The organism is Streptomyces sp. NPDC031210, from assembly GCF_055570395.1.
The window spans coordinates 212,901-269,718 of sequence record NZ_JBVIHH010000012.1 but is presented as its reverse complement, the minus strand read 5'-3'; the positions used below and the strand labels follow the sequence as shown (position 1 = coordinate 269,718).

Below are 56,818 nucleotides of genomic sequence, written 5' to 3'. Positions count from 1 at the left end.
CCCGGTGCACATCGTGCTGGGCGCGTCAGCCGGCGCCGTCCGCGAACGGGCCGACCTGTCGGCGTACACCACCTGGGAGAACCCCGACTGGGCGCAGGGGATGGGGACTTCGCTGCGGGTGGGGCTGGCGGCGCTGGCCGGATCGGGGGCGGACGCGGTGGTCGTGGCGCTGGTGGACCAGCCGGGCATCGGGGCCGCGGCGGTGGCGCGCGTGGCCGCCGCGTACGAGGGCGCCGGTTCGCTGGCGTGCGCGGCGTACGAGGGGCGGCGCGGGCATCCGGCGCTGTTCGGGTCTGAACGGTGGGCGGACATCGCCGCGAGCGCGGAGGGTGACCGGGGTGCGCGCGCCTATCTGCGCCGGCACGCGGCCGAGATCACCCTGGTCGAGTGCGCGGATGTCGCCGAGGAGTACGACATCGACACTCCGGAGGATCTGCGCAAGCTGGAGTGAGCGGGCCGAGGGCGCCCCGATGGGTGATGGAGAGTGACCGGGGTGGCACCCAGAGACATTCGATCACGACTTCTGTCGACTCTGAGAATCTCGATATCAACAAACCATTGAAGTTCCGCGATAAGGAAACTACTCTCCACTGGTCAGAAGCGCCCTGTACCCAGACGGCGCCCGCGACCGCATCTCGGAGCCCACGGCACCCCGTGCCGTTTGTGCGTTCCCGGCGGCCGCCAGGCACCGCCGCTGAATGGAGTGACAGCTCATGTCCGCACCAGCGCCGTCCCCGCTGGCCATCGTCGAAGTCGACCCCGCCCACACCCCCGCACGGCAGGGCGAGGTCCTCACCGACGCCGCCCTCGCCTTCGTGGCCGAGCTCCACCGGCGGTTCACCCCGCGGCGCGACGAGCTGCTCGCCCGCCGCGCCGCACGCCGGGCCGAGATCGCCCGGACCAGCACCCTGGACTTCCTCCCCGAGACCGCGCACATCCGCGCGGACGACACGTGGAAGGTCGCCGACGCGCCCGCCGCGCTCAACGACCGCCGGGTGGAGATCACCGGTCCCACCGACCGCAAGATGACCATCAACGCGCTCAACTCCGGCGCGAAGGTCTGGCTCGCCGACTTCGAGGACGCCTCGGCGCCCACGTGGGAGAACGTCGTCACCGGTCAGCTCAACCTGATCGACGCCTACGAGCGGCGGATCGACTTCACCGACGCCCGCTCGGGCAAGTCCTACGCGCTGCGGCCGGCCGGGGAGCTCGCCACCGTCGTGATGCGCCCGCGCGGCTGGCACCTCGACGAGCGCCACCTGCAGTTCGAGGGCCGCCCGGTCCCCGGCGCGCTGGTCGACTTCGGCCTGTACTTCTTCCACAACGCCCAGCGGCTGCTGGACCTCGGCAAGGGCCCGTACTTCTACCTGCCCAAGACCGAGTCGCACCTCGAAGCGCGCCTGTGGAACGACATCTTCGTCTTCGCCCAGGACTACGTCGGCATCCCCCAGGGCACCGTCCGCGCGACCGTCCTCATCGAGACGATCACCGCCGCGTACGAGATGGAGGAGATCCTCTACGAGCTGCGCGACCACGCCTCGGGCCTGAACGCGGGCCGCTGGGACTACCTCTTCTCCATCGTCAAGAACTTCCGTGACGGCGGCGCCAAGTTCGTCCTGCCCGACCGCAACGCGGTCACGATGACGGCCCCCTTCATGCGCGCCTACACCGAACTGCTCGTCCGCACCTGCCACAAGCGCGGCGCGCACGCCATCGGCGGCATGGCGGCCTTCATCCCCAACCGCCGCGACCCCGAGGCCAACGAGCGGGCCATGGCCAAGGTCAAGAACGACAAGGACCGCGAGGCCGGCGACGGCTTCGACGGCTCCTGGGTCGCCCACCCCGACCTGGTCCCCGTCGCCCGCGCCAGCTTCGACGCCGTCCTCGGCGACAAGCCCCACCAGAAGGACCGGCTGCGCGAGGACGTCCGCGTCACCGCCGCGGACCTCATCGCGATCGACTCCCTGGACGCCAAGCCCACCTACCAGGGCCTGGTCGACGCCGTGCAGGTCGGCACCCGCTACATCGAGGCGTGGCTGCGCGGCCTGGGCGCCGTCGCCATCTTCGGCCTGATGGAGGACGCCGCCACCGCCGAGATCTCCCGCTCCCAGATCTGGCAGTGGGTCGACGCCGGCGTCGTCTTCGAGAACGGCGAGAAGGCCACGGCCGACCTGGTGCGCACCGTCGCCGCCAAGGCCCTGTCCGACATCCGCGCCGAAATCGGCGAGGAAGCCTTCACCTCCGGCAAGTGGCAGCAGGCCCACGACCTCCTCCTGAAGGTCTCCCTCGACGCCGACTACGCGGACTTCCTGACGCTGCCGGCGTATGAGCTGCTGGGCTGATGACCGAGGGCCCCGGTGAGAGCCGGGTCCCGCCCGCCGAAAGGCCCCGGCCCACCCCGGTCGGGGCCTTTCCGGTGGGCGGATTCATGAGAGGCTGAGGACTCGGGCTTCATTCCTGCTCACCCTTTGTTGAGGCATGATGCGTGTCACCATCGCCGGCGTTTTCTTCTACCTCCAGGCGAGTGAGGTGGAGCAGAAGATGAGTGCGGTCGAACCTGAGCCGATCGACGGTGAGTCCGTTGTGGTCGGCACCACCGCCTATCCCGTCAAGCAGGTCGGTCGGATCGTCACCGGTCAGGACCCCCGGGACTTCAGCACGGGCGAGATCGTGCGAGCGCTGCGCCAGCTCGGGTTCACCTGCAAGCCGCGGCCGGCGGCCTCCGAGCCGACGCCGTTCCTCTGACCGGACGGAACCGCCCGCCCCGGCCGCGTTCCTCTGTTGTCCTGCGCCGGTCTCGGCGCACCGGGCAGGTCGTGGTGTGCCGCCTCGGTGCGTGGTGTGCCGCCTCGGTGCGGTGTGCGTAGGGCGCGACCGGGGCGGTCGGCGGGCGCTGTGAGCGCGGGAGCGGTGGCGCGGCGCGGCGACGGCCGGTGACGCGCCCGTACGGCCGCCCGAGTTTCGCCCTCTTCCTGGAGTACGCCAGTACGCCGCCCGGGCCGATCCACCTCCTGGACTCCGCCGCCCGGCCCCCGTCCGCTTCCCGGAGTCGCCGCCCGGCCCGATCCGCGCGCGTCCATGGAGCGCGGATGGCAGGCATTTCTCGTGGGGAGCGCGCGGTGGATGCGGCGCTGCCCGCGTTTCAGGGGTGGCGGTTGTGGCCGGAGAGGTCAATTCCTGGCGTGGAGGCCCTAGTTGGTGGTGTCGGGCGGGTGTACGGTCTGTCGCGCTTCTGGTAGGAAAGCTTCCTAACGATTGGGGAACCCCCCACGGCCCCGCTCCGGACTGGAGGAATCCATGCGCACCCGATCGATAGGCAAAGCCGTGCCCAGGACCGTCACCCGCGTCGCCCTCGGCCTCGCCCTGCTCGCCGTACCGGCGACCGCCGTCGCCACCACGGTGATCCCGGGCGACCACGGCCCGGCCGCGGCCCATGCCGCACCGCACGCCGCGCGGGCCGCGGCGGGTCTGGACGACCCGGCGAAGAAGGAGATCGCGATGCAACTGGTCTCCAGTGCCGAGAACTCCTCGCTGGACTGGAAGGCCCAGCACAAGTACATCGAGGACATCGGGGACGGCCGCGGCTACACCGGCGGCATCATCGGCTTCTGTTCCGGTACGCACGACATGCTGGAGCTCGTCGAGCTCTACACCGAGCGGAAGCCGGACAACGTCCTGGCCAAGTACCTGCCCGCACTGCGGGAGGTGGACGGCAGCGATTCGCACGAGGGGCTGGACCCGGGCTTCACCAGGGACTGGAAGAAGGCCGCGCAGGACAGCGCGTTCCAGAAGGCGCAGAACGACGAACGGGACCGGGTGTACTTCAACCCCGCGGTCAAGCGGGGCAAGAGCGACGGGATCGGCGTGCTGGGCCAGTTCGCGTACTACGACGCGCTCGTGATGCACGGCGACGGTGACGACAGCACCGGCTTCTCCAGCATCCGCAGGCGTGCGCTGGCCAAGGCCAAGCCGCCGGCCCAGGGCGGCGACGAGAAGACCTACCTGGACGCCTTCCTCGACGCCCGGGTGTGGGCGATGAAGCAGGAGGAGGCGCACAGCGACACCAGCCGCGTCGACACCGCGCAGCGCGTGTTCCTCAAGAAGGGCAACCTCGATCTGCGTACGCCGCTGGACTGGAAGGTCTACGGGGACAGCTTCCACATCGGCTGACACGCCTCGACGGCCCGTACGGGAACGGTGACTTCCGCTCCCTACGGGCCGTCATGTGTCCTCAGGCGGCGCGGGCTCAGTGCGCGGGGGCCGCCGCGGGCTCGGTGGAGTCCTGGTCACCGCGGTGCGGCTGCTCGGGTATGTCCACCTCGCCGTGGCCGCCACCGGCGTCGGCGTCGAGCGGGTCCGCGTCCGGCGCCTTCTTGCCGAAGTGGTTGAAGGCGAGGTTGAGGACGATGGCGATGAGGCAGCCGGTGCTGATGCCGGAGTCGAGGACGACGAGCAGGTCCTTGGGGAAGTGGTGGTAGAACTCCGGCGCGGCGATCGGGATCAGACCGATGCCGACGGCCGCCGCGACGATCAGCGCGTTCTCGCCCTTCTCCATCGCGGCGGAGGCCAGCGTCTGGATGCCGCTGGCGGCGACCGAACCGAACAGGACGATGCCGGCGCCGCCGAGGACCGGCAGCGGGACGAGGGAGATCACCGAGGCGGCCACCGGGCACAGGCCGAGCACGATGAGGATCAGGCCGCTGGTGGCCACGACGAAGCGGCTGCGCACCTTGGTCATCGCGACCAGGCCGATGTTCTGCGCGAAGGCGCTGTTGGCGAAGCCGTTGAACAGCGGGCTGAGGGCCGTACCGAGGGTGTCGGCGCGCAGGCCGCCCTCGATGGTCCGCTCGTCCGCCGGACGGTCGACGATCTTGCCGAGGGCGAGCATGTCGGCCGTCGACTCGGTCATGCAGACCAGCATCACGATGCACATCGAGACGATGGCGGCTATCTCGAACTGCGGGGCGCCGAAGTGGAACGGCGTCGGGAAGCCGACGAGGTCGGCCTTGGCCATGGCGGAGAAGTCGGTGATGCCGACGGGGATCGCGATCAGCGTGCCGGCCACCAGACCGAGCAGGATCGAGATCTGCTGGAGGAAGCCACGCAGCACCCGGCGCAGCACCAGCACGATGAGGAAGGTCAGCCCGGCCATCGCGATGTTCGTCAGCGAGCCGTAGTCCGGGGCCTGGGCGTTGCCGCCCTGCGACCAGTTGAAGGCCACCGGGAGCAGCGAGACGCCGATCAGGGTGATGACGGTGCCGGTGACCACGGGCGGGAAGAAGCGTACGAGCTTGGAGAAGTAGGGGGCGAGCACGAAGCCCAGCACACCGGCGACGATCACCGCCCCGAAGATGATGGGCAGGGCGTTCTCGGGGCTCTCGGCCTTGCCGATGGCGACCATCGGGGTGACACCGGCGAAGGAGACGCCGTTGACGAACGGCAGCTTGGCGCCGACCTTCCAAAAGCCCAGCGTCTGCAACAGGGTGGCGATGCCGGCGGTGAAGAGGGAGGCGCCCATCAAGAACGCGGTCTCGGCGGGGCTCAGGCCGCAGGCCGGCCCCACGATCATCGGCGGGGCGACCACGCCCGCGTACATCGCGGCCACGTGCTGGAGGCCGCTGGTGAACATTTTGAAGGGCGGGAGGGTTTCGTCGACCGGATGCTTCCGGTCCTCCTCCGGCTTCTGCCCGGGAGTTGCGGCCACTGCGGGCCTCCTGTCGATTTCTGCGTCGTCGAGACCCGACGAGGCGAGGCTGTCACGGAGGGCGTGCGTTGTGGTGCGGTGGTGCGAGAAGCCGCGCTGGTGGGCGGTGTTGCGGTGGGGCGGCGCTTGTGGCGCCTGGGGGGCGGTACGTGGGGTGACCGGCCCGGGGGTGCAAGGGTGATCCCCACACCCCCGGGGTCCGGCGCTTGTGGATCCCGCTCGGATCCACAAGCCCGGCCGGAAGCCGTCCCTCCCGGCCGAGTCTGTTGGGTAAGGCCACCAAGGGATCAGCCCTCGGAGGCGATACGGGCCAGGCGCTGCGCCTCGGCACGCGCGGTGCGGGCGATGGCGTCCTCGTCCACATTGGTGAGGTGGTTGTCCTCGACGACCGGCTTGCCGTCCACCAGGGACAGCGTGACCGGGGCCGCCGCGCCGAAGACCAGCGCGGTGACCGGGTCGGCGATGGAGGAGTGGCCGATGCCGTCCAGCTTCCACATCACCAGGTCGGCGAGCTTGCCGGCCTCCAGCGAGCCGATCTCGGCGGTACGGCCGAGGACCTGCGCGCCACCGTAGGTGCCCAGGCGCAGGGCCTTGCGGGCGTTGAGGGCGGCTTCGCGGTGGGCGCCGAGGCGGTTGATGAGCAGCGCGTTGCGCAGCTCGGTGTGCAGCTCGCCCGACTCGTTGGAGGCGGTGCCGTCCACGCCGAGGCCGACGGGGACGCCGGCCGCGAGCATGTCGGGGACGCGGGCGATGCCGGCGGCGAGGCGGGCGTTGGAGGACGGGCAGTGCGCGACGCCGGTGCCGGTGCGGGCGAAGGCGGCGATGTCGGAGTCGTTCATGTGGACGCAGTGCGCCATCCACACGTCGTCACCGAGCCAGCCCGTCGACTCGAAGTAGTCGGTGGGGCCCATGCCGAAGAGCTCGTGGCAGAACTTCTCCTCCTCGACGGTCTCCGAGCCGTGGGTGTGCATCCGCACACCCTTGCGGCGCGCCAGCTTGGCGCCCTCCCGCAGGAGTTCGGTGGAGATGGAGAAGGGAGAACAGGGGGCGGCGGCGATGTGCACCATCGAGCCGAAGGAGGAGTCGTGGTGCTTGTCGATGGCCTCCTCGGTGCCCAGCAGGGCGCCCTCGGTGGTCTCGACGGCGAAGTCCGGGGGCAGGCCGCCGTCCTTGACGCTGCGGTCCATCGAGCCGCGGGCGAGCGTGATCCGGGCGCCGATCTCAGCGACGGCCGCGAGCTCGGCGGAGACGAGGTCACCGGAGCCCTGGGGGAAGACGTAGTGGTGGTCGGAGGCGGTGGTGACGCCGCCCTTGACCATCATGCCGAGCGAGCCCTGGGTGGCCGCGGCGAGCATCGGGGCGTCGATGCGGGCCCACGTCGGGTAGAGCGCGACCAGCCAGTTGAACAGGTTGTGGTCGGTGGCGAGACCCCGGGTGATCCACTGGTAGAAGTGGTGGTGGGTGTTGATCAGACCGGGGGTGACCAGGTGTCCCGTGCCGTCGACGCGGCGGACGACGCCCGTGAGGCCCTCGGGGGCCTTGCCGGCGCCGACCGACTCGATGACGTTCCCGGCGACGACGACGTGACCGGTGGCGTATTCGGTGTCGTTGGCGTCGACGGTCGCGATGGCGCAGTTCTCGATGACGATGCGCTCGACCGCGCTGTCAAGGGATGCCGATGCAGCCATGGTGCTTTCCTCACTAATCTGACTGGCGTTGGGGGGTCCCCCTGGACGTCGGAGTCCTTGGGGAGGGCACGGCATGGCCCTACGGGATTTGAGTGCCGGAGCCGGGCGAGGCGGCTGACAGTACCGCCGCCCGTGGTGCGCTCCGGGTGCCGAGATGGTGGAAGAAGAGGTTGAGCAGGACCGCGACGAGCGCTCCGGCGCTGATCCCGGAGCCGAGCACGGTCTGTGCCCAGGCGGGGAAGTCGGCGTAGAAGGTCGGCGCGGCGAGCGGGATGATGCCGGCGCCGAGCGACACGGCCACCAGGATGATGTTGGAGCTGTCGTCGAGACCGGCTTCGGAGAGCGTACGGATGCCGCTGACCGCGATCGATCCGAACAGGACGATACCGGCGCCGCCGAGGACCGGCATCGGTACGAGCGAGACGACCGCGCCGAGGACCGGGAAGGCGCCGAGGACGAGCAGTGTGCCGCCGGCCAGGGCGACGACGTACCGGCTGCGCACCCGGGTCAGCGAGACCACGCCGACGTTCTGGGCGAAGGCGCTGGTGGGGAAACCGCCGAAGACGGGGCCGAGGAGGGTGGCGACCCCGTCGGTGCGCAGTCCGCGGGTGAGGGTGGCGCCGGTGGTCGGGCGGTCGCAGATCTCGCCCAGGGCCAGCATGCCGGCCGACGACTCCGTCATCAGTACGAGCATCACGATGCACAGGGAGAGGATCGCGGCGGGCTGGAACTCGGGGGCGCCGAAGGAGAAGGGGGTGGGCAGCGCGGCGACCGGGGCCGCGCGCAGCCCGTCGAAGCTCGCCATCCCGAAGGGCAGGGCGGCGAGGGTGCCGACGATCAGGCCCAGCAGGAGCGCGATCTGCTTGACGAAGCCCTTGGTGAAGCGCTGGATGAGCAGGATCACCAGGAGGGTGAAGCCGGCGAGCGCGAGGTTGCGCAGGGCGCCGAAGTCGGCGGCGTGCTCGTCGCCGCCCTGCGCCCAGCCGACCGGGACGGGCATCAGGGTGACGCCGATGAGGGTGATGACGACGCCGGTGACCAGCGGCGGGAAGAAGCGAAGCAGTCTGCCGAAGAACGGGCCGACGGCGAGGCAGAAGACTCCGGCGACCATCACCGCGCCGTAGATGGCGGGGAGTTGGTGGCCTTTGGCGCTGGTCTCGGCGATGGCCAGCATCGGGGTGATGCCGGCGGAGCTGGCCGCGTTGACGAACGGCAGGCGGTTGCCGGCGAACTTGCCCGCGCCGAGGGTCTGGAGGAGCGTCGCGAGCCCGGCGATGAGCAGGCCGGCGGCGATCAGCCGGGTCCGGCCCGCGGTGTCCAGGCCGACGGCCTGGCCGATGATGAGCGGAGGGGTGACGACGCCGGCGTACATGGCGGCGATGTGCTGGAGGGCGGCGGGGATCAGCCGCTTGACCGCCGGCTTCTCATCCACCGGATGGACCGGTGGCCGGGGGTGGTGCGGGGCTTGCGAGTGCTGTGCCATGGGTGGTCGTTCCCCTCGGGATTCGCGCCCCTCCCCTGTGCGAACGGGGAGGGGCCGCGAGGCACGGCGCCGCGTCGGAGCCGTCAGAGGTTGGTCATATCCAGCGGGATCCGGGCTTCGACACCGTCGCGCAGAACAGTGGCTTCGATCAGGCCGTACGGGCGGTCCGCCGCGTAGTAGACCTCGTTGTCGTTCTTCAGGCCGAACGGCTCCAGATCCACCAGGAAGTGGTGCTTGTTCGGGAGCGAGAAGCGGATCTCGTCGACCTCGGAACGGTTGTTGATGATGCGCGAACCCATTTGGTACAGGGTCTGCTGGAGGGAGAGGCTGTAGGTCTCCGCGAAGGCCTGCAGCATGTGCTTCTTGACCTGCTCGTAGGACCGCTCCCAGTTGGGCATCCGCTGCTCGTCGTCGGTCCAGTTGAACCGCCAGCGGCTGGACACCTCGGTGGCGAGGATGCGGTCGTACGCCTCCTTGAGGGTCGTGTACTTGTCCTTGATGTAGCCCCAGAACTCCGAGTTGGTGGAGTTCATGACGACGAGGTCCTTCAGGCCGGAGATGACCTGCCAGCTCTCACCGTCGTAGGTGATCTCGGTCAGGCGGGTCTCCTGGCCCTTGCGGGCGAAGGAGTGCTTGACCTCGTCGGACCCGATGAAGCGGGAGTTGTTGTCGGCGGTGGCGATCCGCTCCCAGGCGTACTCCTCGATGCGGATCCGCGCCTTCTTGATCGGCTCCTGGCTGGTCACGAAGTGCCGGGCCAGGTGGATGCCGAACTGCTCGGCCGACTCGATCCCGTACTCCTTGGCGAAGGCGTACACGGTGTTCTTCGTCGTGTCGGTGGGCAGGCAGTTGGCGTTGGAGCCGGAGAGGTGGACCTCTTCCAGGTCGCCGGAGAGGGCGACCGAGACGTTCAGGTCCTTGATGTGGTGGGTCTCGCCGTCGCGGGTGATCTTGACGACGCGGTTTTCCGCTTTGCCGTACTGGTTCTGGCCGAGAATCGTGGGCATGTCGGTGCTAGCTCCCTCGGTATACGGAGTAGCCGAACGGGTTGAGCAGCAGCGGTACGTGATAGTGCTCGCCCGGCTTGACGGCAAAGGTGATTGCCACCTCCGGGAAGAAAGCTCCGCTGTCCCTTACGCGGGGGGCGTCCTGCTGTTCCTCGGCTTGCTGGTGTGCCTTGTGGTGGACGAAGTACTCCTCGACGGCGAAGTCGAGGCGTACGTGGGTGGTGCCTTCCGGCAGGGCCGGCAGATCCTTGCAACGCCCGTCCGCATCGGTCTTGGAGGCGCCGTGAGCGGTCCAGGCGCCGTCGCTGCCGGAGCGCACCGCGAGCGTGAGGGCGACGCCCTCCGCGGGGCGGCCGACGCTGGTGTCCAGGATGTGCGTGGACACCGACGTCGAGCCGGCCGTCTCGCTGCTCATGCTGCGTCTCCTTCTGCGAGTTCCGTGAGGCGGGTCAGGCGAATGCGGTTGATCTTGCCGAGCTCCGTGCGAACGATCTCCCGTTCCTGTTCCGGAGTGTTGTCGATCCGGTGACGGACCGCGTCCCGCATCTGCTCTCCGGTCCGGCCGGAGGCGCAGATGAGGAAGACATGACCGAACTTCTCCTGGTAGGCCAGGTTCAGTTCGAGCATCTCCGCCTTGAGCGCTTCGGAGGCGCCGGCCATCCCGCTCTGCTCGCGGGAGGAGGTCGGATCGCCCGGCTTCGGCCGGCCGATGGGCGGGTGCCCGGCCATCGCCTCGGCAAGGTCCGCCGCGCTCAGCTCGGCCATGGCGGCGTCGCTGGCGGCGAACAGGGCGTCCGCGGTGGCGTACGGGCGCTGGGCGAGAATCCTGCTCCCCCACGCCCGGCTGGCACACACCTCGTGCAGTGCGGCCAGGGCCGTACTGTCGTCGGCGGTGTTGAACCGGGTGAGACCCGGGGTCGAACTCGAAGACACGGGAAGCCTCCGTGGCCTGGTGCTTGACGGCTCTGCTTGGCTGGAAACAGCTAAGACCCCCGGCAACATCCCGTCAACACTTTGTTGAAAACTCGGGGCACAAAAGCCGCCGTCCGGGTAACCCGGACGGCGGCCCGGCACCCGGGCCGGACCCGGTGACCGCTTCGCCTCAGTCGGTGGCCTTCGCGGCGTTTTCCCTGTTCAGGTAGTTGTAGACGGTGAAACGGGAGACGCCGAGGGCGCCCGCGACCGTCTCGACGCCGTGCCGGACGGAGAAGGCGCCGCGGGTCTCCAGAATCCGGACGACCGACTGCTTGGTCTTCCGGTCCAGCTCGGCGAGCGGCATGCCGTGCCGGCGCTGCAGCTCGGCGAGGATGTGGTCGAGCGAGTCGGACAGGTGCGGGAGCCGCACGGCCACCCGCTCCTCCCCCTCCCAGGTCAGCACGACGTCGTCGCCCTGCGCCAGGCCCGGCGCGACCATCTCGCCGCCCATCGCGTCCACGAGCGGCTTGACCGCTTGGACGAACGGGTGGTCCGCAGGCTCGGTCATGTGTCGCTCCCCTCGGGCCCGCCGTCTTCCGCGATCACATTGACCTGGAGGGAGACGCGGGTGGCGCCGGCCCCCAGGGAGTCGCGCAGCAGGGCGGACACCGCGCCCAGGACCCGTTCGGCGTCGCCCTCGGCCGTATTACCGAACGGCCCGACGTCCACGGCGTCCAGCCCGGCGCCCGTGACGATGTCGCGCGCCACCACCGCATGAGCCGGGGCCTCGTCCAGGTCGAACGGCTCCGTCGTGAATTCCACTCTCAATCGCACGCCGCTCAACCTACGCGCGGTTGGGCCCGGCGACCAGAAATTGGCCCCGGGCCCCCTTGACAGCCTTGGAGCCCGCCAGGCAATGTTCCATTACGCAGAAAGTAAGTTCCGCTATCCGGAAGGAGCGCCGGCCCTCATGGGTTTCTCGGACACGCGCTTCAACGTCAATCTGTCGATCCTGTTCACCGAGCTTCCGTTGCTGGAGCGGCCGGCGGCCGCGCGGGCGGCGGGGTTCACGGCGGTGGAGTTGTGGTGGCCGTGGGTGGATGCCCCGGTGCCGGAGCGGTCGGAGCTGGACGCGCTGCGCGAGGCGCTGAACGACGCGGGGACGGCGTTGGTGGGGCTGAACTTCTACGCGGGGCAGTTGCCGGGCCCTGATCGTGGTGCGCTGTCGGTGCCGGGTGAGGAGTCGGACAAGTTCCGTGCCAATGTCCCGGTGGCGATCGAGTTCGCGACGTCGCTGGGCTGCACCACCTTCAACGCCCTCTACGGCAACCGGGTGGAGGGGGTTTCGCCGGAGGAGCAGGACGCGCTGGCGCTGGAGAACCTGACCTTCGCCGCGCGGGCGGTGGGCGAGGTGGGCGGCACGCTGCTGATCGAGGCGCTCAACGCGCCCGAGTCGCCGAAGTGCCCGATCGTCTCCGCGCCGAAGGCCATCGAGATCGTCGACGCGGTCAACGCCGCGACCGGCCTGGACAACGCGAAGTTCCTGATGGACCTCTACCACCTGTCGATGAACGGCGAGGACCTGGAGAAGGTCATCGACACCTGCACGGCCAAGACCGCGCATGTACAGATCGCCGACAACCCCGGCCGCGGCGCGCCGGGTACCGGGTCGCTGGACCTGGCCGCGCTGCTGGACCAACTGCGCGAGCGGGGCTACACGGGCTACACCGGCCTGGAGTACAAGCCCGGCGACGGCCCCAGCGCCGAGGCGTTCGGCTGGCTGCCCGCCGCCCACCGCGCCGCCCACTGACCACCACCCCACCAACCCGGCCGGGTCAGGTTCGGTTGGTGCGGTCGCTTGCGTCACCGAAAACGTTTGAGTGTGAAAGAGGCTTCGCAGATGAGTAACCTTCCCAAGATCGCGTGGATCGGGCTGGGCATCATGGGCTCGCCCATGGCCGAGAACCTGCTCAAGGCCGGCTACAGCGTCTCCGGCTACACCCTGGAGGCCGACAAGCTCCAGCGGCTGGCCGAGGCCGGCGGCACCGCCGCCACCTCCATCGCCGACGCCGTACGCGACGCGGACGTGATCATCACGATGGTGCCGGCCTCCCCCCAGGTCGAGGCCATCGCCTACGGCCCCGACGGCATCCTGGACAACGCCCGCTCCGGCGCCCTGCTGATCGACATGTCCTCCATCACCCCCCAGACCTCCATCGACCTGGCCAAGGCCGCCGGCCACAAGGGCATCCGAGTCCTGGACGCCCCCGTCTCCGGCGGCGAGGCCGGCGCCATCGAGGCCGTCCTGTCCATCATGGTCGGCGGTGAGCAGGCCGACTTCGACACCGCCCTGCCCCTCCTCCAGGCCCTGGGCAAGACCATCGTGCTGTGCGGCCCGCACGGCTCCGGCCAGACGGTCAAGGCCGCCAACCAGCTCATCGTCGCCGTCAACATCCAAGCCTGCGCCGAAGCCGTCGTCTTCCTGGAGAAGTCCGGCGTCGACCTGGCCGCCGCCCTCGACGTCCTCAACGGCGGCCTGGCCGGCTCCACCGTCCTGACCCGCAAGAAGGACAACTTCAAAAACCGCGACTTCCGGCCCGGCTTCCGCATCGACCTCCACCACAAGGACATGGGCATCGTCACCGACGCCGCCCGCAACGTCGGCGCCGCCCTGCCCGTCGGCACCGTCGTCGCCAACCTCGTCGCCTCCCTGCGCGCCCAGGGCGACGGCAACCTCGACCACTCCGCCCTCCTGCGCGGCGTCGAACGCCTCTCCGGACACACCACCGAAAGCTGAGTCCATGGCGGCGCAGCGGGTTCCCGCCATACGGGCGGCGGTCCAGATCATGAAGGACGAAGGCGTCGACACCGTCTTCGGCTGTCCCGGTGCCGCTCTTCTCCCGCTGTACGCGGCGATGGAGGAGGCCGGCGGCATCGCGCACCTCACGGCGCGCCACGAAGAGGGCGCCGCGTTCATGGCGGACGGCTGGGCCCGGACGACCGGGCGGCCCGGTGTCGCCGCGGTGGCCGCGGGTCCGGGAGCCGCGCGGCTGGTCACCGGCCTGTACGCCGCCCAGCAGGACGCGGTGGCGCTGGTCTGCGTCACCGGGCGGGCGGCGGCCGGCACCCACCGGCCGGCCGGCTCGCTGCGCCAGGACCCCTGCCGGCCGCCCGATCTGGTCCGGCTCGCCGGCCCGGTCACCAAACGGGCCGAGCGGATCGAGGATCCGGCGCGGATCCCGGGGGCCTTCCGCGAGGCGTTCGCGCTCGCGCGGGAGGGGCGACCGGGTCCGGTACTGATCGATGTCCCGGCCGATCTGGCCGTGGCGGAGATCGGTGACGACGCCGGGCGGGCCGACCGGCTCGCCTTCCGCCCGCCCCGGTCCGGGGCCCTGCGACCACCCGGGGCGACGCGCACGGAGTGCCCTGACAGCGCCGTGCGCGCGCCCTGGGTCCTGGCGGAGCTCGACGAGATCTTCGGCCCCGGGGATCCGTCCGGGGCGGCGGTGTACTTCGTGGGCGGCCCGGGTGCCGGCTACCCCGCGACGTCGGCGACGGTGCCCCGGTGCCACCGGCTGCCCGGCGCGGGCGGCCCGCCGGGCTGGGAGGTGCCGGCCGCGATCGGCGTCCGTACGGCCCTGGATTCCCGGGGCGAGCGGGACGCCGAGGTCGTCGCGGTCGTCGACGGGGGCGGTTTCCCGTTCATGGCCGAGGAACTGGCGGTCGCGGCGCGGTACGGCGTGCCGTTCGTGCTGATCATGCTCACCCCCGGGTACCCCGGTCCGCCCCGGCGGTCCGATGGCGGGTACCCCCGCGAACTTCCGGTCGACGTCCATTACGACGAGCGGCTCACCGACCACGTGAAGCTCATGGAGGCGTACGGCTGCGCAGGCCGTGGCGCCGTCGATCCGGCGGAACTCCGCTCGGCGGTCGAGTGGGCCCGTAAGGAAGCCGTCTCGACGCGGCGGCCGGTCCTCGTGGAGGTCCCGGTCGGGCGCGTGCCGGCTTCCGGCGGTCCACCGGCAGCGCATGTGCCGGAGTTCACTTTCGGGAGGTAACTCCCGAAAACCCCGAGTTTCCGGGCGGTGGTCGCGCTGACACCTGTCCTGTCGCGCCCAGGCGCGGCCGCCGCCCGGAACACCACCAGCTTTGTTTCAACAAACTGTTGACGTTTGGTCGGAGCTGTTCTTACGCTCCGACATGCGGAAGCCAACTTCCGCGCTCTCGTACGGAAGGTCACCATGTCGAAGCCCACGCTGACGGCGCGCACTCTCACTACGGAGGCAGGCGCCCCCGTCGCCGACAACCAGAACTCCGCCACCGCCGGCGTCGGCGGCCCGATCATCCTCCAGGACCAGCACCTGCTGGAGAAGCTCGCCCGCTTCAATCGCGAGCGCATCCCGGAGCGCGTCGTCCACGCCCGTGGCTCCGGCGCGTACGGCTACTTCGAGGTGACCGACGACGTCACCGGCTTCACCCGCGCCGACTTCCTCAACACCGTCGGCAAGCGGACCGAGACGTTCATCCGCTTCTCGACCGTCGCCGACAACCTCGGCGGCCCGGACGCGGCCCGCGACCCGCGCGGCTTCGCCCTGAAGTTCTACACCGAAGAGGGCAACTACGACCTCGTCGGCAACAACACCCCGGTGTTCTTCATCAAGGACCCGATCAAGTTCCCCGACTTCATCCACTCGCAGAAGCGCGACCCCTTCACGGGCAAGCAGGAGCCGGACAACGTCTGGGACTTCTGGGCGCACGCCCCCGAGGCCACCCACCAGATCACCTGGCTCATGGGCGACCGCGGCATCCCGGCCTCCTACCGCCACATGAACGGCTACGGCTCGCACACCTACCAGTGGACGAACGCCGAGGGCGAGGCCTTCTTCGTCAAGTACCACTTCAAGACCAACCAGGGCATCCGCTGCCTGAGCAGCGAGCAGGGCGCCGAGCTGGCGGGCAAGGACCCCAACAGCCACCAGACCGACCTGCTCCAGTCCATCGAGCGCGGCGTCTACCCCTCGTGGACCCTCTACGTGCAGATCATGCCGGCGGCCGAGGCGGCGGACTACCGCTTCAACCCGTTCGACCTGACCAAGGTGTGGCCGCACGCCGACTACCCGCTCCAGCGGGTCGGCCGCCTGGTGCTGGACCGCAACCCGGACAACGTCTTCGCCGAGGTCGAGCAGTCCGCGTTCTCGCCGAACAACTTCGTGCCCGGCATCGGCCCGTCCCCGGACAAGATGCTCCAGGGCCGGCTGTTCGCCTACGCCGACGCGCACCGCTACCGCCTGGGCGTCAACCACACCCAGCTCCCGGTGAACGCCCCCAAGGCGACCACCGCCAACAACTACGGCCGGGACGGCCTGATGGCGGCCAACGCCTACGACCGGCACGCGAAGAACTACGAGCCCAACTCCTACAGCGGCCCGGTCCAGACGAACCAGCCGCTCTCCGCCCCGCTCGCCGTCTCCGGCTTCGTCGGCACGCACGAGGCGCCGGCGCACACCAAGGACGACGACTTCTTCCAGGCCGGTGAGCTCTACCGTCTGATGTCGGAGGAGGAGAAGAGCCGTCTGGTGGACAACATCGCCGGCGGCCTCTCCCAGGTCAGCCGCGACGACGTGATCGAGAAGAACCTCGCTCACTTCCACGCCGCCGACCAGGACTACGGCAAGCGCGTCGAGGCCCGCGTCCGCGAGCTGCGCGAGGACTGACGGGAGGTCAGCATCCTTGCGCATCCGTACCGGCCGGCCCGTTGAGGGGTGGTCGGCCGGTACGGAGAGGTTGTGCGGAGCTCCGCGGCACGCGGGGAGATACCAGTGCGGTGGCAGCGCTCACCCGATAGGGATGGGTGAGCCTCTTCCCCGCCGCGGAGCCCGCCTCCTCCAAGCCCCACCCGGAACCCGCGGTACCCGGAACCCGCGGTACCCGGTACCCGGGTTCCAGCCCCTCTCCCAGACTCCGTCCGGCGGTGCGATGTCCTGTCGCGCCCAACTCTCGCGCTGCCGGGCGGGAACCACTCGCGAGGCCCGGCGTCCGTACGGTCACGGATGCCGGGCCCCGTGCGCGTACGCGGCGCGTGCGAGGCCGGTGCGCCCCGCGCGCCCCTGCCCGCGCGCTCCGGGACTCCCCCGGTTTCTCCCCCGACCTGCGGCTCTCTGCGCGATTTCGGCCCCCGGCGGCCGGTTTTGGAGAGACCATGGAAGGCAGCAGCAGAGCCGTCCTGTCTGCCGACCTACCGCCAGGAGCCCACCATGGCCGACAGCGTGCCGGTGCGGTGCCCCACGTGCCGCCCCGAGAACGCCTTCACCCCGCCCACCTTCCCGTGCGCGTGCGGTGCCCCGCTGACGATGCCCGTACTGCGCGGCGGGGTGCCCGTCGAGATACTCCACCGCACCTGGCAGTCCTCCTGGGTCCAGGTGCGCTGCGAGGTCTGCGGGCGGCAGGACGAGTGGCCGGCGCCGGAGTCGGGCTGCGCGTGCGGGACCGTGGTCCGCGTCCCGGTCTCGCCCGTGCCCGTCCCGCCGCCCCTCTTCCCGGCCGCCGGCCCGCACGGCACCCCCGCGCCGCTGCCCGCGACCGCGGCCGGCGCCCGGCCCGCCGTGCTGCGGCCCGCGTTCCGCCCGGTGACGATCCGTACGGCCCGTGACTGCGTCACCGCCGCCGCGCAGTATCTGAAGTGGCTGGGTTACGCCGATGTCGCCCGCACCCAGGAGCGGACCGCCTCCGGGGTCGATCTGCGCGGCACCGGGGTGGTCGCCCAGGTCGATCCGACCACCCGCTCCACCACCCTCCGCGAGATCGAATGCGTCTGGCTCAACGGCCTCAACGACTCCGCCATCGCCGTCTTCTTCTCCCTGGCCGGCTACGCCCGCGATGCCCGCTCCCGCGCCGACGAACTGCACATCCCGCTGTTCGTCATGGACCTCACGGGCACCCCGCAGCCGGTCAACGACCCGGCGGACGAACTGATCAAGTACGGCGCGACGGGGCGGTGAGCCGGGGGCGGGCGGAGAGCCGACGACGAGCCCGGCCCGGGGCCGCCGTCGCCCCGCGGATGGTCATAATGCACGGATGATCGACGCGAACGCCCTGCGGTCCGCCTGCCTGGAGTTCAACGGCGCGACCGAGGAATTCCCCTTTCCACGGCACCCGGACGTCTCGACCTTCAAGGTCGGCGCCAAGATCTTCGCGCTGACCACGCTGACGGCCGCGCCGCTCACCGTGAGCCTCAAATGCGAGCCGGAACTCGCCGAGCGGCTGCGGGCGGCGCACCCGGAGGTGGTGCCCGGTTACCACCTCAACAAGCGGCACTGGAACACCGTTTCCCTGGAGGGCGACCTCCCCGACCGGATGATCCTCGACATGATCGAGGACTCCTACGACCTCGTCGTCGCCTCGCTCCCCCGCGCCCAGCGCCTCCTGCTCGACTGGCCGGGAGAGCGCTGAGCGCGGAAAAGAGCGGGAGGCTCACGACGCGACGCGCCCCAGTTCCCGCGCCAGCCGCTCGCGGAGTTCGACCTTGCGGACCTTGCCGCTGACGGTCATCGGGAAGGCGTCGAGGATGTCGAGGTGGCGCGGCACCTTGTAGTGGGCGAGCCGGGAGCGGCAGTAGCGCGCCAACTCGTCGCGGGTGAGGGGGTCCTGGGGGTCGCGGAGGATGACGCAGGCGGCGATCTCCTCGCCGTACTTCTCGTCCGGTACGCCGACCACCTGCACATCGGCGATCTTGGGGTGGGAGTACAGGAACTCCTCGATCTCGCGCGGGTACACGTTCTCGCCACCCCGGATGATCATGTCCTTGATGCGGCCGACGATCCGCACGTAGCCGTCGTCGTTCATCACGGCCAGGTCGCCGGTGTGCATCCAGCGGGCGGCGTCGATGACCTCCGCGGTGCGCTCGGGGTCCTGCCAGTAGCCGAGCATCACGCTGTACCCGCGGGTGCACAACTCCCCCGGCTCGCCGCGCGGCACGGTCACGCCCGTGGCCGGGTCGACGACCTTGACCTCGATGTGCGGCAGCACCCGGCCGACCGTCGCGGTGCGGTGTTCCAGGTCGTCGTCGCGGCGGGTCTGGGTGGAGACCGGCGAGGTCTCGGTCATGCCGTAGCAGATGGAGACCTCCGCCATGTGCATCTCGGCGATCACCCGCTTCATCACCTCCTCCGGGCAGGGCGAGCCGGCCATGATGCCGGTGCGCAGCGACGAGAGGTCGTAGGAGGCGAAGGCGGGGTGGTCGAGCTCGGCGATGAACATGGTGGGGACGCCGTAGAGCGAGGTGCAGCGCTCGTCCTGGACCGCCTTCAGGGTGCTCTCGGCGTCGAACGCGGGCGCCGGGATGACGATGCAGGCGCCGTGCGTGGTGGCACCGAGGTTGCCCATCACCATGCCGAAGCAGTGGTAGAAGGGGACGGGCAGGCACACCCGGTCGTGCTCGGTGTAGCCGACGGTCTCGCCCACCCAGTAGCCGTTGTTGAGGATGTTGTGGTGGGAGAGGGTGGCGCCCTTGGGGAACCCGGTGGTGCCGGAGGTGTACTGGATGTTGACCGGGTCGTCGGCCGTCAGGGCCGCTTCGCACGCGGCGAGCCGGGTCTGCGGCACGGCGGCGCCGGCGGCCAGCAGCCCGCCCCAGGTCGGGTCGCCGAGGTAGACGACGTCCCGCAGCGCGGTGCTCTCGGCCCGCACCTGCTCGATCATGCGGCGGTAGTCGCTGGTCTTGTGGCGGATGGCGGAGACCAGGACCTGCATGCCGGACTGCCGCAGGACGTAGGCCAGTTCGTGGACGCGGTAGGCGGGGTTGACGTTGACGAGGATGGCGCCGATCCGGGCGGTGGCGTACTGGACCAGTACCCATTCGGCGCAGTTGGGCGCCCAGATGCCGACCCGGTCGCCCTTGCCGACGCCCTTGGCGAGCAGGCCGAGGGCCACCTCGTCGACCGCGCGGCCCAGCTCGCGGTAGGTCCAGCGGCGGCCGCTCGCCACCTCCACCAGCGCCTCCCGGTCGCCGTACCGGGCGATGGCGCGGCTGAGGTCGGCGCCGATGGTGTGGCCGAGCAGGGGCCGTTCGGCGACCCCGCTGGCGTAGGACAGGTGTGTCCGGATCGCGCTCATCGGTGGTTTTCCTCCCAGTACTCTGCTCCGCCGTCGCCCTGCGCGGTGCGTTCGCGCAGTTCGATACGGCGGATCTTGCCGGAGACGGTCTTCGGCAGTTCGGCGAACTCCAGCCGCCGGACGCGCTTATAGGGGGCCAAGACGGCGCGCGAGTGGGCGAAGAGCAGCTTCGCGGTTTCCGGGCCGGGCTCCCAGCTTGCCGCCAGGACGATGTACGCCTTGGGCACGGCCAGCCGCAGCGGGTCGGGCGCCGGCACCACGGCGGCCTCGGCGACCGCCTCGTGCTCCAGCAGGGCGCTCTCCAGCTCGAACGGCGAGATCTTGTAGTCGGACGCCTTGAAGACGTCGTCGGCGCGGCCGATGTAGGTGATCCAGCCGTCCTTGTCGCGCGAGCCGATGTCTCCGGTGCGGTAGTAGCCGCCGGCCATGGCCTCGGCGGTGCGGGCCGGGTCGCCGTGGTAGCCGGTCATCAGGCCGACGGGCCGCGCCGAGAGGTCGAGGGCGATCTCGCCCTCATCGGCCGGGGCGCCGCTGACCGGGTCGAGCAGGACGACGTCGAAACCGGGCGTGGGCCGGCCCATGGAGCCCGGTTTGACCTGCTGGCCGGGGGTGTTGGCGACCTGTACGGCGGTCTCGGTCTGGCCGAAGCCGTCGCGGATCGTGACGCCCCACGCCTGCCGCACCCGCTCGATGATCTCCGGGTTGAGCGGTTCGCCGGCCGCGACGATCTCCCGGGGCGGATGCGCGAGCGCCCTCAGGTCGGCCTGGATGAGCATGCGCCACACGGTGGGCGGGGCGCAGAAGCTGGTGACCCGAGCCCGGTCCATCTCGGTCATCAGGCGGGCCGCGTCGAAGCGGGTGTAGTTGTGGAGGAAGACGGTCGCCTCGGCGTTCCAGGGCGCGAAGAGATTGGACCAGGCGTGCTTGGCCCAGCCGGGCGAGGAGATGTTCAGATGCACGTCGCCGGGCCGCAGACCCGTCCAGTACATCGTGGCCAAGTGGCCGATGGGGTAGGAGGAGTGGGTGTGCTCGACGAGTTTGGGGCGGGCTGTGGTGCCGGAGGTGAAATAGAGCATCAGGGGGTCGTCGGCGGCGGTCGGTCCGCCCGGTTCGAAGACGGCGGGGCTCTCCCGCGCGTCCTCGTACGCCAGCCAGCCGGGCGGCGCGCCGCCCACCGCGATGCGGGTGTAGCCGCCGGGCACCGCGTCGAACTTGCCGGTGTCCGCGGCGCGCACGATGACGTGCCGGGCGCGGCCGCGGTCGACGCGGTCGGCGAGGTCGGCGGGGCCCAGCAGCGGGGTGGCGGGGATGACGACGGCGCGCAGCTTCATCGCGGCCAGCGCGGTCTCCCACAGTTCGGCCTGGTTGCCGAGCATCACGATGACGCGGTCGCCGGCGCGCACCCCGTTGGCGGACAGCCAGTTGGCGACCTGGTCGGAGCGGCGCCGCATCTCCTCGAAGGTGCGGCGGGTCTCCGTGCCGTCCTCCTCGACGAGGTGCAGCGCGATGCGGTCGTTGCCGCGCGCGATGACGTCGAACCAGTCCAGCGCCCAGTTGAAGTGCGCCGGGCGGGGCCAGCGGAACGCGGCCCGGGCCGCGTCGTAGTCCTCGCGGTGGCGGAGCAGGAGATCCCGCGCCGCCCGGAACTCCCGCGTGGCGGCCGGTGCGCGGCCCGCCGTCCCGGTTTCCGTGTCCGTCATTCCTCGTCCTCCTCGTTGCCGCACCGCTACCTGCCATCGTGTAATCAGTGGCGCAGTTCTCACCACCCCCGAACGGGGGGAACCGGAGGTTTCGGCGTGCAGCTCGGCTCGGGGGCGGACGATCGCGTGGACGTACGGGCGGCACTGGCGCGGCTGCGGCGGGACAGCGGTCTGCCGGTGGCGTTCGGCGGCTTGCTGGCCGGTACGGGCCGCTACCGCATCCGTGAACTGTCCGGGACGCGGACGGGGGTGCTGCGCGGTCTGGACGTCCTCCAGGGCAACGGGCTCGGCGGCAAGGCGGTGGCGCTGTCCCGGCCGTTCGCGGTGACCGACTACAGCGTGTCCTCGGTGATCAGCCACGAGTACGACGCGGCGGTGGCCGCCGAGGGGCTGCGGTCGGTGCTGGCGGTGCCGGTGATCGTCCGGCGCCGGGTGCGCGGCGTTCTCTACGGGGCGCTGCGCCGCCCGGCGCGGCTCGGTGACCGGCCGCTGGCGGCGGCGATGGAGGCGGCACGCGAGCTGGAGCAGGAGCTGCTGCTCCAGGACGAGGCGGCGCGGTTGCTGTCGGTGGCCCGGCAGCCGACGGCGGCGGACCCGGCGATGTGGGAGGAGGTCCGCGAGGCGCACGGCGCTCTGCGGGCGCTGGCGCAGCGGGTGGCCGATCCCCTGCTGCGGCAGGAGCTTTTGGCGGCCTGCGGCCAACTGGCCAGGGCGTCCTCCGGCCGACCGCACGCCGGAGTGCCGGGCCCGGCCCTGGCGCCGCGGGAGGTGGATGTGCTGGCGTGTGTGGCGGTGGGCGCGACGAACGCGGAGACGGCCGAGCGGCTGGGGCTCCGCCCAGAGACGGTCAAGGGCTATCTCCGCGCCGCCATGCGCAAGTTGGGGGCGCGCACCCGCGGCCAGGCGGTGATCGCGGCGCGGCGGCGCGGGGTGCTGCCGTAGGGCCGGGCGTCAATCCGATTGCCGCGGTGTCCGCCGCCCGGCCATCATGCCCCCGTGATCGATGACCGCGCACTGTCCGAGAAGCCGGTGCTGCCGGGCCGCCGGATCCGGCTCGCGCCGCTGTCCGTGCGGCACGCGGCGGCCTTCCACGCCGCCTGCCTGGACCCGGAGACCCGCCGGCTGACCGGCACGCACCGGCACTTCACCCGCGCCGAGATCGAGGAGTGGTGCGCCGGTGCCGGCGCCCGCGCGGACCGCCTGGATCTGGCCATCGAGGACCGGGAGACCGGCGACTGTCTCGGCGAACTCGCGCTGAGCGGGATCGACCGGGACAACGCCCACGGGGTGTTCCGGATCGCCCTGGCCCCTGGGGCCACCGGCCGCGGCATCGGCGGCGAGGCGATCCGCCTGCTCCTGGACCACGCCTTCGACCGGGTCGGGCTGCACCGCGTGCAGTTGGAGGTGTTCGCCTTCAACGAGCGGGCCCGGCGCGCGTACGAGAAGTGCGGTTTCGAGGTCGAGGGCCGGATGCGCGAGGCGTTGCACTGGGACGGCGAGTGGCACGACGTGCTGGTGATGGCGGCGCTGAGCACGGGGCGCGGGGCGGCGGGGCGGTAGGCAGCCAGGACGCCGCTGGTCAACCCACCCGGTCCGCGCCCTTGCCGACCTTGCCGTAGCGGATGTCGTGCCGGGCGTCGGGGGCGGCCAGCCGCAGGACGCCGGCCGCCTCCTCCTCCAGCGCGCCCCGCTGACCGGGCGTCAGGTCGGTGAACGGCTCGAGGGTCAGCCGGGCGCCGTCCGCCGTGAGGTCGGGTCGCCACAGTCCGCGCACGGTGCCGTCGAGCAGGAAGACGCGGTGGGCGACGTTGCGATCCCAGGTGCGGCCCTGGTGGGCGGGGGCGATGATCCGGGTGCGGTCGGCGTGCGAGAGCGTGAGGTTGTCGTACTCCGGCAGGAAGCGGACGGGGGCCTCGGTGTCGGGGTCCGGCAGCGGCGCGTCGGGCAGGTCGAAGAGCTCCACGCCGTTCTCGTCCCGGAAGGTGCGCAAGCGCGGCCGCAGCGGGTCGACGATCTCGCGCAGCCGGGTCAGCCCGCACCAGGTCTGCATGTCCTTGACGGAGGCGGGTCCGAACGCCGCGAGATAGCGCAGCAGGACGGCGGCGAGGGCCTGTTGGGGGTCGCTGTCCGGTGCGTCGGGGCCGGGGGTGCCGGGGGTGGGAGCGCCCTGGGACGCGTCGGCGGGGGCGGCCGGGGAGGCGTCGGCGGCCGGCGCCTCCGCCAGCCAGGCTTCGAGGGTGGTGTGCGCGGCCTGCCCGCCGCGCCCCCACAGGCCCCGCGGGGTGACCTGCACCAGGGGCAGTAGCTGACGGGCGGCCATCGCCAGCGGCTGGGCGTCGCATCCGGGCCACTCCCGCTGGAGCCGGTCGCCCAGTTCCTTGAACGTCAGCGGCCGTTCCTCGACGAGCGCCCGGGCGGTCGCGGCGAGCCGCTCCAGGTCGACGCCGGTCAGCCGCTTGCCGCAACTGCCGCGCAGGGTCCGCTCGTGCACGGGGGCGGTGAGCGGCCGCAGCAACCGGGCGTCGCAGGCGCTCACCAGGTGGAGGGTCGAGCGCAGCGTCGAGAGGCGGACGGCCTGCCGGGTCTCCAGCAGCCCGGACAGCTCCTCGGGGCGGAAGCCGGCGAGCCGGGCGGCGAGGGCGTAGTACGGCGGCGAGGGCGACTGGGCCTGGAGACCGACCAGCCACCGGACGGCCTCCAGGGCGCTCATCGTGGCGCGCCGGAGCAGGAGTTGGCGGTGGAGGGTGGCGCGGCCGAGGGCGCGGGCGGTGAGGGTGGGGGCGGTGCGCTGCGTCATGGCGACGACGGTACGGCCCCTCGCGGACAGTCCGCGTCCTCAAGGAGCCGGGCGGGCGCACACGTCAGGGCGACGGCATGCCCTTCCCGCCCGGCCACCGTACGCACCGCCCGGCCACCGTACGCACCGTCCCGCCGCGGCTCACGCGACCGATCCGATGCGGCCCACCGAGCGGCCGGCGTCGTGGTGGATGGGGGTGTGCGCGCCGGTCAGCGGTACGCCGGTGCCGCCGCGCCGGTTGGCGACGATCTCGGCGGCGATGGACAGGGCGGTCTCTTCCGGGGTGCGGGCGCCGAGGTCGAGGCCGATGGGCGAGCGCAGCCGGTTGAGTTCGATCTCGGTGAGTCCCACGTCGCGCAGCCGCTGAAGGCGGTCGAGGTGGGTGCGGCGCGAGCCCATCGCGCCGACGTAGGCGACCGGGAGCTTGAGCGCGCGTTCCAGCAGCGGCACGTCGAACTTGGCGTCGTGGGTGAGCACGCACAGGACCGTGCGGGCGTCCAGTTCCTGGGAGTCGAGGTAGCGGTGCGGCCAGTCCACGACGATCTCGTCGGCGTCGGGGAAGCGCCGGGCGGTGGCGAAGACGGGGCGGGCGTCGCACACCGTGACGTGGTAGTTGAGGAATTTTCCGACCTTGACCAGGGCGGAGGCGAAGTCGATGGCGCCGAAGACGATCATCCGGGGCGCGGGGACGGAGGATTCGACGAGCACCAGGACCGGCTGCCCGCAGCGGGAGCCGCCCGCTCCGATCTCGAAGGTCGCGGTGCGCCCGGCGTCGAGGAGGGCGCGGGCCTCCGCGGCCGCCGTGCGGTCCAGGGCGGTGTGTCCGCCCAGGGTCCCGGTGTGGCTGCCGTCGGGGCGGACGAGCAGGGCGCGTCCGACGAGGTCGTCGGGGCCCTGGACGATCCGGGCGACCGCCGCCGCCTCTCCTTGGGCGGCGGCGGCCAGCCCGGCGGCGAGCGTGTCGGCAGTGCTGTCCACCGGTTCCCCCGCCGCGCCGCCGTCGCCGGCGGCCGCGGGGACGCTCGTCCGTACCGGGGTGACGAGGATGTCGATGATGCCGCCGCAGGTCAGACCCACGGCGAAGGCGTCCTCGTCGCTGTAGCCGAAGCGCTCCAGGACCGATTCACCGGTGCGCAGCGCCTCTTGGCACAGTTCGTAGACCGCCCCCTCCACGCACCCGCCGGAGACCGACCCGATCGCCGTGCCGTCGGTGTCGACGGCGAGGGCGGCTCCGGGCTGGCGGGGCGCGCTGCCGCTGGTGGCCACGACGGTGGCCACGGCGAAGTCGCGTCCCTGCTCGACCCACCGGTGCAACTCTTCGGCGATGTCCAGCATGTCGGTCTCCTTAGGAGTCGTGGAGCGGGCGGGCTGTTTCCTACTTGACGCCCAGCCACTGCTCGATCGGGTTGAGCGAGAAGTAGACGAGGAAGATGAGGCTCAGCACCCACATGAAGCCGCCGACCTCACGCCACTTGCCCTGCGCCGCCTTGATGGCGGTGTAGGCCAGGACGCCCGCGCCGACACCGGCGGTGATGTTGTACGTGAACGGCATCAGGGCGACGGTCAGGAAGACCGGGATGGACACCGAGCGGTCGCTCCAGTCGACGTGCTTGGCGGCGCTCATCATCATCGAGCCGATGACGACGAGGGCGGCCGCGGCGACCTGGGCCGGTACGAGCTGGGTGAGCGGGGTGAAGAACAGGCAGGCCGCGAAGAACAGGCCGGTGACCACCGACGACAGGCCGGTACGGGCGCCTTCGCCGACGCCGCTCGCCGACTCGATGAACACGGTCTGACCGGAGGAGCCGGTGACGCCGCCGATCGCACCGCCCGCGCCGTCCACGAACAGCGCCTTGGACAGGCCGGGCATGCGGCCCTTGTCGTCGGCCAGCTTGGCTTCGGTGCCGACGCCGATGATGGTGGCCATCGCGTCGAAGAAGCCGGCCAGCACCAGGGTGAAGACGATCATGCCGACGCCGAGGGCGCCGATCGATCCCCAGCCGCCGAACTCGACGTGTCCGAAGAGGCCGAAGTCGGGTGCGGAGACGGCGCTGCCGTGCAGCTCGGGGGGAACGCCGCCCCAGTCCTTGTCCGTCAGGCCGCCGATCTTGGTGACCGCGATGGACAGGACGGTGCCGACCACGATGCCGATGAGGATGGCGCCGGGCACCTTGCGGGCCTGGAGCATGAAGATCAGCAGGAGGGTGACGCAGAAGAACAGGACGGGCCAGCCGACGAGTTGTCCGGTGGCGCCGAGTTGGACGGGGCCGCCCTCGCCCTTGCCGACGAAGCCGGCCTTCACCAGGCCGAGCAGGGCGACGAACATGCCGATGCCCATGGTGATCGCGTGCTTGAGCGCCAGGGGAATGGCGTTCATGATCATTTCACGGAGGCCGGTGACCACCAGGAGCATGATGACGACGCCGTACATCACGCACATGCCCATGGCCTGCGGCCACGTCATGTTGGGGACGACCTGGCTGGTCAGGGCCGCCGAGACGTTCAGTCCGGCCGCCAGGGCGAGCGGGACCTTGCCGATGAAGCCCATCAGCAGGGTGCTGAGCGCCGCGGCGAACGCCGTCGCGGTGACCACGCCCGCGTGGGCGAGCGTGTTCTTCTCCACGTCCGGCGTCGAGAGGATCAGCGGGTTGAGCAGCAGGATGTAGCACATCGCCATGAAGGTGGTGATGCCGCCGCGGACCTCTCGCGAGATCGTCGATCCTCTGTCGGATATGTGGAAGTACCGGTCGAGCCAAGACCGGCCGGCGGGCTGACGCGAGCCTTCGGCCGCGTCTTCCGCCGAGGTCTTCGGCTGTATGGACTGCTGGGTCATGGTGCCTTACTCCCAAGGTTCAAAGGGGCACTCGCATCAGGTGCGAGATTTGGGACGAAACTTGGCTGCACGACCCGGGGGACGGCCCGAGACGAACTGTGGGTACTGCCACGGTGTGAGGCGAAGCAGCGACTGCGTGGTGCGGATACGAACTCCGGGCGGCACGCGGAGGAGGACGGACAGGGACACCCCTGACACGCACCGCCCGGAGGTTTCGGGTCCGGGGGTCACCCCCCGGAGTTTCTTCAGGTGCCGGTGAGGTGCTCGGGGCGTACCGGCGTCTTGTTGAGCTCCAGCCCGGTCGCGTTCCGGATCGCCGCGAGGACGGCCGGAGTGGACGACAGGGTCGGGGCCTCGCCGATGCCGCGGAGCCCGTAAGGAGCCGCTTCGTCGGCGAGTTCGAGCACATCGACCGGGATGGTCGGGGTGTCGAGGATCGTGGGGATGAGGTAGTCCGTGAAGGAGGGGTTGCGCACCTTCGCGGTCTTGGGGTCGACGATGATCTCCTCCATGACCGCCACGCCCAGGCCCTGGGTGGTGCCACCCTGGATCTGGCCGACGACGGACAGCGGGTTGAGCGCCTTGCCGACGTCCTGGGCGCAGGCCAGCTCGATGACCTTCACCAGGCCCAGCTCGGTGTCCACCTCCACCACCGCGCGGTGCGCGGCGAAGGAGTACTGGACGTGGCCGTTGCCCTGGCCGGTGCGCAGGTCGAACGCCTCGGTCGGCCGGTGCCGGAACTCCAGCTCCAGGTCGATCGCCTCGCCCTCCAGCACGTCCGCCAGGTCGGCGAGCACCTCGCCGCCGTCGGTGACGACCTTGCCGCCCTCCAGCAGCAGTTCGGCGGTGGCCCACGCGGGGTGGTAGGTGCCGAACTTGGCGCGGCCGATCTCCAGGACCTTCTCGCGCACCGCCTCGCAGGTGTTCTTCACCGCGCCGCCGGTCATGTACGTCTGGCGGGAGGCGGAGGTGGAGCCGGCCGAGCCGACCTGCGTGTCGGCGGGCTGGATGGTGACCTGCTGGACGCCCAGCTCCGTACGGGCGATCTGCGCGTGGACGGTGACACCGCCCTGGCCGACCTCCGCCATCGCGGTGTGCACGGTCGCGACCGGCTCGCCGCCGACGACCTCCATCCGCACCCGGGCGGTGGAGTAGTCGTCGAAGCCCTCGGAGAAGCCGACGTTCTTGATGCCGACGGCGTAGCCGATACCGCGGACGACGCCCTCACCGTGGGTGGTGTTGGACAGGCCGCCGGGCAGCGCGCGGACGTCGGCCTCGGAGCCGGCCGCCAGCCACTGCTGCTCCGGGGGGAGCGGCATGGCCTTGATGCGGCGCAGGAGTTCGGCGACCGGGGCCGGGGAGTCGACCGGCTGGCCGGTCGGCATGATCGTGCCCTGTTCCATGGCGTTGATCTGCCGGAACTCCACCGGGTCCAGGCCCAGCTTCTTGGCGAGCTTGTCCATCTGCGCCTCGTAGGCGAAGCACGCCTGGACCGCGCCGAAGCCGCGCATCGCGCCGCAGGGCGGGTTGTTGGAGTACAGCGCGATGGCCTCGATGTCGACGTCGTCGACGACGTACGGGCCGACGGCCAGCGAGGAGGCGTTGCCGACGACGGCCGGGGAGGCCGACGCGTAGGCGCCGCCGTCCAGCACGATGCGGCACTTGAGGTGCGTGAGCTTGCCGTCCTTGGTGGCGCCGTGCTCGTACCAGAGCTTCGCCGGGTGCCGGTGGACGTGTCCGAAGAAGGACTCGAACCGGTTGTAGACGATCTTGACGGGCTTGCCGGTGCGCAGCGCCAGGAGGCAGGCGTGGATCTGCATCGACAGGTCCTCGCGGCCGCCGAACGCGCCACCGACGCCGGAGAGCGTCATCCGCACCTTCTCCTCGGGCAGGCCGAGGACGGGCGCGATCTGGCGCAGGTCGGAGTGCAGCCACTGGGTGGCGACGTACAGGTCGACGCCGCCGTCCTCGCCGGGCACCGCCAGGCCGGACTCCGGGCCGAGGAACGCCTGGTCCTGCATGCCGAAGACGTACTCGCCGGAGACGATGACGTCGGCGCGCTTGGCGGCCTCGTCGGCGTCACCGCGGATGATCGGCTGGCGGTGGACGATGTTCGGGTGCGGTACGTGACCGGCGTGGTGGTCGTCGCGGCCCTCGTGGATCAGCGGCGCGCCCTCGGCGGTCGCGGAAGCCTCGTCGGTGACGAGCGGCAGCTCGACGTACTCGATCTTGATCTTGGCGGCCGCGCGGCGCGCGGTCTCCGGGTGGTCGGCGGCGACCAGGGCCACCGGCTCGCCGTGGTGGCGGACCTTGCCGTGCGCGAGAACCGGGGTGTCCTGGATCTCCAGGCCGTAGTTCTTCACGTCGGTGGGCAGGTCGTCGTAGGTCAGGACGGCGTAGACACCGGAGGTGGCGAGCGCCTCGGAGGTGTCGATCGACTTGATCTCGGCGTGCGCGACGGTGGAGCGGAGCGTGAAGCCCCACAGCATGTCCTCGTGCCACATGTCCGAGGAGTAGGCGAACTCGCCGGTCACCTTCAGGGTGCCGTCGGGCCGCAGCGTCGACTCGCCGATGCCGGCCTTGGTCTTGCCGCCCTGCGTGAGGTTGGTGGGTGTACGGGTGACGCCCATGGTGGTCAGGCCCCCTGTCCGGCGGTCTGTGAATCGCCGCGGGCGGCCGCCAGCCGTACCGCGTCGAGGATCTTCTCGTAGCCCGTGCAGCGGCACAGGTTTCCCGACAGCGCCTCGCGGATGTCGGCGTCCGACGGGGAGTCGTTGCGCTCCAGCAGTTCGTCGGCGGCGACGAGCAGGCCCGGGGTGCAGAAACCGCACTGGACCGCGCCGGCGTCGATGAACGCCTGCTGGATCGGGGAGAGCTCGACCTTCTCGCCGGTCTGGCTGTCGCCGGAGGTCGGCTCGGAGGGGCGTGCCTGCCACTGCTTGGCGGCGTCCAGCGGGGTGCCGCAGGCGCCCGACGCGCAGCCGCCGAGCTCGGCGCGCTGCTTGGCGAAGTCCGCCAGGCCCTCGACGGTCACGACGTCGCGGCCCTCGACCTGGCCGGCGGCGACGAGACACGAACAGACCGGCACGCCGTCCAGACGGACCGTGCAGGAGCCGCATTCGCCCTGCTCACAGGCGTTCTTCGAACCCGGCAGGCCCATCCGCTCGCGCAGGACGTACAGCAGGCTCTCGCCTTCCCAGACGTCGTCGGCCTCCTGCTGACGGCCGTTGACGGTGAAGTTCACGCGCACTGTGTGCCTCCCTTTGTGCCATGGGCGTTGCCGCGGTAGGACTCCCAGGTCCAGCCGAGGGTGCGGCGCGCCATGATGCCCACCGCGTGGCGGCGGTACTTGGCGCTGCCGCGGACGTCGTCGATCGGGTTGCAGGCGCCGGTGGCGAGCTGCGCGAACTGCTTGGCGACGGACGGCGGGATCGGGTTGCCCGACTCCCAGAAGCCGCCCTCCTCCAGCGCCGCGGCGAGGAAGTCCTCGGCGGCCCGGGCCCGTACGGGGGTCGGCGCGGCGGAGCCGATGCCGGTGCGTACGGTCCTGGTCTCGGGGTGCAGCGCGATACCGAAGGCGCAGACCGCGATGACCATGGCGTTGCGGGTGCCGACCTTGGAGAACTGCTGCGGGCCGTCCGCCTTGGGCAGGTGCACCGCGCGGATCAGCTCGTCGGCCTCCAGCGCGTTGCGCTTGACGCCCAGGTAGAAGTCGTCGATCGGGATCATGCGGACGCCACGGACCGACTCGACCTCCACCTCACCGCCCGAGGACAGCAGCGCGGGGTGCGCGTCGCCGGCCGGGGAGGCGGTGCCGAGGTTGCCGCCGACGCCGCCCCGGTTGCGGATCTGCGGGGAAGCCACGGTGTGCGAGGCCAGGGCGAGGCCCGGCAGCTCGGTCCGCAGGTTCTCCATGATGCTGGTGTAGGGGACGGAGGCGCCCAGTCGTACGGTCTTCTCGCCGACCTCCCACTCGCTCAGGTCACCGATGCGATTCAAGTCGAGCAGGTACTCGGGACGGCGGTGGTCGAAGTTGATCTCGACCATCACGTCCGTGCCGCCCGCGATGGGCACAGCGGTGGGGTGCTCGGCCTTAGCGGCGAGCGCCTCCTCCCAACTGGCGGGGCGAAGGAAGTCCATGGGTGGCCTCTTCTACGAAATCGATCGTTCGCTGCTCATGGTGAGGACCGTCGGTCCTCGTCGCCATCGAGCTGTTCATGTCTTGTTAACGCGGTTGGGCCAAGTGAACGCGCCCCGGGGCCACCCGGTGCAGTCACCGAAACCATGAAGCGGTTGGCTGGCCAGGCCGCCCGTCTTGTAGATTCGAACGAAAGACGAGGTCTTCGAACCTCGCGGCATTCCACCGGCAACACAAGACAGCAAAGATCGGCGGGCGAGGTCATGCGGCTCCGCGCACTCCTGGACACGAACACCCTGGGCCTGCGGCTTCTCGGGGGCGAGGACGAGCTGGACCGCACCGTACGGGGCGTGATGACCACCGACCTGCGGGATCCCAGCCGCTATCTCTCCGGCGGGGAGCTGGTCCTCACCGGCCTGGCCTGGCGCCGCGAGCCGGCGGACTCCGAGCGGTTCGTGCGCATCCTGGCCTCCGCCGGGGTCGCCGGGCTCGCGGCGGGCGAGGCGGAGCTGGGCGCCGTCCCCGACGATCTCGTGCAGGCGTGCACACGGCACCGGCTGCCGCTTTTCTCGGTCGTCGAGGACGTGTCGTTCGCGTCGATCACCGAGTACGTCGTCCGCCAGGTCTCCAGCGAACGGGCCGGCGACCTGGCCGCCGTCGTCGACCGCCACCGGCGGCTGATGACGTCCGGGCCCACCGGCGGCGGCCCGGAGGTCGTCCTCGACCTGCTCGGCTCGGACCTGGACCTGCGGGCCTGGGTGCTCTCCCCCACCGGCCGCCAGATCGCCGGATCGACGCTCGCGGACTCCGGGCCCGAGCTGCCCGGGGAGCTGGCCGCGCGGCTCGCCGGCGAACACCTGGCGGCGTCCCGCACCGGCCGCCGCGGCCCCCACCGCGTGACGCTGGGCGGCGCGACGTACTCCCTCTTCCCGATCCGCTACGACGGCCGTGACCTGCGCGAGACGCTGCTGTCGGACTGGCTGCTGGCCGTCGAGGCGGACGCCGGCGACTGGCCCGAGGAACGCCTGGACCTGCTGCACGGCGTCACCCAGCTCATCGCCGTGGAACGCGACCGGCGCGACGCGGCCCGCACGGTCCGCAGGCGGCTGGCGCAGGAGGTCCTCGAACTCGTCCAGACCGGCGCGCCGCCCGCCGAGATCGCGGCCCGCCTGCGGGTGGCGGCACCGGTCCTGCTGCCGGGCCTGGGCACCGCGCCGCACTGGCAGATCGTGGTGGCCCGGGTGGAGTGGGAGGACGGCGACCTGCCCGGCGGGGCGGTGGCCCAGTCGCTCCTGGAGGAGGTGCTGGTCGACCCCGGCACGTTCGGCCCGGAGCCCTCGGACCGCATCGCGGTGGCGCACACCGGCGACGAGGCGGTGGCGCTGGTCCCGCTGCCCGCCGTCCCCGACGAGTCCGGGCACACCTCGGTGTCCGGGCTGCACGCCGACGCCCTGCTCGCCGTCGTCCGGGAGCCGCTCAGCCGCGGGCTCGACGGCGACGGGCGGCTGACGGTCGGCGTGAGCGCCTCGGTGCACTCCGCGGAGGGCCTGCGCGGCGCCCTGGAGGAGGCCCGGCACGCCCGCCGGGTCGCCGCCGCCCGCCCGGGCCGGGTCTGCGCGGCCGGCCACGAGGAGCTGGCCTCGCACGTCCTGCTGCTGCCGTTCGTGCCGGACGACGTCCGCCGGGCGTTCACCGCGCGGCTGCTGGACCCGCTGCGCGACTACGACCGCCGACACCGCGCGGAGCTGATCCCCACCCTGGAGGCGTTCTTGGACTCCGACGGGTCCTGGACCCGCTGCGCCACCCGCCTGCACCTCCACGTCAACACGCTGCGCTACCGCGTCGGGCGGATCGAGCAGCTCACCGGCCGCGATCTGTCCCGGCTGGAGGACAAGCTCGACTTCTTCCTGGCGCTGCGGATGAGCTGACGCGGGACAAGCGCGGGGCCGGCGCGCGCGGCGGGATGAGCCGGTCTACGTCCTCCGGACCGGCCCACCTCACTCCTCCGGCGTAAGCGGGGTCGTCCGAAGCGGGCGGGTCCGTCGGCGCGCGCCCCGCCGCAGAAGCGGGGCCGCCGCGCCGGCCGGAGCCCGGCCGGGCCGAAACCGCCATTCGGGTTAACTCGTTCGGGCGTCATCGCCTCAACGCCGTGCCACCGCCCGGCGACCACACGGGGCCCCGGCAGGGCCCGATCAGGGCCGCGGCGGCGGGCACGACCACCCCACGGGTGATTGTGAATCCGTTCACCCACCCCCTTGGCCCGGCGACGGAATTCGTGCTGAGATTCGCCCACTGCATCCAGTTCCCGCTCAATGGCGCGCTCGGGGAGGGCAATGTGGCGGATACCGCCATGTCAGGGTCCACGGATTCCGCGGATCCCATTCGTTCCACACAACCGGTCACGGTGGGGGGGGGGGGGGGGGGGGGGGGGGGGGTGGTGGGGGGGGTGGGGGGGGGGGGAGGGGGGGGGGCTACCGCTGTGTTGGTTCTGAGTGGTTCCGTGGATCCCCTTCGTCACAAACCCTTGGCAGACTTCCCTCCCCCCCCACCTCCACCGGTGGTGACGGCGGGCGGTGCGACACCCGAGGGCGACGGTCCCCTCGACCGCGCGGTGTGGCGGCTGCGCTCCCGCGGCTGCTGGGACGACGCGGCCGCGCTCCTGGAACCCCGCTCCGCCCACCACGCCCCGTCCGCGCTGCGCCGCGCCGCCCTCCTGGTGGAGCGCTGCATGTTCACCGCCACCGGGTGGGCGGCGGCCGAGGACGCGCTGCGCACCGCGGAGGCGCTGGCCGGCGACGACGACGAGCGGGGCGGCGCCGCCTGTGAACGCGGCCATCTGGCCTACGCCGCGACGGTGTTGGGAGTCCGCGACCGGGCCGACGAGGCCCGCTCGGCACTGGGCCGGGCCGCCGCCCTGCTCGCCCCGGCGGCCCCCGGCCGCCCGCTGCTGGACTTCCGTCGCGGGCTGATGGCCGAGCACGTCGCCGACAGCCCGGATTCGGCGCGCGCCGCCTACCGCCGCGCGCACGCGGGCGCCACCGCCCGCGGTGACAGCCTCCTGCTGTCGTTCACCTGGCGGCATCTGGCCGGACTCGCCCTGCGCGACGGCGAGTTGGCGGAGGCCCGGCACGGGTTCGGCGAATCCCTGCGGATCCGCGAGGAGTTGGGCTTCCTCGTCGGTACGGCGCCGGCGCTCGCCGCGCTGGCCGATGCCGCCCCCGAGGCCGACGCCGGCCGGCTGCGCGTCGAGGCCGCCCGGCTGTTCCGCCTCATGGGCGGCCTTCCCACCTGGCTCGCCCACCAGCTCGCGGACGTACCGGACGCTCCCGACGCGACCGGCGCTCCGCAGGCCCCGCAGGCGCGGAAGGCGCCGGCGACCGACGAGGCCGACTGACGGCGGCGGGGCGGCCCGCAGGCCGCGCGGTACGGCGTCCGGCCGCCCTGTCAACCCCTCGTCATCGGCCATGCCGGTTCGGGCATCGATTGGCCGGATATGGACGCCACCACCGGGACAACGGGCCATGCGAGCCGGCGCGCGAGGCAGCGCGCGCCGGCCGCCCCGCGCCGGTGCGGACGCGCCCCGGCTCCGCGGCGGGCAGCGACCCCATCTGCCGGTATCGGGGCGCCGACGGGCCGGGCACCGGCCTTCCCGGCCACCGCCGGATCGGCCTCCGGGCGGGCGAACGGGGAGGTGGGAAGGCCGGTGAATGACGGGCGACGGGGGCGCGCCGCCCGGCCGCGGGCGCCCCGAGAATGGCCGCAAGTCGCACTGTGGTGCGACGCCGGGGGCCTGGATGCTGTTGCGGGAACAGCCGGTTCCCCTTTGGCAGCGCCTTCAGGAGGCCCATCCGTGGCAGCAGGAGTGACCAACACGACCGCCGAGTCCGACTGGGGCAAGGCGGATTTCGAGGCGATCTACAACTGCCCTGATCCCCGTCGGTATTTCACCACTCTGCAACCCCTGGACTACCAGATCCCCCACCACGGCCAAGCGGTGTTCCGCACGCTGACCGAGGCGCTGCGCCGGCGCGGGACCGGCCCCGGCCCGCTCGACGTCGTCGATCTGTGCTGCTCGTACGGGGTCAACGCCGCGCTGCTCAACCACCGGCTGTCGCTCACGGATCTCTACGGCCGCTACGCCGTGCACCGCCCCGGCGTACCGCAGGCCGGTCAACTCGCCCGGGAGGACGGTGCGTTCTTCGCCACCCGGCGGCGTCCCGGCGCGGTCCGGGTGACCGGCATCGACGCGGCGGACCGGGCGGTCGGCTACGCCCGCGCGGCCGGCCTGCTCGACCGGGGGTTCGCGGAGAACCTGGAAAACGACGAGCCGAGCGCGCCGTTGCGGCAGGCGCTGGCCGGCACGGACCTGATCACCGTCACGGGCGGCGTCGGCTACATCTCCGCCCGTACCTTCGCCCGCCTCTTCGACTGCGTCTCCACCCCGCCCTGGGTCGCGGCGTTCGTGCTGCGGACGGTCTCCTACCGGCCGGTCTCCGACCTGCTGGCCCGCGCGGGCCTGGTGACGGAGAAGCTCACCACGCGTACGTTCCGGCAGCGGCGGTTCGCCGACGGCGACGAGCGGCGGGCGGCGTTCACCGCGCTGGCCGGCCACGGGCTGTCCACGGCGGGCCTGGAGGACGACGGCTACTACCACGCCGAGCTGTACCTGTCCCGGCCCGCCGCCGATGCCGCCGCGCTGCCGCTGGGGCGGCTGCTGCCGGACTGAGCGCGGGCCCGCACCGGCGGGCGCCGGGCGTCAGTGCGGGTGGCGTGCCGCCGAGAGGTGTTCGCGGGCGATCCGCTCGGCGACCGCGTGCTCCTGGGCCACGAGGGCGTCCAGCAGCGCGGTGTGCTCGGAGGCGTCGGCCAGCAGCTCGGCGGTGCGCGGCCGGGCGGCGTCGCTCGCCGGCCACTGGGCGCGGCGCAGCAGGTCGTCGGTGACCTGGACGAGCCGCCGGTTTCCGGTGAGTGAGATCAGGGCGTGGTGGAAGGCGTGGTCGGCCTCGGCGTAGCCGACGCGGTCGCCGTGCGCGGCGGCCGCGACGCCCGCCGCGGCCAGCGGGCGCAGCTCCTCCCAGCGCTCCGGCGGCAGCGCCCTGGCCAGGCGGATGACCGCGGGCACCTCCAACATGGCGCGGACCTCCGCCAGCTCGGCGAGGTCGCGGGAGCCGCGCTCGCAGACCCGGAAGCCGCGGTTGGGGACGACCTCGACGGCCCCTTCGCCCGCGAGCTGCTGCATGGCCTCGCGGACGGGCGTCGCGGAGACGCCGTAGCGCTCGGCGAGGGCCGGCGCGGAGTAGACCTCGCCGGGGTTCAGCTCGCCGGCGATCAGCGCCTCGCGCAGCGCGGCCAGGACCTGGCCGCGGACGGAGTGCCGCTGGGGGCGCCGGGCCGGTTCCCCGAGGGCGGGGAACCACGCGGGCTCCTGGGGCGGAGCCGACGGCTGGCGGGGCTCGGGTACCCGGGCCCGCGCCCGCGGGCGCCGCTCCGCTGTGCCCTGGTCCATGACGGTTCCTCCTGACGTCTTCGAGGCACTGTAGGCGGCGCGGGCGGCGGTTCACACTTCGGCGGGCACGGGTACAGTCTTCAGATAAGGTAAGGCTTACCTGCTAACGATCCCGATTCGGTGGTCTCCCGCATGCTCCCTGCCCTCGCCGCGCCGCCCCTCGCCCCGCCCTTCACCGGCGCGTACGCCCGGCTCACCGAGGTCTTCCCCGGCCTCCGGGTGACGCAGTGGGACGCGGCCCCGCCCAGCGGCCCAGGCTGGGTGTGCGCGGCCGGTCTCGCGGCCGGCGGCGAGAGCCTGGACGCCTTCCTGGCCTGGGACGACGCCCAGATCCTGCGGGACTACGGGCAGCGCGGCCGGCCGGACGTCGTGGCCGCCTTCGCCCTGCACCGCTACGCCTGGCCCGCCTGCCTGCTGATCACCGTCCCGTGGTTCCTGCACCGCCGGGTGCCGCTGCTGCCCGTCCAGGACGTGTCCTACCAGCGGGAGCTGGGCCGGATGGCGGTCCGGATCCATTCGTTCGCGTGCCTCCCGGACGATCCGGCGGCGGCGCTGCCGGGCGCCCGGGTGGTGCCCGACGAGGAGGCCCTGCGCGCCGAGGTGCGTCAGGCGGTGGCCGGGCATCTCGGACCCGTGCTGGAGGGGTTCCGCCCCAGGCTGCGGCGCGGCCCGCGGGCCCTGTGGGGGACGGCGTCCGACGAGATCGTCGAGGGCCTGTGGTACGTCGGGCATCTGCTGGGCGAGGAGGCGCGCGCGAGGGCCGAGCTGGAGCGGCTGCTGCCGGGGGCCACCGCGCCCTACCCCGGCGGCGCGGCGTTCCGCGAGCTGACCGGGCCGGACGGCGCGGCGCTGGCGACGCGCGACCGGGCGAGCTGCTGCATGTTCTACACCCTGCGTCCCGAGGACACCTGCGTCACCTGCCCGCGCACCTGCGACGCGGACCGCGTCAGACGCCTGACCGCGACGGCCTGAGCGGGGCGGCCTGAGCGGGGCGGCCCGCGGGCGACGGCCCGACCACAGCCACCCCACCGCGCTCGCCCGACCCATACGCCACCCTTTCGGGTGGCCGAATTCGAACTCAACTCGGCTTTCGCTCAAGGGTGTTCGAGAAGTCGGCCGCTTACCCCGGGTCACCGCACCCCCTTGGCGTTCTCTTGCTCCGAAAGCCTCTGCGGCAGGACCGGATTCCGCCAGGATGTCGCGCGAAACCGCGTACGCGACGCAAGGGATCCCCAGAATGAGAATGACCGACATATCGCTTGATTGGCTGGTTCCGGTAGTCCTGCTGCTCGTCGCCGTGTTGGTTGGCGTGGCCCTGGTGCTGCGTGGCAAGCGCGCGGCGGCCCAATCCGCCGGCGAGGACTCCTGGGAACGCAGCGAGGAGCGCCGCCGCCGCAAGGAGGCCCTCTTCGCCTCGGCCTCGTATCTGCTGCTCTTCTGCTGTGCGGCGGTCGCCGCCGCACTGTCCTTCCACGGCCTGGTGGGCTTCGGCGTACAGAACCTCAACCTCTCCGGAGGCTGGGAGTACCTCGTGCCCTTCGGACTCGACGGCGCCGCGATGTTCTGCTCCGTGCTCGCGGTGCGCGAGGCGAGCCACGGCGACGCCGCACTCGGCTCCCGCATGCTGGTGTGGACGTTCGCGGGCGCCGCGGCCTGGTTCAACTGGGTGCACGCGCCCCGGGGTATGGAGCACGCCGGCGCGCCGCAGTTCTTCGCCGGCATGTCCCTGTCGGCCGCGGTCCTCTTCGACCGCGCGCTGAAGCAGACCCGCCGGGCGGCGCTGCGCGAGCAGGGGCTGGTGCCCCGTCCGCTGCCGCAGATCCGGATCGTGCGCTGGCTGCGCGCTCCCCGCGAGACCTTCGCGGCCTGGTCGCTGATGCTGCTGGAGGGCGTACGGACGCTGGACGAGGCCGTGGAGGAGGTCCGCGAGGACCGACGCGAGCGGGAGCAGAACCGTCACCGCAGGCGCGAGCAGGGCAAGCTCGACCGGGCCCGCATCAAGGCCATCAACCGCCAGCACCGCTCCTGGGGCATCGGCAGGGGCGGCGGGCGGCTGGCGGTCACCCAGGGCACCACGGCGACCGCGGAAGTGGCCGGTCCGGACTCCGCCATAACCGGCGAGCCCGAGCCGCTGCCCGTGTCCGGATCGCCGGCGCGCTCCCGCCCGGCCCTCAAGGCCGTCGCGGGCGCTGAACCGGGCGCCGCTCCAGGCGACGTTCCTTTGCTCACCGTGGATCTCACCGCCGAGGACGACACCCAGACGCTGCCGCGTCTGGACTCACTGGAGGAGAAACTGGCCGCCATCGAAAGGCAGTTCGGCTGACCGGCGGCGGACCGCGCCGGCCGACACCCCCGATGCCTCGTCAGGCCGGTCCGCCGCCCAGCTCGAACCACACGCTCTTGCCGACCCCGTGGGAGCGGATCCCCCACGCGTCGGCTAAGGAACGCACCAGCGTCAGCCCTCTGCCGGACGTCCCGTCGGCGGTCGGGGCGCGGGGCTCGGGACGCCGGGCGGCGAAGTCCCGTACCTCCACCCGCAGCCGGTCGGTGACCGTGGCGGTGATCACCGCCCCGCCCTTCGCGTGCACCAGCGCGTTGGTGACGAGCTCGCTGGTCAGCAGCGCCGCCACATCCGCCAGATCGCCGCTCCCCGGCGCCGACCAGCGCGTCAGTAACTGGCGCAGCTCGCGCCGCACCTCACCGACCGCTCTGAGATCCGCGGGCCGCACCTTGCGCTCCAGCGTCCCCACGGGCCGCGCCGCGACCGTCCCACCGCGACTCCCCTCCGCCGCTTCCTGTCGTCTGTCCCGTTCCTCGCGCCGCAAAGGCTGACGCATTCTCTCCCCCGCCCCCAACGAACCACCGGCGCTCTGCCTCGAACAGCCTCACGGTCATGCATGCCCATCGGGCCAGGCACCATGCTTCCGCTTACGGCGATCGGGCACGGTCACTCCCAAGTAACCGCGTTGCCGGTGCCCATGACGGTCGCTAAGATCATCCGGGTGACTGCCGGGTCGGCCATGGGCCATACACGAGTGGGGCTCCCGGCCTCGGCGTGAGCGCGAGGCGGGCAAGAGGCCCGCCCCCTTTTCCGTGTCTTCGCCGCCGGCGCCCCTCGGCGCCCCGCCCCAGCCGATCCCCAGACCCGGAAGACACCTCACCCATGTCCTACGACGAGCAGTACCCGCACGCACCCGAGCCGCCGGCGACCGCCGTCCGGCTCGACCACACCGTCGTCCACGCCACGGACCGGCAGTTGTCGGCCGAGTTCCTCGCCGCCGTCCTGGGGCTGGAAGTCGGCGCTCCCTTCGGGCCGTTCCTGCCCGTCGACCTCGGCAACAGCGTGACCCTCGACTACTACGAGAAGCGCGACGAGCCGATCCAGTCCCAGCACTACGCGTTCCTCGTGCCCGACGAGCGGTTCCCCGACATGATCGCCCGCCTGGAGGCGGTCGGCGTCACCTACTACGCCGACCCGCGCCACACCGAACCGGGCCGGACGAACCGCCTTTTCGGCGGCCACGGCGCGTACTTCGCCGACCCGGACGGCCACAACATGGAAATCATGACCCGGCCCTACGTCCGCCCCTGACAGGCCGCCGGGCGGCGCCGCGCCGCCCGGCGCCTCATCTCCTGGGAACGTCGCGCGGGTCGGACCACGCCCTCTGCACCCTCCGGCCGACGCCCCCGCCAGCACGATCTTCCCCGGCGACAGCGCGAACCACGACACCATCTCCGCGCTGATCTTCGGCGGGCCGCGAAGTCCGGGTTGAGGCTGTCGCCGACGACGCCGTGGAGCCGCCGTACGCCCGCGCGCACCAGGACGAGGTGGCCCGTACGGCGCTACGACTCCCACACCCCGACCGCCGTACGGTCCCGCGTATGCCCCTCTACGCGGAGCCGGGTGTCGGTGAGGAAGGCGGTCAGACCCGGTGCCTCTCCGCCCGACCATCTCCCCGCCAGCCGCGCGGCGAACGCGCGCCCCTCCCGCATCGGCTCCGCCAGCCCCGCGCCGCACACCAGCAGCATCTCGCCCGGGCGGCCGGCGCAGCGGCGGAAGAGGAACGGGCCGAGCGGCTCGGGAGGTGACGGGTCCGGGTGGGGCACGTCGGGTGAGGGGTGCGGGTCGGTCGGGTCGCGATCGGCCGGGGTGGTCCGGGGCGCTTCGGCCACGGTCGCCTCGGGGTCCAGGTCCTGCCACGCGCCGTCCCGGAGCCGGAAGAGACCGCCCTCCCCGGTGCCGAAGAAGACCCGGGCGCGGCAGTCGGGGTCCACGGGCAGCAGCAGGCAGCGCAGCGCGATGGTGTGCGTCTCGGGCACGGTGTCCCGCTCGACCGCGCGAGCGCGCAGCTTGCCGTGGGTGCGTTCGGTCAGCCGGCGCAGCCCGGAGGTGAGGGCGTCGCGGCGGTCCGCCCTGATGTCCTCCGCCAGCCGGGTGGCACTGCGGCCGACCGCACCGCCGATCATGAGGCAGGCGTCGCGGGCGGCCCGGTGGGCCCCCTCGTCGCTCGGCCGACCGGAGGCCACGACGACGCAGATCAGGGCGTGCCGACCGGCGCCGAAGCGGGCGGTGAGCAGGGCGTCGCGGCGCGGTGCGCCGTGGTAGCGGGCCGCTTCACCGCGCTGGGAGACGGCCCTGAGCGTCAGGGTGCCGTACCGGGCGCCGTCCAGCACGGTGTCGGGCACCAGCTCGTCGAGTGCGGCGGGGTCGGCGGCGGGCAGCGCGATCGGCTCGATGTCGCGCGGGGCCGGTCGGTCACCGCCGAGGCGGCGTGCCTCGGCCCGGGGCCGTGGCGGGGAGGTGCGGGGACGGGCGGGCGGGGCATGGTCCCGGTGGGCGGCCGGGCCTCGCGACCGGAGCGGAATCGGGGCCGACGGCGGAGGCGGCGCGGGCCGTGCGCGACGGGTGGGCGGCTCCCACGCCCGTGGCTCCCACGGAGTCGGCTCCCACCCTTTCGGGGCCGAGGGCTCCGGGTCCGGTTCCGTCGGCGGGTCCGGTTCCGTCGGTGGGTCCGGCTCCCTCGGCGGATCCGGTTCCCTCGGCGAGTTCGGCACCCTCGGCGGGCTCGGCGGGTGCTCCGGCGGCGCCTCCCGCGGCGAGCGCACCGCGCGCAGCACCGAGTCGAGCCGGTCATCGACGGTCTCCTCCGGGCCGGACGGCCCGTCGGCCCCCACCGCACCCCCTTCCCGCCCGTCCCCGGCCCCTCTCCCCCTCCCGGCCCGGGACCCGGCCGCGCCGTCGTCGTCGCCGTACAACTGCCGCCACCAGTGGTCCTCGTGGCCCCGCCGCGCCCCCTGCTGGTCCATGGACCGCATTCTCCACCGACCGGCCCGGCGGAAACAGGGCGCGCGGAAGCCGGCGGACAGCGCACATCACGGACCAGGCGGAGGCCCGCCGGGCGCCAAGGAGCGGTTCCGCGTCGCGTCCGGCAGGCTGGGGCCATGAGAGAGCGCGGCGTACGCCCCCGCCGGGGCGGCCCGCCGCACCGGACGCGTCCGGCGGCCGACGGCTGCGAGCGGGCGTCCGCCGAACGGAGTGAGGCCGGCGCATGAGCGTGTGGCAGTTGGTCGCGGTCGGCCTGGTCATGCTGCTCGGTCTGTTCGGGGTGCTGATTCCCGGCATCCCCGGGCCGCTGGTCGTATGGGCGGGCGTCCTGTGGTGGGCGATGACCGAACGGACCTCGGTCGCCTGGACGGTCCTGATGGGCGCCACCGTCGTCCTGATCCTCAACCAGGTCCTCAAATGGCTGCTGCCGACGCGCAACCTGGCCGCCGCCGGCACGCCGTACCGCACCCTCTTCCTGGCGGGAACGGCCGGCATCGTCGGCTTCTTCCTGCTCCCCGTCCTGGGCGGACCGCTGGGCGCCGTCGGCGGGCTCTACCTCCTGGAACGCGTCCGCCTGGGCAGCCACGGCGACGCCTGGTCCTCCACCCGCACGGTCATGCGCGCCCTCGGCCTGAGCGTCCTGATCGAACTCCTCGCCTGCCTGGCGGTCGTCGGGGCGTGGATCGGGGTGGAGGTCGTCGGGTGAGGCGGAGGAAGGCGCCGGTGGGCGGACGTGCCGGACCGCCGCCGCTCCCCGGCTCTCAGGCCCGCACTCCCCCGCTCGCGCCCGCGCCCGCTCCCGCGTAGACCGGTTCGCGCCTCTCCCCCGGCATCTCGCCGTCCGCCAGGAGACCGGCCCGCCACAGGTGGTGCACCGCGTACGCGCCCCAGGGTCGCCATCCGCCGTCCGCGCCCGCCGCCGCCTCCGCGCCCACATCGGGGTCGCCCAGCGCCCGCATCCGGATGTACGCGGCGGCGCGGGGGCCCACACCGGGGAGGGCGGCGAGGGCCTGTTCGGCGGCGTTGCGGTCCGCGCCGGCGTCGAGGACGATCGTGCCGTCCGCGAGCGCGGCGCACAGCGTGCGCACCGGCTCCGCGACCTCCGCGCCGGTCAGCTCGCCCGGCGCCGGGAAGAGGTGCGTCAGGCCGCCGTCCGCCGCGTCCAGCGGCTTGCCGTAGGCCCGTACCAGCGTGGCGGCGTGCTCGGGCGGCCCGCCCAGGACGGTGCGTACGGCGAGTTCCTCGGGGTCGGCGGCGCCGGGCGAGCGCAGCCCGGGACAGTCGGCGACCAGGGGCGCGAGGAGCTGGTCGGTGCCGAGGCGCTCGGCGACGGCGTACGGGTCGGCGTCCAGGTCGAACAGGCGGCGCAGCCGCTGTACGGCGGTCGACAGGTCCCGCAGGTCGGTCAGGCGCAGGCGGCAGTCCAGCCAGCCGCCCTCCGCGCCGCGCGCCGCCGGGCAGACCAGGCCGGCCGGTGGCCGGCGCCGCCGCCCCTGCCGCGCGCCGTCGTGCTCGTCGACCTCGGCGACGCCGCTGCCGTAGGACAGCCGCAGCGTCCTGCGGTAGGTGCGGTCGCCGCGCGTACCGCACATCTCCTCGACGCCGGGCACCGCCCGCACCTGGAGGAAGTCGAAGATCTCGGCGGCGGCGTACGGGCCCCGGTAGGCCAGCCGGAGCGGTATTCCGCTGGGCGTGAAGCGGCCGCCACCGCGCCTGTCCCCGGCCCCGGTCGCCTCACCGAGCCGCCGTGACGCCCCGCCCGTACGCCGCGCGCCGGCCCCGCGCGCGGCCGCCCGCAGCTCGCTCGGCGTACCGGCGTAGATCTCCCGCATCGTGTCGTTGAACTGGCGGATGCTGGCGAATCCGGCCGCGAACGCCAGCTCGGTGACCGGCAGCTCGGTGGTCTGGAGCAGCACGCGGGCGGTGTGCGCCCGGCGGGCGCGGGCGAGCGCCACGGGCCCCGCGCCGAGCTCCGCGGTCAACTGCCGCTGCACCTGCCGCGCGCTGTAGCCCAGCCGCTGCGCGAGCCCGCCGACGCCCTCCCGGTCGACCACGCCGTCCCCGATGAACCGCATCGCGCGGCCCACCAGGTCGGCGCGCACGTTCCACTCCGCGGAGCCCGGTACGGCATCGGGCCGGCAGCGGCGGCAGGCCCGGAACCCGGCCGCCTGGGCGGCGGCCGCCGAGGGGTAGAAGCGGACGTTCGCCCGCTTGGGCGTGACGGCCGGGCAGCTCGGCCGGCAGTAGATGCCGGTCGTGGTCACGGCGAAGAAGAACTCACCGTCGAACCGCGCGTCCCGGCTGGACACGGCCTCGTACCTGGTCTCGTCATCCATCACACCCCTAGTGTGCGCCGCCGCCGGCGCCCCGACCGGCGGAAATCGGACGTGGCGTTTGCGGCGGGCGCCCCTATGCCCCGGGGTCGGCCGCCGGGGGCCTCACGCCCAGCCTCGCCCCCTCTTGCGTTCCACCATGTGGCGGCCCAGTGCCTGCTTCTGCTTCCAGTCCCGCCGCAGCTCCGCGCGCAGCCGGACGTCCGTCTTCGCCACGATGCGCTGGTTCTCGCGCAGCAACTTGCGGTAGCTCTCCAGCCGCCGGGCGGGCAGCGTCCCGTCGGCCACCGCCTCCCGCACCGCGCAGCCGGGCTCCGCCTCGTGCGCGCAGTCGTGGAACCGGCACTCCTCGGCCAGCGCCTCGACATCCGAGAACGTACGGGCCAGCCCGGCCTCCGCGTCCCACATTCCGACGCCCCGCAGCCCCGGCGTATCGATGAGGACGCCACCCCCCGGCAGCGGCAGCAGATCCCGGGTGGTCGTGGTGTGCCGCCCCTTGCCGTCCCGGTCGCGGTTGGCCCGGACCTCCTGGACGGCCTCGCCGAGCAGGGCGTTGGCGAGCGTGGACTTCCCGGCTCCGGACTGCCCCAGCAGGACGGAGGTGGCGTCCGCGAGGACGGCGGACAGCGCCTCCACCCCGTCTCCCGTCGCCGCGCTGACCGCCAGCACCCGCACGCCGGGAGCGGCGGTCTCCGCGTCGGCGACGAGATACCTCAGGTTTTCCGGGCCGCCGGCCAGGTCCGACTTGGTGAGGACGACGAGCGGCCCCGCTCCGCTCTCCCAGGCGAGGGTGACGAAGCGTTCGATGCGGCCGAGGTCGAGCGGGTCGGCCGAGGAGACCGCGATCACGGCGTGGTCGACGTTCGCCGCGAGGATCTGTCCCTCGGAGCGGGTGGACGACGTCGACCGGACGAAGGCGGTCCGGCGGGGGACCAACGCCCGGACCATTCCGTCGAGTTGGCCGTCGGCCGGGCCGTTGTCGAGGTCGATCGCGGCCCAGTCGCCGGTGCACGGCACCCGCATCGGGTCGCTGGTGGCGACGAGTGCGGTATCCGCGAGGACGGTACGGACGCCGTCGCCGTCGGACACCACGGCGTCGACGCGCCCACGGTCGACGCGGATGATCCGGCCGGGCACGAATCCCTGTCCGGCATAGGGGGCGAAGCTGTCCGCGAAGCCGTCGTCCCAGCCGTAGGACGCCAGCGAACGCGGAGCCGGGGAGCCGGATGACGGGGACGTGTGCGGAGCGGAAGAGAGTGACGAAGAGGAAGAGGGTGACGAAGAGGAAGAGGGTGACGAAGAGGAGGTTGAGGAATGCAAGGGAGACCCTTCACAGGGTGGACCCCGGGACCGCGCGCGACGCGCGACGAGAACGAGAAGTCGGAGAACCGGACTTCAGTCGAGGATTCGGCCGGAGACCACGGAAGCGAAACTGATGAACTCGTGAATGCGGGCAGCGCCCACCGTCATGACAGCCATCGGTCACACCTCCTGATCCATCGACAGCCGAAAACACCTGGCTCGGAACGGTGGGCGACGCCACCGCTGAGCAACGAACTCACCCTAGACCGGCCCCGAACGGCCGCGCCAACCATTTTCCGGCCCCGGCCCCGGCCCCGGCCCCGGCCCCCGGCGACCCGCGGCCGGTGTGTCCGCCGTCAGACGCGCGTGGCCACGACGAGTCGGCACCGGGGGCTGCCGTCGGACCGGTGGCCGAGGGCGGGCAGGTCGCTCAGCCGCACGGAGAAACCCGCGCGCAGAAGCCGCTCGCGTACGTCGCCGAGCCGGAACGGGCGGTAGTACATGACGAACGGCGGGCGCCACAGGGCGTTGCGCACCCGCATCACCGCGTCGAAGGCCAGCAGCGCCCAGTAGAGCGAGGAGCCCGGGCGGGCGGGCGCGGCGATGGGGAAGACGAACCGGCCGCCCGGCCGCAGCACGGCATGGACCTGGGCGAACAACCCCGGCCACTCCCGCGGCAGGAAGTGGCCGAACGCTCCGTAGCTGGTCACCAGGTCGAAGACGGGCCCGAAGGGCAGCGCGCGGGCGTCGGCGCGCACCCATGCCACACGGGGGCCGCCGGCTTCCGGAAAGGCATCGCGGGCGACGGCGAGCATGCCGGCGCTGACGTCCACGCCGGTGACGCGCTCCCGGCAGACCTGCCGCAGGACGCCCGTGCCCGCGCCCGTACCGCAACACAGGTCCAGACCGCTGTCGACGGGCCCCCTCGCGCGCAGCTCCTCGGCCACGGCGTCCAGTACCGCGTCGGGCGTCCTGAAGGGCGTGCGGTCGAACTTCGGCGCGAGCAGGTCGTAGCCGCGCTCGACCGACGACAGCGCCTGGACGGCCAGTTCACGGAACGTGGGGCCTTCGGGGGTGAACATCGCCGCCAGCATACGGGCAGGCCCCACAGGGGCGGGCAGGCCCTCGGCGCCGTTTTCGGCGGTGGCTCCTTGTGGCTCCGAAACAATCCGTGGCGGCGGTGAACGGGCGGGACCGCCTTCCCGTACCCCCCTTCGTCCGCTTCCGGCCAGGGGCGTGCCGCTCCCGTCCCTGGCAGCGTTCCGAGATATGAGGAGGGGCCCGTGAACGAGCCCGGCAACCCATCGATCCATGCCCTGCCGGACGGCGAGGCGGAACTGCGTCTGGTGCTTCGGCTCCAGTGGGAGGACGTCGCCGCGCTGGGCCAGGCGGCCGGTCGCCTCGCCGCCCAGTTGCAGCGGCCGGTGACGCTGGACGAGGCCGCGAGCCACCGGCTGCGGATACGGCCGCCGGCTGCGCACGCCAAGCCCGCCGCGCAGGAACGCGCGCAGCCCTCGCTCGCGGCGGGTGCGGGGCCGTCGCTGCCGGCTCATTCCCCGGGTGAGCAGGCCCGGCAGGCGATCGAGAAGATCAACGGGACCGCCGGGGCGTGAGGGGGCCGCCGGATTCGGCCGGGGGGAGGTGCCGCTGTCCCCGCCGCCGGAGGGCTATAGCCTCTCCGGTCATGAGCAGCCCTTCCCCCGGGACGTCCGACCGCCCGCGCAACAAGCCCGCCGTGGTCAGCGCGTACGCCGCCGCGGGCAGCGTCGTCTACGCGAGCGGCTCCGTCATGGGCGGCTGGCTCACGGTGACGTACTCGGCGCCGATCCTGGGTCTGCTGATCGTCTGCGCGCTGGTCGCCGTCGTCTGCGGACACATGGGCCGCCGCCGGGCGAAGCGGACGGGCGCGGAAGGGCGCTAGATGGCGTTGGCGAGCATCGTGGTGGGCTGGCTCTGCATCCTCTACGCGGTGGTGGTCAACCTGGTGGTGCTGGGGCTGATCGCCGGGTTGGCGGCGCTCGTCGGATCGGCGGACTGAGTCGCGCCGAGGAGGTGCCGGGTGCCTGGGCCGGATGCCGGACGGCGGACGCCCGGCGCGGGGCGCCGTGTGGCGGCCTCCGCGTCGGGCGTCCGGTCGGTCGGGCCCCGGTCAGGCCGACCGGGCCGGCGGCCGGTCCGGATAGAACTCCCGGGGGCGCCCCGCCGGGTCCTTGAGGCGGCCGAGGAGGCCGGCGGGGTATTCGATGAGCCAGTAGCTCGCCGCCGCGGTCGGCAGGGCCGCCAGGAGGACGAGGGCCAGGGCCAGCGGGAAGCCCGCCTGACCCGCGGGGAGCAGACCGGCTTTGTGGAGTTGGAGCATGACCGGCTCGTGCCAGATGAAGAGGCTGTAGCTGATCAGTCCGACGGCGGTGAGCCAGCGGGCGGTCAACAGCCGGTTCCACCCGCTGCGTTGCCGGATGTGGCGGGTGCTGAAGAGCAGCAGCGCCCACAGGACGGCGGCGAGCGGGTGGTAGAAGGTGAAGGTGAAGTTCTCGGGGTCGGAGAAGAGGGAGAGGCAGTAGAGGCCGGCGAGCGCCAGCGCGGTGAGCGGGAGGGCGGTGCGTTTGCCGAGCCTGCCGCGGCCGCCGAGGGCGGCGGTGAGCACGGCCAGCGCCATGCCGGCCGCGAAGCCGCCGAAGCGGGCCTGCGGGCCGAAGTACACCGCCCAGTCGGTGTGCGGCACCTTGAAGACGTAGTGGGCGACGGCGATCCAGGCGGCCGGCGCGGCGTACAGCAGCAGGCAGCCCGCCGCGCACACCGTGATCCGGGTGTGGCGGTGCCGCAGCGGCCGGCAGGCGCGTACCGCGAGCGGGCCGAGCGCCACGAGGACGAGGTAGAACAGCACCTCCAGCGACAGCGACCAGGTCGGGCCGAGGGTGTAGAAGATCCGCCGCTGGTCGAAGACGTGGGTGAAGGTGAGGTGTTCGACCAGGTCCCGCCAGTTGCCGGGCAGGGTCGGGTTGCGGGTCGCCCAGACGACCACGACCGCCAGGAAGTACAGCGGCAGGATGCGGACCGCGCGGCGGAAGAGGAAGACTCCGGCCGGCCGGGTCGAGCGGCCGTCGATGGCGGCGCGCGCGTAGGACAGCGTCAGCAGATACGCCGACATCACGAAGAAGAGGTCGATGACCTCGAAGGAGAGCACGGCCCCCAGGAAGGGGTTGTCGACCGGCGGGTGGCTGCCGTGCGCGTCGTAGCGGAAGTACTGCTGCCAGACGTGGAAGAGGACGGTGCTGAGCGCGGCGAGCCCGCGGAAGCCGTCGATGTCGCGGGCCCGGGTGCGGGCCGGTGCGCCCTCCGGCGGGCGGTACGCGGGCGTCTTGGGCGGACGGGTGGGGGTGAGGGTGGTCATCGTCGGGCCACCGCCTCGGCCGTGGCGCGCGGGGTGACCCGCCACTGGCGGTCTCCCAGTGCCTCCTTGAGGTGGGCCTGCCGGGCGACCATGTTCTTGAAGTGGCTGTAGAAGAAGGTCGACACGAAGAGGTAGGACCAGAACCACCGCTTGCGGGCGCGTAGTTCGGGCATGGCGAGCCGCCAGGCGAAGAGCGCCTGGACGGGGCCGGCCGCCAGCGTGAACAGCACGGCCAGCACGCAGACCGGCACGGCCCAGTCCAGCCGCTCGAAGCCGCCCGCACGCCACGCCGAGAACAGCAGGATGGGCAGGATCTGGAGCGTCAGCCAGGGCTGCACCTCGCGCCAGCCGAGCAGCACGAACAGCCCCAGTTTCTGGCGGGCGGTGAAGACCGGGGAGCGCAGCCCGCGCCACAGGTGCTTGAGCGAGACCTGGAGCCAGCCCTGGGCCCAGCGCTCGCGCTGGTTCCACAGCGACTTCACGGTGGTGGGCGCCAGTTCGCGGGAGATCAGGGTGCGGTCGACGGCGAACCGCGCGCCTTCGTTCAGCGCGCGCAGCGTCGAGTCGATGTCCTCGGTCAGCATCGAGCCGTGCATACGGGTGCGGGCGAGCAGGTCGGTGCGCCAGAAGCCGTTCGAGCCGCCGAAGACGCCGAATCCGTAGAGCCGGGTGCGGCCGGGGTGGCTGACGGCGTAGATCGCCTCGAACTCCACGGCCACCAGCTTCGCGATCCGGGAGCTGTCACCGTTGCGGATCACGCAGTGGCCCTGGACGACGTCATAGCCGTTGGACAGCCAGTGCCAGGCGTCGCGGAAGGCGGTCGGGGCGGGGTGGTGGTCGGCGTCGAAGATGCCGACGAACTCGCCGCGGACGCGGGTGACCGCGGCGTTGATGTTCTGCGCCTTGGAGGTGCTGCCGGTGACGGGCAGGAGCACCAGGCGCGGGTCGCGGGCCGCGATGTCGCGCAGGGTGTCCTCGACGGGCATGGGGTGCGGTGTGTTGTACGCGAGGACGATCTCCAGTTCGCCGGGGTAGTCCAGGCGCAGGAACGACTCGACGGTGTCGACGAGGGTCGCGGCCTCATTGGGCAGGTAGGCGGCGATGACGGCGCTGGCCGGCGGGTACGGCTGGCCGGGCGTCTTCGGCCGGGGCGTGGCGTCGAGCGAGTACAGGCATTCGAGGACGATGAGCAGCGCGGACAGCACCAGGCCGGAGACGACCACCCAGTACATCGCCGATCCCAGGTCCCAGCCCAGGTTGTAGGTCTGCTGGTAGAGCGCGAAGGGTACGGCGACGCCGAGCAGCAGCGCGAGCACCGGGGAGAGCGCCGAGAGGGCGGGGCGGATCAGGGAGCTGAGGGGGCGGCGGCGGTGGCGGTGCGGTATGCCGCGCATCCACGGCGCGTACCTGACGGGCCGCAGGTCCCGGTGGCGGACCGCTTCGGCGACCGCGTCCTCGGCGTGGCCGAGAGCCTGGGTGCCGTCGGCGCATCCGTCGAGCGGCAGCCAGCCGATGGCCGGGGTCAGGCGGACGTTCTCGTCGGCGACGATGAAGCGGGTGCCGGCGACGGTCCCCGCGAACTCGCGCAGGCCGCGCAGTGCGGTCTCCTCGTCGACGGCGGGCAGCAGCATCAGCAGGTGGCCCTCGTCGTCGCGGCCGAGCCGGTCGCAGAAGCTGCCCAGCCGCTCGGCGACGCCGGCCAGCCGTTCGGCGACCTCCCGGCGCACGCGCGGCCCGAGGCGGGATTCCAGCGCGCTCATCTCGGCCACGCCGACGACGGCGAGGACGCCGCCGCGCCGGCCGGTCTCCGGGCGCCGCAGTTCCCGGTCGAGTTCGTCGCGGAAGTGCGGGTGGGAGTACAGGCCGGTGCGCGGGTCCAGGAGGAGGTTCTCGACGGGTACGGGGACCCGGCGCAGTTTCGCTTCGATGCGGGCCGACAGCTCGGCGGGGTCGGAGGCTTCCGGTACGCAGTCGTCGGCGCCCAGGCGCAGCATGTCGACGACGCCGGCGGCCTCGGGGGTGTCGGTGACCATGAGCAGGGGCAGTGCCCGGCCGGCGGGGACGGTGCGGACCTCGCGGATCACGTCGAGTCCGGCCTGGCCGCCGGGTGGCGCCGGGTGGCCGGCCGGACGGTCGTGGTCCTCGCCGGGGCCGGGGGTGCCGAACCAGGCGTGGCTCTCGGCGGGTTCGGGGTGGTGGGGGCGGGCGCGCGTCTCGCGTCGTTCGTCCAGGGCGACGATCGCGTCCGGCGGCGTCTGCCGGACCCGCTGGTCCACCTGGCCGGGCCGGGCGTGGCTGACGTCGTGCCCGGTGGCGCGCAGGTTGTGGGTGAGCCGGTCCCGCCGCGGTCCGGGGGTGCCGACGACGAGCACGTGTCCGGCGGTGGTGGAGCCCGTGGTGGCGGCGTGCTCGGCGGGGGCCGGCCCGGTCGGCGGGGCGGCGGCGGGAGCGGTGGCCTCCCCGCCGCCGAGCAGGGCTATGGAGGATTCCGGGGAGCTTGAGGGGTGCGAAGTGAGCACCGGTAAGTCCTTTCTGCGACGAAGCATGCGAAAGGCGGCCCGGTCGCGCGAGCGCGGCGATGCGGGCCATTTCGGCAGAGCGGGGCCGGGTCACGGCGGCCGCCGGCCGTTCGGCGATCGAGGCCGGGCGACAGGCGGGCGCGTGGCCGTGCGCGCGGGCGGTCCCACCGCCCGTGCGCGTAAGGCGGGTCAGTCGGTGACGCCGGCCTGGCTACGGCTGTGGCGGGCCCGTACGGGGAGGTGGGGGGTCACCCGTGGGAACGCGGCAGGGCGCGCGGCGGCGTGGCCGTCATGGTGGGAGGGCGCAGTGCGGCGTGACTCGCGCCCGCCGGAGATGCCTCTGCCAGATGCATGACAACGAAGGGCGTCGCGGCCGCCGGGAAAAGCCGTCTTCGCGTGGTCTGGTCCGTCGCGTCGGGACGCGCGGGTATTAAGCCTCGGGACGCGCGAGCGCGCTCGAGCGGGTTTCGCATATGAAGGGTCCCATCCTGATCGGATCGTGGGGGGAGGACCGGATGTCGTCAGTGCCACCGCCCGACCCCTCGCGGGGCCCGACGGCAAGCCCAGCCTTGAGGATCACTGTGACACTCCCCCTTCATCCGCGTAACGCTCTGATTACGTCACCTTGGCGAGACCCTGCTCACGAGCCGTTACCAACCGGTAAGCACCGACCTATCTGCTATACCCGGTAAGCGAGTTGAGCAGCGGTATCGACAGATAGGGCATACCTCCTCCTTCCGCCTCCGGTGGCGCTGGGCCGCCTTCGAGTCGAAGGGGAACTAGAGGTTCGTACCTCTGGACCATCTGTTAATCTGCCCGCTCCTGGATGTTCCTCCATCTCCCCCTCCCCCCAAGCGCCCCCCGCTCGCCGGGTGCAGCGAGGTGTCCCGTACGTGTACAGCACTCCGTTTTCCCCCGCAGAGGCCAGATCCGCGCGGGCCCGGGTGGGCCTGAGCACCACTCAGGTGGCCCAGTCGATGGCGGCCTGCGGCGCCCCGGTCCGCCCCGAGATGGTGGACGCCTGGGAGTACGGCTCCCAGTTGCCCACCGAGCAGCAGCTCTTCGTGCTGGCCGATGTCCTGTGGTGCTCGCCGACCGACCTGATGGGCGTCGAGCCGCGGACGCTGGCCGAGCACCGGCTCTCCCGGCAGTTGAGCACCGACCGGCTGGCGCAACTGATCGGCATGGACGCCGATATGTACCGGGCCGCCGAGTCGGCGCAGCAGTGGAACGGCGACTACCGGCAGACCAAGGCACTGGTGGAGGCCCTGGGTCTGTCGCTGCGCAAACTGATCGGCATCATGGGCCGGGACGAGGAGCTGGCCGGGCATCTGCGGTCGGCCATCGACGGGCGCTGGAAGGCGCACGTCGGACCGGTCACGGAGATCACGACCTTGAACAAGACCCGGGTGGGCGACGCCCTGCGCACGATGAACGCGGAGTTCACGGAGTTCTCCGAGCGCTACATGGGGCACCTGGTGGCCAGGAACGACGATTCGCGTCTCAAGGAGGTCGCGGCCGAGCGCTCCGCCTATCTGCGCCGGCTCGTCGACCGGTTCTGGGAGCTGATCGGCGAGGCGGGCGAGGCGCCGCCGTTCAACACCGTGGGCCACTGAGCCCGGGGGCGGGCCTGGGGTGGCCCCGGGCCCGGCCTCCTCCGCGTACGGGTGGCGCGTTCTCAGCGGTTGGCGCCCCAATGCGGGCCCATGGGGTCCATCGGATCCACCGGCCCGCCCTGGTACGGCGGTCCCGCCGCGCCCCTCGGACCTCCGGGGGCCATCGGACTTCCGGCGCTCATGGGGCCTCCCGGGCCCACCGGACCTCGCATCGGATCTCCCGCGCCCATCGGGCTTCCCGGGCTCATCGGGTTTCCGGGGCCGGGCCGGTCGGGCCGGCCCACCGAGCCGGCGGGCTCCAGCGGCTCGTCCTCGCCTTCCTCGATGTCGTCCCAGTCGATCTCCATCGACTTGCGGCGCGTGAAGACGTTGAAGAAGAGGTTCAGCAGGATGGCGGTGAGGCCGCCCAGTGTGATGCCGCTGTCCAGGACCGCGCGGACCTCATCGGGCATCCGGTCGAAGAACGGCCCGACCGCGGTGGGCAGGAAGGCGGCGCCGAGACTGACCGCCAGGATCAGGGCGTTGCGCTCCTCGCGCAGGTCCACCTTGCCCAGGATCTGGATGCCGACGGTGGCGACCATGCCGAACATCGAGATCGCCGCGCCGCCGAGCACCGGGTGCGGGATCGCGGCGACCAGGCTGCCCGCCTTCGGCAGCAGTCCCAGCACGATCATGAAGCCGCCGGCCGCGACCACCACGAACCGGCTCATCACCTTCGACATCCGCACCAGGCCGATGTTCTCGGCGAACGCCACGTAGGGAAAGGAGTTGAGCACGCCGCCGAGGACGGTGGCGACGCCGTCGGCGCGCAGTGCACGGGCGACGGTGTCGTTGTCGACCCGCTTGCGGGTGATCTCCCCGATGGCGTAGACGTCGCCGGTGGTCTCCACCATCGTGATCACCATGACGACGATCATGGCGATGACCGGGAAGAGCTCGAACTTCGGCAGCCCGTAGTGGAAGGGCGTGCTGACCCCGAACCAGTCGGCGTCGTTGACCGCGTCGAAGCTCACGTCGCCCAGGAGCCAGGCGACCGACGTGCCGACGACCAGGCCGAGGAGTACCGCCAGGCTGCTCAGGTACGGCTTGCCCAAGCGGACCACGGCCAGGATGAACAGCAGGGTGCCCAGGGCGTAGGCGAGGTTCTTGGGGTCGCCGTAGCCGGGGTGGCCCGCCAACTGCGCGCCGCCGGCCGCGTCCTGAAGGCCCTGGGGTATCAGCGTCAGGCCGATGACGGTGAGGATCGTGCCGATGACGATCGGCGGGAAGTACTTCACCAGCTTGCTGAAGAACGGTGCGAAGAGGAACGTCGCTATGCCCGCGGTGATCACCGCTCCGTAGACGACGAGCAGCCCGGCGGTGCCGCCGCCGGCGCCCAGGCCGATGGCGATCATCGGGGAGACCGCGGTGAAGGTGACGCCCTGGACCAGCGGCAGCCTGGCGCCGATCTTCCAGATGCCCAGCGCCTGGATGATCGAGGCGATACCGCAGGTGAGCAGGTCGGCGTTGATCAGATAGACGAGTTCCTCGTGGGACAGGCCGAGGGCGTTTCCGAGGAGGATCGGGACGATGACCGCTGCCGCGTAAAAGGCGAGGACGTGCTGGAAACCGTAAAGGGTGAGTTTGCCGAGGGGGAGCACCTCGTCGACGGGGTGTGTGCGCTGCGGGGGGAAGTGCTGGGAGGTGTGCCGGGAGAGTCGTGCCATCTCTGCCTTGCCTTCACGAGGTAGGTGAATAAGAGGGGATATCCGACGCCGTCCGGTCCCGGGGTGACAGGACGGCCGGCCGGCCGGACAAAGCCGACGGTGAGCGGTGTTGCCGGCCCACGTAGCCCTGCGCTGCACATTGCGTCCTGGTTCGGCAGGACTTCCTTCGATCGGCGCGACAAAGTCCGTAATTGCCTTGGAATTTGCAGGTGGGGGCCGATCGAATCGCTCACCCTAGTTGACCCCCGGCCTTTCTCGCGAGTAACCGGTCGGCATCCCCGGCGGCGGGGAAACGCACCCGCGCACCGGCGGCGGTGTGCCACCCCGGTCCGGGCCGGCTACGCCTCGCCCACCTCGCCGGGATGCCGTACCCGCCGCGCCGCCAGGCTGCCGAGAAAGCCGGTGACCAGGCCCCACGCGGCCCCGACCGCCACCAGGCGCGCGAGGTGCGGGCGCAGGACGACCTCGCCGCCCAGGTTTCCGCCGAGGTCCCCGAGGCCGAGCAGGGACAGTCCGTAGTGCGCGGAGATCCGGGTGAGCAGTCCGACGGTGAGCAGGGTGAGCGCCAGGGCCGCGGCCATGTCCACGGCGTGCCGCCACGCGGGCGTGCCGGCCGGGGAGCGGACCGCCGCGGCGAAGGCGGCGGCGAGCAGCACGACGGCGGCCACGGCCACCAGCAGCCAGGCCCGGCCGTCGTGCTCGGCGACCGCGCCCAGGTCGAGGGTGCGGTCCCCGCCGCGGGTCCGCAGCACCTGGTCGAGCACGTGCGGCATCGGCAGGCCGATCGCCTTGTCGACATGCCCCGACCACGCGCCGCCCGTGCCGACGCCCAGCGCAAGCCACACGAGGTTGGGCAGTCCGAGGAACACCACGGCCAGCGTGTCGGCCGGGTGGCCCTCGGTCAGCAGCACGACCAGCGCGGTGACCAGCCCGATCGCCACGTAGACCAGCAGCACCAGCAGCATCGCGAAGGCGGGCGGCCGCACCGCGCTCTGAAAGCGCAGGACGGAGGAGGGCAGGGGCGCCCGGCGCGCCAGGAGGAAGGTGAGGGCGAGCACGGCCAGCACCCACAGGAGGCCGGCGCCGAGGGTGGCGGCCACCTCCGCGCGGAAGCGGACGGTGGGGGTCGCGCCGAGTTCGGCGCCCAGTTCGTCGGCGAGTTCGTCGCCCACCGAGACGCGGAAGCGGTGGCGGGCGGCGAGGGCGAGGAGCAGCAGGAGCACCAGCCAGCACAGGGCGGTCCGGGCGACGCGGGCCAGGAGTTCGGTCGCGTCGGCCACCGCGCGGTGGCGCAGCGGCAGCAGGAAGACGGCGGCGGTCGCCAGGGCGCCGGCCAGGGTCACCGAAAGGGGTACGGCGTCGACGGCGGCGTCCGCCCGCGCGAGGAACCCGGCGTCGCCCGACACGTTGACCGAGCCGCCCGCCGCGATGAGGACGACGGCGGCCACCACCCGGGGGAACGCACCGCCGGGCAGATCCGCGGCGCCGGCGGCCCACAGGCCGAGCGCGGCGACCCCCAGCATCGTGACGAGGCCCGCGAGCGCCGCGGCGAGCGCCTCCGCCCAGGGCCGTAGGAGAGGACCGGCCCCGCCGGGGCGTGCCGGGGTCCTGGGGCCGGCTGACATGGGGCCGCCGGGGCCTCGCATCTGGCTCACGCTGTCTCCTGCCGGGCGCGCGCGTCGGGGAGGACGGGGCGGCGGGAGCCCGGTCACGGCGTGGCGGCCCCGCCGTGCTCACCGTAAG

At 72.4% G+C, this 56,818-nt stretch carries 48 protein-coding genes (1 of these 48 running past the window's edge); 22 read left to right on the top strand and 26 right to left on the bottom strand.

The window, feature by feature from the left end:
* The 4 genes from ACZ45Z_RS23005 to ACZ45Z_RS22990 form a co-directional block, all read left to right on the top strand.
* Positions 1 to 451, top strand: partial view of a nucleotidyltransferase family protein gene (locus ACZ45Z_RS23005; RefSeq protein WP_468365362.1) — the 3' portion only. Its footprint begins 218 nt before the window's first position; only the last 451 of its 669 coding nucleotides appear in the window; the start codon falls outside the window, past its left edge; the stop codon is at positions 449 to 451.
* A gap of 262 nt (positions 452 to 713) precedes the next feature.
* Positions 714 to 2,342, top strand: a complete 1,629-nt coding sequence (aceB, locus tag ACZ45Z_RS23000) for a malate synthase A (RefSeq protein WP_468365360.1) — start codon at positions 714 to 716, stop codon at positions 2,340 to 2,342.
* A 136-nt stretch (positions 2,343 to 2,478) separates the two neighbouring features.
* Positions 2,479 to 2,745, top strand: a complete 267-nt coding sequence (locus tag ACZ45Z_RS22995) for an SCO5918 family protein (protein ID WP_468365358.1) — start codon at positions 2,479 to 2,481, stop codon at positions 2,743 to 2,745.
* 552 nt (positions 2,746 to 3,297) lie between these two features.
* Entirely contained in the window at positions 3,298 to 4,170 is an 873-nt protein-coding gene (locus ACZ45Z_RS22990; RefSeq protein ID WP_468365356.1) for a chitosanase, read from the top strand.
* 76 nt (positions 4,171 to 4,246) lie between these two features.
* Here ACZ45Z_RS22990 and ACZ45Z_RS22985 read toward each other — a convergent pair whose 3' ends face one another.
* The 8 genes from ACZ45Z_RS22985 to ACZ45Z_RS22950 all read right to left on the bottom strand — a co-directional run bounded on the left by ACZ45Z_RS22985 (position 4,247) and on the right by ACZ45Z_RS22950 (position 11,631).
* Positions 4,247 to 5,704, bottom strand: coding sequence for a nucleobase:cation symporter-2 family protein (locus ACZ45Z_RS22985; RefSeq protein WP_468365353.1), 1,458 nt, complete (start codon positions 5,702 to 5,704; stop codon positions 4,247 to 4,249).
* Between the two features lie 287 nt (positions 5,705 to 5,991).
* Entirely contained in the window at positions 5,992 to 7,392 is a 1,401-nt protein-coding gene (locus tag ACZ45Z_RS22980) for an 8-oxoguanine deaminase (protein WP_468365350.1), read from the bottom strand.
* Positions 7,393 to 7,471: 79 nt separating this feature from the next.
* Complete coding sequence (locus ACZ45Z_RS22975; protein WP_468365348.1) at positions 7,472 to 8,875, bottom strand: nucleobase:cation symporter-2 family protein; 1,404 nt, start codon at positions 8,873 to 8,875, stop codon at positions 7,472 to 7,474.
* Positions 8,876 to 8,958: 83 nt separating this feature from the next.
* Positions 8,959 to 9,882: a factor-independent urate hydroxylase gene (pucL, locus tag ACZ45Z_RS22970; protein WP_468365346.1), complete on the bottom strand. Its 924-nt coding sequence runs from the start codon at positions 9,880 to 9,882 to the stop codon at positions 8,959 to 8,961.
* A gap of 7 nt (positions 9,883 to 9,889) precedes the next feature.
* Positions 9,890 to 10,297 carry a hydroxyisourate hydrolase gene (gene uraH / locus ACZ45Z_RS22965; RefSeq protein ID WP_468365343.1) on the bottom strand — a complete coding sequence of 136 codons (408 nt, stop codon included), beginning with the start codon at positions 10,295 to 10,297 and terminating at the stop codon, positions 9,890 to 9,892.
* Entirely contained in the window at positions 10,294 to 10,815 is a 522-nt protein-coding gene (gene uraD, locus ACZ45Z_RS22960) for a 2-oxo-4-hydroxy-4-carboxy-5-ureidoimidazoline decarboxylase (protein ID WP_468365341.1), read from the bottom strand. The genes uraH and uraD overlap by 4 nt, the downstream gene beginning before the upstream one ends.
* A gap of 169 nt (positions 10,816 to 10,984) precedes the next feature.
* The gene (locus tag ACZ45Z_RS22955) at positions 10,985 to 11,365 is read right to left on the bottom strand and encodes a helix-turn-helix domain-containing protein (RefSeq protein ID WP_468365338.1); all 381 of its coding nucleotides are present in this window, start codon (positions 11,363 to 11,365) and stop codon (positions 10,985 to 10,987) included.
* Positions 11,362 to 11,631, bottom strand: coding sequence for a YkoF family thiamine-binding protein (locus ACZ45Z_RS22950; RefSeq protein WP_468365336.1), 270 nt, complete (start codon positions 11,629 to 11,631; stop codon positions 11,362 to 11,364). The genes ACZ45Z_RS22955 and ACZ45Z_RS22950 overlap by 4 nt, the downstream gene beginning before the upstream one ends.
* 136 nt (positions 11,632 to 11,767) lie before the next feature.
* Between ACZ45Z_RS22950 and ACZ45Z_RS22945 the strand changes: the two genes are divergently transcribed.
* The 6 genes from ACZ45Z_RS22945 to ACZ45Z_RS22920 all read left to right on the top strand — a co-directional run bounded on the left by ACZ45Z_RS22945 (position 11,768) and on the right by ACZ45Z_RS22920 (position 18,246).
* Positions 11,768 to 12,607: a TIM barrel protein gene (locus ACZ45Z_RS22945; RefSeq protein WP_468365334.1), complete on the top strand. Its 840-nt coding sequence runs from the start codon at positions 11,768 to 11,770 to the stop codon at positions 12,605 to 12,607.
* A 90-nt stretch (positions 12,608 to 12,697) separates the two neighbouring features.
* Positions 12,698 to 13,594: a 2-hydroxy-3-oxopropionate reductase gene (locus ACZ45Z_RS22940; protein WP_468365331.1), complete on the top strand. Its 897-nt coding sequence runs from the start codon at positions 12,698 to 12,700 to the stop codon at positions 13,592 to 13,594.
* Positions 13,595 to 13,598: 4 nt separating this feature from the next.
* Positions 13,599 to 14,855: a thiamine pyrophosphate-binding protein gene (locus ACZ45Z_RS22935; protein WP_468365328.1), complete on the top strand. Its 1,257-nt coding sequence runs from the start codon at positions 13,599 to 13,601 to the stop codon at positions 14,853 to 14,855.
* A gap of 198 nt (positions 14,856 to 15,053) precedes the next feature.
* Positions 15,054 to 16,511, top strand: coding sequence for a catalase (locus ACZ45Z_RS22930; RefSeq protein WP_468365438.1), 1,458 nt, complete (start codon positions 15,054 to 15,056; stop codon positions 16,509 to 16,511).
* Between the two features lie 540 nt (positions 16,512 to 17,051).
* A complete protein-coding gene (locus ACZ45Z_RS22925; protein WP_468365326.1) occupies positions 17,052 to 17,795 on the top strand; it encodes a hypothetical protein in 744 nt (247 codons plus the stop codon).
* A gap of 76 nt (positions 17,796 to 17,871) precedes the next feature.
* Entirely contained in the window at positions 17,872 to 18,246 is a 375-nt protein-coding gene (locus ACZ45Z_RS22920) for an MmcQ/YjbR family DNA-binding protein (protein ID WP_468365323.1), read from the top strand.
* Between the two features lie 21 nt (positions 18,247 to 18,267).
* Here the strand turns inward: ACZ45Z_RS22920 and ACZ45Z_RS22915 are convergent, their stop codons facing one another.
* Positions 18,268 to 19,908, bottom strand: coding sequence for an AMP-binding protein (locus ACZ45Z_RS22915; RefSeq protein WP_468365320.1), 1,641 nt, complete (start codon positions 19,906 to 19,908; stop codon positions 18,268 to 18,270).
* Positions 19,905 to 21,608: an AMP-binding protein gene (locus tag ACZ45Z_RS22910; RefSeq protein WP_468365318.1), complete on the bottom strand. Its 1,704-nt coding sequence runs from the start codon at positions 21,606 to 21,608 to the stop codon at positions 19,905 to 19,907. The genes ACZ45Z_RS22915 and ACZ45Z_RS22910 overlap by 4 nt, the downstream gene beginning before the upstream one ends.
* Before the next feature lie 96 nt (positions 21,609 to 21,704).
* On the opposite strand from ACZ45Z_RS22910, the gene ACZ45Z_RS22905 reads away from it, so the two are divergent.
* Both ACZ45Z_RS22905 and ACZ45Z_RS22900 read left to right on the top strand, forming a co-directional pair.
* The gene (locus ACZ45Z_RS22905; RefSeq protein WP_468365315.1) at positions 21,705 to 22,550 is read left to right on the top strand and encodes a LuxR C-terminal-related transcriptional regulator; all 846 of its coding nucleotides are present in this window, start codon (positions 21,705 to 21,707) and stop codon (positions 22,548 to 22,550) included.
* A gap of 54 nt (positions 22,551 to 22,604) precedes the next feature.
* Positions 22,605 to 23,168 carry a GNAT family N-acetyltransferase gene (locus ACZ45Z_RS22900; protein WP_468365312.1) on the top strand — a complete coding sequence of 188 codons (564 nt, stop codon included), beginning with the start codon at positions 22,605 to 22,607 and terminating at the stop codon, positions 23,166 to 23,168.
* Between the two features lie 19 nt (positions 23,169 to 23,187).
* Here ACZ45Z_RS22900 and ACZ45Z_RS22895 read toward each other — a convergent pair whose 3' ends face one another.
* The 6 genes from ACZ45Z_RS22895 to ACZ45Z_RS22870 form a co-directional block, all read right to left on the bottom strand.
* The gene (locus ACZ45Z_RS22895) at positions 23,188 to 24,405 is read right to left on the bottom strand and encodes a winged helix DNA-binding domain-containing protein (RefSeq protein ID WP_468365310.1); all 1,218 of its coding nucleotides are present in this window, start codon (positions 24,403 to 24,405) and stop codon (positions 23,188 to 23,190) included.
* 141 nt (positions 24,406 to 24,546) lie between these two features.
* Positions 24,547 to 25,740, bottom strand: a complete 1,194-nt coding sequence (locus ACZ45Z_RS22890; RefSeq protein WP_468365307.1) for an XdhC family protein — start codon at positions 25,738 to 25,740, stop codon at positions 24,547 to 24,549.
* Positions 25,741 to 25,780: 40 nt separating this feature from the next.
* Positions 25,781 to 27,238, bottom strand: coding sequence for an NCS2 family permease (locus ACZ45Z_RS22885; RefSeq protein WP_468365305.1), 1,458 nt, complete (start codon positions 27,236 to 27,238; stop codon positions 25,781 to 25,783).
* A 245-nt stretch (positions 27,239 to 27,483) separates the two neighbouring features.
* The gene (locus ACZ45Z_RS22880) at positions 27,484 to 29,868 is read right to left on the bottom strand and encodes a xanthine dehydrogenase family protein molybdopterin-binding subunit (protein ID WP_468365302.1); all 2,385 of its coding nucleotides are present in this window, start codon (positions 29,866 to 29,868) and stop codon (positions 27,484 to 27,486) included.
* A 5-nt stretch (positions 29,869 to 29,873) separates the two neighbouring features.
* Positions 29,874 to 30,488: a (2Fe-2S)-binding protein gene (locus tag ACZ45Z_RS22875; RefSeq protein ID WP_468365299.1), complete on the bottom strand. Its 615-nt coding sequence runs from the start codon at positions 30,486 to 30,488 to the stop codon at positions 29,874 to 29,876.
* Complete coding sequence (locus tag ACZ45Z_RS22870) at positions 30,479 to 31,378, bottom strand: FAD binding domain-containing protein (RefSeq protein ID WP_468365296.1); 900 nt, start codon at positions 31,376 to 31,378, stop codon at positions 30,479 to 30,481. The genes ACZ45Z_RS22875 and ACZ45Z_RS22870 overlap by 10 nt, the downstream gene beginning before the upstream one ends.
* Positions 31,379 to 31,639: 261 nt before the next feature.
* On the opposite strand from ACZ45Z_RS22870, the gene ACZ45Z_RS22865 reads away from it, so the two are divergent.
* From ACZ45Z_RS22865 to ACZ45Z_RS22855, 3 genes are all read left to right on the top strand, one after another.
* Complete coding sequence (locus ACZ45Z_RS22865; RefSeq protein WP_468365294.1) at positions 31,640 to 33,304, top strand: PucR family transcriptional regulator; 1,665 nt, start codon at positions 31,640 to 31,642, stop codon at positions 33,302 to 33,304.
* 632 nt (positions 33,305 to 33,936) lie between these two features.
* Entirely contained in the window at positions 33,937 to 34,770 is an 834-nt protein-coding gene (locus ACZ45Z_RS22860; RefSeq protein ID WP_468365435.1) for a hypothetical protein, read from the top strand.
* A gap of 456 nt (positions 34,771 to 35,226) precedes the next feature.
* Positions 35,227 to 36,102, top strand: coding sequence for a hypothetical protein (locus ACZ45Z_RS22855; RefSeq protein WP_468365291.1), 876 nt, complete (start codon positions 35,227 to 35,229; stop codon positions 36,100 to 36,102).
* Positions 36,103 to 36,132: 30 nt separating this feature from the next.
* Here ACZ45Z_RS22855 and ACZ45Z_RS22850 read toward each other — a convergent pair whose 3' ends face one another.
* Complete coding sequence (locus ACZ45Z_RS22850) at positions 36,133 to 36,882, bottom strand: GntR family transcriptional regulator (RefSeq protein ID WP_468365288.1); 750 nt, start codon at positions 36,880 to 36,882, stop codon at positions 36,133 to 36,135.
* Positions 36,883 to 37,014: 132 nt separating this feature from the next.
* On the opposite strand from ACZ45Z_RS22850, the gene ACZ45Z_RS22845 reads away from it, so the two are divergent.
* Together ACZ45Z_RS22845 and ACZ45Z_RS22840 are read left to right on the top strand one after the other, a co-directional pair.
* A complete protein-coding gene (locus ACZ45Z_RS22845) occupies positions 37,015 to 37,854 on the top strand; it encodes a (2Fe-2S)-binding protein (protein WP_468365286.1) in 840 nt (279 codons plus the stop codon).
* A 265-nt stretch (positions 37,855 to 38,119) separates the two neighbouring features.
* A complete protein-coding gene (locus ACZ45Z_RS22840) occupies positions 38,120 to 39,205 on the top strand; it encodes a DUF2637 domain-containing protein (protein WP_468365283.1) in 1,086 nt (361 codons plus the stop codon).
* A 40-nt stretch (positions 39,206 to 39,245) separates the two neighbouring features.
* Here ACZ45Z_RS22840 and ACZ45Z_RS22835 read toward each other — a convergent pair whose 3' ends face one another.
* Complete coding sequence (locus tag ACZ45Z_RS22835; RefSeq protein ID WP_468365432.1) at positions 39,246 to 39,623, bottom strand: ATP-binding protein; 378 nt, start codon at positions 39,621 to 39,623, stop codon at positions 39,246 to 39,248.
* A gap of 422 nt (positions 39,624 to 40,045) precedes the next feature.
* Between ACZ45Z_RS22835 and ACZ45Z_RS22830 the strand changes: the two genes are divergently transcribed.
* A complete protein-coding gene (locus ACZ45Z_RS22830; protein ID WP_468365280.1) occupies positions 40,046 to 40,474 on the top strand; it encodes a VOC family protein in 429 nt (142 codons plus the stop codon).
* A 251-nt stretch (positions 40,475 to 40,725) separates the two neighbouring features.
* On the opposite strand, the gene ACZ45Z_RS22825 is transcribed toward ACZ45Z_RS22830, so the two are convergent.
* Positions 40,726 to 42,189: a protein phosphatase 2C domain-containing protein gene (locus tag ACZ45Z_RS22825; protein ID WP_468365277.1), complete on the bottom strand. Its 1,464-nt coding sequence runs from the start codon at positions 42,187 to 42,189 to the stop codon at positions 40,726 to 40,728.
* 242 nt (positions 42,190 to 42,431) lie between these two features.
* Here ACZ45Z_RS22825 and ACZ45Z_RS22820 point away from each other — a divergent pair, with 242 nt between their 5' ends.
* A complete protein-coding gene (locus tag ACZ45Z_RS22820; RefSeq protein WP_468365275.1) occupies positions 42,432 to 42,914 on the top strand; it encodes a DUF456 domain-containing protein in 483 nt (160 codons plus the stop codon).
* 55 nt (positions 42,915 to 42,969) lie between these two features.
* Here ACZ45Z_RS22820 and ACZ45Z_RS22815 read toward each other — a convergent pair whose 3' ends face one another.
* The 3 genes from ACZ45Z_RS22815 to ACZ45Z_RS22805 all read right to left on the bottom strand — a co-directional run bounded on the left by ACZ45Z_RS22815 (position 42,970) and on the right by ACZ45Z_RS22805 (position 46,925).
* Positions 42,970 to 44,544 carry a DNA-3-methyladenine glycosylase 2 family protein gene (locus ACZ45Z_RS22815; protein ID WP_468365430.1) on the bottom strand — a complete coding sequence of 525 codons (1,575 nt, stop codon included), beginning with the start codon at positions 44,542 to 44,544 and terminating at the stop codon, positions 42,970 to 42,972.
* A gap of 102 nt (positions 44,545 to 44,646) precedes the next feature.
* The gene (gene rsgA, locus ACZ45Z_RS22810; protein WP_468365427.1) at positions 44,647 to 45,744 is read right to left on the bottom strand and encodes a ribosome small subunit-dependent GTPase A; all 1,098 of its coding nucleotides are present in this window, start codon (positions 45,742 to 45,744) and stop codon (positions 44,647 to 44,649) included.
* 455 nt (positions 45,745 to 46,199) lie between these two features.
* Entirely contained in the window at positions 46,200 to 46,925 is a 726-nt protein-coding gene (locus tag ACZ45Z_RS22805) for a class I SAM-dependent methyltransferase (protein WP_468365272.1), read from the bottom strand.
* Between the two features lie 201 nt (positions 46,926 to 47,126).
* On the opposite strand from ACZ45Z_RS22805, the gene ACZ45Z_RS22800 reads away from it, so the two are divergent.
* Positions 47,127 to 47,456 carry a hypothetical protein gene (locus ACZ45Z_RS22800; protein ID WP_468365270.1) on the top strand — a complete coding sequence of 110 codons (330 nt, stop codon included), beginning with the start codon at positions 47,127 to 47,129 and terminating at the stop codon, positions 47,454 to 47,456.
* Positions 47,457 to 47,527: 71 nt separating this feature from the next.
* On the top strand, positions 47,528 to 47,764 hold the full coding sequence (locus ACZ45Z_RS22795) for a DUF4190 domain-containing protein (protein WP_468365268.1): 237 nt from the start codon (positions 47,528 to 47,530) through the stop codon (positions 47,762 to 47,764).
* Between the two features lie 228 nt (positions 47,765 to 47,992).
* Here ACZ45Z_RS22795 and ACZ45Z_RS22790 read toward each other — a convergent pair whose 3' ends face one another.
* Positions 47,993 to 49,234, bottom strand: coding sequence for an acyltransferase family protein (locus tag ACZ45Z_RS22790; protein ID WP_468365265.1), 1,242 nt, complete (start codon positions 49,232 to 49,234; stop codon positions 47,993 to 47,995).
* On the bottom strand, positions 49,231 to 51,753 hold the full coding sequence (locus tag ACZ45Z_RS22785; protein WP_468365262.1) for a glycosyltransferase: 2,523 nt from the start codon (positions 51,751 to 51,753) through the stop codon (positions 49,231 to 49,233). Before ACZ45Z_RS22785 ends, ACZ45Z_RS22790 begins: the two co-directional genes overlap by 4 nt.
* 893 nt (positions 51,754 to 52,646) lie before the next feature.
* On the opposite strand from ACZ45Z_RS22785, the gene ACZ45Z_RS22780 reads away from it, so the two are divergent.
* Complete coding sequence (locus ACZ45Z_RS22780) at positions 52,647 to 53,369, top strand: transcriptional regulator (protein WP_468365260.1); 723 nt, start codon at positions 52,647 to 52,649, stop codon at positions 53,367 to 53,369.
* Positions 53,370 to 53,431: 62 nt separating this feature from the next.
* On the opposite strand, the gene ACZ45Z_RS22775 is transcribed toward ACZ45Z_RS22780, so the two are convergent.
* The gene (locus tag ACZ45Z_RS22775; protein WP_468365258.1) at positions 53,432 to 55,075 is read right to left on the bottom strand and encodes a nucleobase:cation symporter-2 family protein; all 1,644 of its coding nucleotides are present in this window, start codon (positions 55,073 to 55,075) and stop codon (positions 53,432 to 53,434) included.
* A 338-nt stretch (positions 55,076 to 55,413) separates the two neighbouring features.
* Entirely contained in the window at positions 55,414 to 56,721 is a 1,308-nt protein-coding gene (locus ACZ45Z_RS22770) for a streptophobe family protein (protein WP_468365424.1), read from the bottom strand.
* Positions 56,722 to 56,818 lie beyond the last annotated feature (97 nt).

Bases quoted from the DNA above. Each gene is read 5' to 3' on its own strand.
- ACZ45Z_RS22975 (WP_468365348.1), bottom strand. From the start codon at position 8,875: ATGGCACAGCACTCGCAAGCCCCGCACCACCCCCGGCCACCGGTCCAT.
- ACZ45Z_RS22995 (WP_468365358.1), top strand. From the start codon at position 2,479: ATGATGCGTGTCACCATCGCCGGCGTTTTCTTCTACCTCCAGGCGAGT.
- ACZ45Z_RS22850 (WP_468365288.1), bottom strand. From the start codon at position 36,882: ATGGACCAGGGCACAGCGGAGCGGCGCCCGCGGGCGCGGGCCCGGGTA.
- ACZ45Z_RS22925 (WP_468365326.1), top strand. From the start codon at position 17,052: ATGGCCGACAGCGTGCCGGTGCGGTGCCCCACGTGCCGCCCCGAGAAC.
- ACZ45Z_RS22820 (WP_468365275.1), top strand. From the start codon at position 42,432: ATGAGCGTGTGGCAGTTGGTCGCGGTCGGCCTGGTCATGCTGCTCGGT.
- ACZ45Z_RS22935 (WP_468365328.1), top strand. From the start codon at position 13,599: ATGGCGGCGCAGCGGGTTCCCGCCATACGGGCGGCGGTCCAGATCATG.
- ACZ45Z_RS22870 (WP_468365296.1), bottom strand. From the start codon at position 31,378: ATGGACTTCCTTCGCCCCGCCAGTTGGGAGGAGGCGCTCGCCGCTAAG.
- ACZ45Z_RS22945 (WP_468365334.1), top strand. From the start codon at position 11,768: ATGGGTTTCTCGGACACGCGCTTCAACGTCAATCTGTCGATCCTGTTC.
- ACZ45Z_RS22775 (WP_468365258.1), bottom strand. From the start codon at position 55,075: ATGGCACGACTCTCCCGGCACACCTCCCAGCACTTCCCCCCGCAGCGC.
- ACZ45Z_RS22865 (WP_468365294.1), top strand. From the start codon at position 31,640: ATGCGGCTCCGCGCACTCCTGGACACGAACACCCTGGGCCTGCGGCTT.
- ACZ45Z_RS22795 (WP_468365268.1), top strand. From the start codon at position 47,528: ATGAGCAGCCCTTCCCCCGGGACGTCCGACCGCCCGCGCAACAAGCCC.
- ACZ45Z_RS22895 (WP_468365310.1), bottom strand. From the start codon at position 24,405: ATGACGCAGCGCACCGCCCCCACCCTCACCGCCCGCGCCCTCGGCCGC.
- uraH (WP_468365343.1), bottom strand. From the start codon at position 10,297: ATGAGCAGCGAGACGGCCGGCTCGACGTCGGTGTCCACGCACATCCTG.
- ACZ45Z_RS22770 (WP_468365424.1), bottom strand. From the start codon at position 56,721: ATGCGAGGCCCCGGCGGCCCCATGTCAGCCGGCCCCAGGACCCCGGCA.
- ACZ45Z_RS22880 (WP_468365302.1), bottom strand. From the start codon at position 29,868: ATGGGCGTCACCCGTACACCCACCAACCTCACGCAGGGCGGCAAGACC.
- ACZ45Z_RS22890 (WP_468365307.1), bottom strand. From the start codon at position 25,740: ATGCTGGACATCGCCGAAGAGTTGCACCGGTGGGTCGAGCAGGGACGC.
- ACZ45Z_RS22830 (WP_468365280.1), top strand. From the start codon at position 40,046: ATGTCCTACGACGAGCAGTACCCGCACGCACCCGAGCCGCCGGCGACC.
- ACZ45Z_RS22915 (WP_468365320.1), bottom strand. From the start codon at position 19,908: ATGAGCGCGATCCGGACACACCTGTCCTACGCCAGCGGGGTCGCCGAA.
- pucL (WP_468365346.1), bottom strand. From the start codon at position 9,882: ATGCCCACGATTCTCGGCCAGAACCAGTACGGCAAAGCGGAAAACCGC.
- ACZ45Z_RS22840 (WP_468365283.1), top strand. From the start codon at position 38,120: ATGAGAATGACCGACATATCGCTTGATTGGCTGGTTCCGGTAGTCCTG.
- ACZ45Z_RS22845 (WP_468365286.1), top strand. From the start codon at position 37,015: ATGCTCCCTGCCCTCGCCGCGCCGCCCCTCGCCCCGCCCTTCACCGGC.
- aceB (WP_468365360.1), top strand. From the start codon at position 714: ATGTCCGCACCAGCGCCGTCCCCGCTGGCCATCGTCGAAGTCGACCCC.
- ACZ45Z_RS22980 (WP_468365350.1), bottom strand. From the start codon at position 7,392: ATGGCTGCATCGGCATCCCTTGACAGCGCGGTCGAGCGCATCGTCATC.
- ACZ45Z_RS22815 (WP_468365430.1), bottom strand. From the start codon at position 44,544: ATGGATGACGAGACCAGGTACGAGGCCGTGTCCAGCCGGGACGCGCGG.
- ACZ45Z_RS22805 (WP_468365272.1), bottom strand. From the start codon at position 46,925: ATGTTCACCCCCGAAGGCCCCACGTTCCGTGAACTGGCCGTCCAGGCG.
- ACZ45Z_RS22825 (WP_468365277.1), bottom strand. From the start codon at position 42,189: ATGGACCAGCAGGGGGCGCGGCGGGGCCACGAGGACCACTGGTGGCGG.
- ACZ45Z_RS22885 (WP_468365305.1), bottom strand. From the start codon at position 27,238: ATGACCCAGCAGTCCATACAGCCGAAGACCTCGGCGGAAGACGCGGCC.
- ACZ45Z_RS22940 (WP_468365331.1), top strand. From the start codon at position 12,698: ATGAGTAACCTTCCCAAGATCGCGTGGATCGGGCTGGGCATCATGGGC.
- ACZ45Z_RS22955 (WP_468365338.1), bottom strand. From the start codon at position 11,365: ATGACCGAGCCTGCGGACCACCCGTTCGTCCAAGCGGTCAAGCCGCTC.
- ACZ45Z_RS22920 (WP_468365323.1), top strand. From the start codon at position 17,872: ATGATCGACGCGAACGCCCTGCGGTCCGCCTGCCTGGAGTTCAACGGC.
- ACZ45Z_RS22990 (WP_468365356.1), top strand. From the start codon at position 3,298: ATGCGCACCCGATCGATAGGCAAAGCCGTGCCCAGGACCGTCACCCGC.
- ACZ45Z_RS22790 (WP_468365265.1), bottom strand. From the start codon at position 49,234: ATGACCACCCTCACCCCCACCCGTCCGCCCAAGACGCCCGCGTACCGC.
- ACZ45Z_RS22910 (WP_468365318.1), bottom strand. From the start codon at position 21,608: ATGACGGACACGGAAACCGGGACGGCGGGCCGCGCACCGGCCGCCACG.